This is a genomic window from Streptomyces laurentii (assembly GCF_040635425.1).
Lineage (GTDB): Bacteria > Actinomycetota > Actinomycetes > Streptomycetales > Streptomycetaceae > Streptomyces > Streptomyces laurentii.
The window spans coordinates 56,501-108,019 of the sequence record NZ_JBEYHT010000022.1 but is presented as its reverse complement, the minus strand read 5'-3'; the positions used below and the strand labels follow the sequence as shown (position 1 = coordinate 108,019).

The 51,519-nt window shown below is 73.6% G+C and carries 47 protein-coding genes (1 of these 47 running past the window's edge); 24 read left to right on the top strand and 23 right to left on the bottom strand.

Translation table 11 applies throughout. The features are described 5' to 3' along the window. Positions 1-159: 159 nt before the first annotated feature. From ABZ693_RS16680 to ABZ693_RS16670, 3 genes are read right to left on the bottom strand one after another with little or no spacing between them, the layout of a single operon-like run. Complete coding sequence (locus ABZ693_RS16680) at positions 160-591, bottom strand: SHOCT-like domain-containing protein (protein ID WP_359877199.1); 432 nt, start codon at positions 589-591, stop codon at positions 160-162. Between the two features lie 25 nt (positions 592-616). Beyond that, positions 617-862: a hypothetical protein gene (locus ABZ693_RS16675; protein WP_359877198.1), complete on the bottom strand. Its 246-nt coding sequence runs from the start codon at positions 860-862 to the stop codon at positions 617-619. Between the two features lie 11 nt (positions 863-873). Then, positions 874-1,257 carry a DUF2089 domain-containing protein gene (locus tag ABZ693_RS16670; protein ID WP_359877195.1) on the bottom strand — a complete coding sequence of 128 codons (384 nt, stop codon included), beginning with the start codon at positions 1,255-1,257 and terminating at the stop codon, positions 874-876. 214 nt (positions 1,258-1,471) lie between these two features. Between ABZ693_RS16670 and ABZ693_RS16665 the strand changes: the two genes are divergently transcribed. Continuing rightward, a complete protein-coding gene (locus ABZ693_RS16665; RefSeq protein WP_359877193.1) occupies positions 1,472-1,960 on the top strand; it encodes a GNAT family N-acetyltransferase in 489 nt (162 codons plus the stop codon). Positions 1,961-2,100: 140 nt separating this feature from the next. Here ABZ693_RS16665 and ABZ693_RS16660 read toward each other — a convergent pair whose 3' ends face one another. Beyond that, positions 2,101-2,778 (bottom strand): ArsR/SmtB family transcription factor, encoded by a 678-nt coding sequence (locus ABZ693_RS16660; protein ID WP_359877190.1) that lies wholly within the window; start codon positions 2,776-2,778, stop codon positions 2,101-2,103. 164 nt (positions 2,779-2,942) lie between these two features. Here ABZ693_RS16660 and ABZ693_RS16655 point away from each other — a divergent pair, with 164 nt between their 5' ends. Next, positions 2,943-4,244, top strand: a complete 1,302-nt coding sequence (locus tag ABZ693_RS16655; RefSeq protein WP_359877188.1) for an MFS transporter — start codon at positions 2,943-2,945, stop codon at positions 4,242-4,244. A 151-nt stretch (positions 4,245-4,395) separates the two neighbouring features. On the opposite strand, the gene ABZ693_RS16650 is transcribed toward ABZ693_RS16655, so the two are convergent. The 4 genes from ABZ693_RS16650 to ABZ693_RS16635 all read right to left on the bottom strand — a co-directional run bounded on the left by ABZ693_RS16650 (position 4,396) and on the right by ABZ693_RS16635 (position 8,894). After that, on the bottom strand, positions 4,396-5,811 hold the full coding sequence (locus ABZ693_RS16650) for a phosphodiester glycosidase family protein (protein WP_359877210.1): 1,416 nt from the start codon (positions 5,809-5,811) through the stop codon (positions 4,396-4,398). A gap of 5 nt (positions 5,812-5,816) precedes the next feature. After that, entirely contained in the window at positions 5,817-6,569 is a 753-nt protein-coding gene (locus ABZ693_RS16645; protein ID WP_359877185.1) for a peptidase inhibitor family I36 protein, read from the bottom strand. A gap of 174 nt (positions 6,570-6,743) precedes the next feature. After that, positions 6,744-7,814 carry a PASTA domain-containing protein gene (locus ABZ693_RS16640; RefSeq protein WP_359877182.1) on the bottom strand — a complete coding sequence of 357 codons (1,071 nt, stop codon included), beginning with the start codon at positions 7,812-7,814 and terminating at the stop codon, positions 6,744-6,746. A gap of 138 nt (positions 7,815-7,952) precedes the next feature. After that, positions 7,953-8,894, bottom strand: coding sequence for a hypothetical protein (locus tag ABZ693_RS16635; RefSeq protein WP_359877179.1), 942 nt, complete (start codon positions 8,892-8,894; stop codon positions 7,953-7,955). Between the two features lie 212 nt (positions 8,895-9,106). On the opposite strand from ABZ693_RS16635, the gene ABZ693_RS16630 reads away from it, so the two are divergent. From ABZ693_RS16630 to ABZ693_RS16575, 12 genes are all read left to right on the top strand, one after another. Then, entirely contained in the window at positions 9,107-9,277 is a 171-nt protein-coding gene (locus tag ABZ693_RS16630) for a thiazolylpeptide-type bacteriocin (protein WP_359877176.1), read from the top strand. Positions 9,278-9,721: 444 nt separating this feature from the next. Then, a complete protein-coding gene (locus ABZ693_RS16625; protein ID WP_359877173.1) occupies positions 9,722-11,722 on the top strand; it encodes an AfsR/SARP family transcriptional regulator in 2,001 nt (666 codons plus the stop codon). Between the two features lie 372 nt (positions 11,723-12,094). Then, positions 12,095-14,407, top strand: coding sequence for a TOMM precursor leader peptide-binding protein (locus ABZ693_RS16620; RefSeq protein WP_359877171.1), 2,313 nt, complete (start codon positions 12,095-12,097; stop codon positions 14,405-14,407). After that, the gene (locus tag ABZ693_RS16615) at positions 14,397-16,421 is read left to right on the top strand and encodes a TOMM precursor leader peptide-binding protein (protein ID WP_359877168.1); all 2,025 of its coding nucleotides are present in this window, start codon (positions 14,397-14,399) and stop codon (positions 16,419-16,421) included. The genes ABZ693_RS16620 and ABZ693_RS16615 overlap by 11 nt, the downstream gene beginning before the upstream one ends. A 105-nt stretch (positions 16,422-16,526) precedes the next feature. After that, positions 16,527-18,161 (top strand): nitroreductase family protein, encoded by a 1,635-nt coding sequence (locus ABZ693_RS16610; RefSeq protein WP_359877166.1) that lies wholly within the window; start codon positions 16,527-16,529, stop codon positions 18,159-18,161. Between the two features lie 20 nt (positions 18,162-18,181). Further along, complete coding sequence (locus ABZ693_RS16605; RefSeq protein WP_359877163.1) at positions 18,182-21,088, top strand: lantibiotic dehydratase; 2,907 nt, start codon at positions 18,182-18,184, stop codon at positions 21,086-21,088. Beyond that, positions 21,076-22,206: a lantibiotic dehydratase C-terminal domain-containing protein gene (locus ABZ693_RS16600; protein WP_359877161.1), complete on the top strand. Its 1,131-nt coding sequence runs from the start codon at positions 21,076-21,078 to the stop codon at positions 22,204-22,206. The genes ABZ693_RS16605 and ABZ693_RS16600 overlap by 13 nt, the downstream gene beginning before the upstream one ends. Further along, complete coding sequence (locus tag ABZ693_RS16595; protein ID WP_359877159.1) at positions 22,203-23,393, top strand: metalloprotease; 1,191 nt, start codon at positions 22,203-22,205, stop codon at positions 23,391-23,393. Before ABZ693_RS16600 ends, ABZ693_RS16595 begins: the two co-directional genes overlap by 4 nt. 104 nt (positions 23,394-23,497) lie before the next feature. Continuing rightward, positions 23,498-24,472: an ABC transporter ATP-binding protein gene (locus ABZ693_RS16590; RefSeq protein ID WP_359877156.1), complete on the top strand. Its 975-nt coding sequence runs from the start codon at positions 23,498-23,500 to the stop codon at positions 24,470-24,472. Beyond that, a complete protein-coding gene (locus ABZ693_RS16585) occupies positions 24,469-25,224 on the top strand; it encodes an ABC transporter permease (protein WP_359877153.1) in 756 nt (251 codons plus the stop codon). Before ABZ693_RS16590 ends, ABZ693_RS16585 begins: the two co-directional genes overlap by 4 nt. Continuing rightward, the gene (locus ABZ693_RS16580) at positions 25,221-27,188 is read left to right on the top strand and encodes a TOMM precursor leader peptide-binding protein (protein ID WP_359877151.1); all 1,968 of its coding nucleotides are present in this window, start codon (positions 25,221-25,223) and stop codon (positions 27,186-27,188) included. Before ABZ693_RS16585 ends, ABZ693_RS16580 begins: the two co-directional genes overlap by 4 nt. 99 nt (positions 27,189-27,287) lie before the next feature. Beyond that, entirely contained in the window at positions 27,288-28,667 is a 1,380-nt protein-coding gene (locus ABZ693_RS16575) for an amidohydrolase (RefSeq protein ID WP_359877149.1), read from the top strand. A 154-nt stretch (positions 28,668-28,821) separates the two neighbouring features. On the opposite strand, the gene ABZ693_RS16570 is transcribed toward ABZ693_RS16575, so the two are convergent. Both ABZ693_RS16570 and ABZ693_RS16565 read right to left on the bottom strand, forming a co-directional pair. Then, positions 28,822-29,028 (bottom strand): DUF397 domain-containing protein, encoded by a 207-nt coding sequence (locus tag ABZ693_RS16570; RefSeq protein WP_359877146.1) that lies wholly within the window; start codon positions 29,026-29,028, stop codon positions 28,822-28,824. After that, positions 29,025-29,864, bottom strand: a complete 840-nt coding sequence (locus tag ABZ693_RS16565; protein ID WP_359877144.1) for a helix-turn-helix domain-containing protein — start codon at positions 29,862-29,864, stop codon at positions 29,025-29,027. Before ABZ693_RS16565 ends, ABZ693_RS16570 begins: the two co-directional genes overlap by 4 nt. 340 nt (positions 29,865-30,204) lie before the next feature. Between ABZ693_RS16565 and ABZ693_RS16560 the strand changes: the two genes are divergently transcribed. The 5 genes from ABZ693_RS16560 (at position 30,205) to ABZ693_RS16540 (ending at position 33,724) form a co-directional block, all read left to right on the top strand. Then, positions 30,205-30,621: an ATP-binding protein gene (locus tag ABZ693_RS16560; protein ID WP_359877207.1), complete on the top strand. Its 417-nt coding sequence runs from the start codon at positions 30,205-30,207 to the stop codon at positions 30,619-30,621. Positions 30,622-30,707: 86 nt separating this feature from the next. Beyond that, complete coding sequence (locus tag ABZ693_RS16555; protein ID WP_359877142.1) at positions 30,708-31,109, top strand: hypothetical protein; 402 nt, start codon at positions 30,708-30,710, stop codon at positions 31,107-31,109. 164 nt (positions 31,110-31,273) lie between these two features. Then, complete coding sequence (locus ABZ693_RS16550; protein WP_359877140.1) at positions 31,274-31,570, top strand: hypothetical protein; 297 nt, start codon at positions 31,274-31,276, stop codon at positions 31,568-31,570. 4 nt (positions 31,571-31,574) lie between these two features. After that, entirely contained in the window at positions 31,575-32,540 is a 966-nt protein-coding gene (gene tgmB, locus ABZ693_RS16545; protein WP_359877137.1) for an ATP-grasp ribosomal peptide maturase, read from the top strand. Continuing rightward, a complete protein-coding gene (locus ABZ693_RS16540) occupies positions 32,537-33,724 on the top strand; it encodes a methyltransferase domain-containing protein (protein WP_359877134.1) in 1,188 nt (395 codons plus the stop codon). Before tgmB ends, ABZ693_RS16540 begins: the two co-directional genes overlap by 4 nt. Here the strand turns inward: ABZ693_RS16540 and ABZ693_RS16535 are convergent. The 9 genes from ABZ693_RS16535 to ABZ693_RS16495 form a co-directional block, all read right to left on the bottom strand. Further along, positions 33,643-33,975, bottom strand: a complete 333-nt coding sequence (locus ABZ693_RS16535) for an AMP-binding protein (protein ID WP_359877132.1) — start codon at positions 33,973-33,975, stop codon at positions 33,643-33,645. The two genes, ABZ693_RS16540 and ABZ693_RS16535, sit on opposite strands and share 82 nt — an antisense overlap. Before the next feature lie 40 nt (positions 33,976-34,015). Then, entirely contained in the window at positions 34,016-34,681 is a 666-nt protein-coding gene (locus ABZ693_RS16530) for a S26 family signal peptidase (RefSeq protein ID WP_359877129.1), read from the bottom strand. Continuing rightward, on the bottom strand, positions 34,678-36,633 hold the full coding sequence (locus tag ABZ693_RS16525; RefSeq protein WP_359877126.1) for an ABC transporter ATP-binding protein: 1,956 nt from the start codon (positions 36,631-36,633) through the stop codon (positions 34,678-34,680). The genes ABZ693_RS16530 and ABZ693_RS16525 overlap by 4 nt, the downstream gene beginning before the upstream one ends. After that, positions 36,630-37,172 carry a TlpA family protein disulfide reductase gene (locus ABZ693_RS16520; RefSeq protein ID WP_359877123.1) on the bottom strand — a complete coding sequence of 181 codons (543 nt, stop codon included), beginning with the start codon at positions 37,170-37,172 and terminating at the stop codon, positions 36,630-36,632. Before ABZ693_RS16520 ends, ABZ693_RS16525 begins: the two co-directional genes overlap by 4 nt. After that, the gene (locus tag ABZ693_RS16515; RefSeq protein WP_359877120.1) at positions 37,081-37,767 is read right to left on the bottom strand and encodes a MauE/DoxX family redox-associated membrane protein; all 687 of its coding nucleotides are present in this window, start codon (positions 37,765-37,767) and stop codon (positions 37,081-37,083) included. Before ABZ693_RS16515 ends, ABZ693_RS16520 begins: the two co-directional genes overlap by 92 nt. A gap of 104 nt (positions 37,768-37,871) precedes the next feature. Next, complete coding sequence (locus tag ABZ693_RS16510; RefSeq protein ID WP_359877117.1) at positions 37,872-38,033, bottom strand: hypothetical protein; 162 nt, start codon at positions 38,031-38,033, stop codon at positions 37,872-37,874. A gap of 57 nt (positions 38,034-38,090) precedes the next feature. Continuing rightward, positions 38,091-38,702, bottom strand: a complete 612-nt coding sequence (locus ABZ693_RS16505; RefSeq protein ID WP_359877114.1) for a helix-turn-helix domain-containing protein — start codon at positions 38,700-38,702, stop codon at positions 38,091-38,093. Positions 38,703-39,158: 456 nt separating this feature from the next. Next, positions 39,159-39,833, bottom strand: a complete 675-nt coding sequence (locus ABZ693_RS16500; RefSeq protein WP_359877111.1) for an SDR family oxidoreductase — start codon at positions 39,831-39,833, stop codon at positions 39,159-39,161. A gap of 1 nt (position 39,834) precedes the next feature. Further along, a complete protein-coding gene (locus ABZ693_RS16495; protein WP_359877109.1) occupies positions 39,835-40,107 on the bottom strand; it encodes a hypothetical protein in 273 nt (90 codons plus the stop codon). 308 nt (positions 40,108-40,415) lie between these two features. Here ABZ693_RS16495 and ABZ693_RS16490 point away from each other — a divergent pair, with 308 nt between their 5' ends. Beyond that, positions 40,416-41,402 carry a helix-turn-helix transcriptional regulator gene (locus ABZ693_RS16490; RefSeq protein ID WP_359877106.1) on the top strand — a complete coding sequence of 329 codons (987 nt, stop codon included), beginning with the start codon at positions 40,416-40,418 and terminating at the stop codon, positions 41,400-41,402. 45 nt (positions 41,403-41,447) lie between these two features. Here the strand turns inward: ABZ693_RS16490 and ABZ693_RS16485 are convergent, their stop codons facing one another. Next, positions 41,448-42,779: a D-arabinono-1,4-lactone oxidase gene (locus ABZ693_RS16485; protein ID WP_359877104.1), complete on the bottom strand. Its 1,332-nt coding sequence runs from the start codon at positions 42,777-42,779 to the stop codon at positions 41,448-41,450. A 312-nt stretch (positions 42,780-43,091) separates the two neighbouring features. On the opposite strand from ABZ693_RS16485, the gene ABZ693_RS16480 reads away from it, so the two are divergent. Further along, complete coding sequence (locus ABZ693_RS16480; protein ID WP_359877102.1) at positions 43,092-44,408, top strand: amino acid deaminase/aldolase; 1,317 nt, start codon at positions 43,092-43,094, stop codon at positions 44,406-44,408. Between the two features lie 129 nt (positions 44,409-44,537). On the opposite strand, the gene ABZ693_RS16475 is transcribed toward ABZ693_RS16480, so the two are convergent. Then, entirely contained in the window at positions 44,538-46,034 is a 1,497-nt protein-coding gene (locus tag ABZ693_RS16475) for an MFS transporter (RefSeq protein ID WP_359877100.1), read from the bottom strand. 314 nt (positions 46,035-46,348) lie between these two features. On the opposite strand from ABZ693_RS16475, the gene ABZ693_RS16470 reads away from it, so the two are divergent. The 3 genes from ABZ693_RS16470 (at position 46,349) to ABZ693_RS16460 (ending at position 49,047) form a co-directional block, all read left to right on the top strand. Then, entirely contained in the window at positions 46,349-47,164 is an 816-nt protein-coding gene (locus ABZ693_RS16470; protein WP_359877097.1) for a crotonase/enoyl-CoA hydratase family protein, read from the top strand. Between the two features lie 447 nt (positions 47,165-47,611). Continuing rightward, the gene (locus tag ABZ693_RS16465; protein WP_359877095.1) at positions 47,612-47,935 is read left to right on the top strand and encodes a plasmid stabilization protein; all 324 of its coding nucleotides are present in this window, start codon (positions 47,612-47,614) and stop codon (positions 47,933-47,935) included. 149 nt (positions 47,936-48,084) lie between these two features. Beyond that, positions 48,085-49,047 (top strand): NmrA/HSCARG family protein, encoded by a 963-nt coding sequence (locus ABZ693_RS16460; RefSeq protein ID WP_359877094.1) that lies wholly within the window; start codon positions 48,085-48,087, stop codon positions 49,045-49,047. Positions 49,048-49,354: 307 nt separating this feature from the next. Here ABZ693_RS16460 and ABZ693_RS16455 read toward each other — a convergent pair whose 3' ends face one another. Then, positions 49,355-50,773 (bottom strand): amidase, encoded by a 1,419-nt coding sequence (locus ABZ693_RS16455; RefSeq protein WP_359877091.1) that lies wholly within the window; start codon positions 50,771-50,773, stop codon positions 49,355-49,357. 157 nt (positions 50,774-50,930) lie between these two features. Beyond that, positions 50,931-51,519, bottom strand: the final stretch of a protein-coding gene (locus tag ABZ693_RS16450) for a M48 family metallopeptidase (protein WP_359877088.1). 677 nt of this gene lie beyond the right edge of the window; the window shows 589 of its 1,266 coding nt (coding positions 678-1,266); its start codon lies beyond the right edge, outside the window; the stop codon is at positions 50,931-50,933.

Here is a 51,519-nt window from a genome sequence, read left to right as displayed (position 1 = left end):
CGCCCCGCCGCCACCGGCCGGGGCGGTCGGGGCGGTCGGGGCGGTCGGGGCGGTCGGGGCGGTCGGGGCGGTCGGGGCGGTCGGGGCGGTCGGGGCGGTCGGGGCGACGCCGTCACGGCGGGGGGTGAAGCGGTGGAGCGAGGCCACCGTGGAACCGGGTCACTCGCAGAAGACGCGCACCGTGGTGTCGGGGTCGTCGACGTCGACGGTCACGTCGTCGAGGTGTTCGACGAGTTCCTCGAGGTGCTGCGGCTTGAGTTCGACGAGGTCGACCGGGACGCCCGCCTTGTTCAGTTCCGCACTTGCCTTGGCGAGCGCCTGCGGAGGGACGAGGCTGGTGAGCCGGACTCCGGCGCGCAGCAGTTGGAGCGGGATGCGGAGGTTGACGTGGGTCGGGCCGTCGCCGGCGGTGTCGTCGGTCGAGTCCACCAGCACGCGCAGGTATGTGGGCCGGGCCTTCGCCCCGGACGCGGCTCCCGCCGGCGTCTCGGGCCGCTGCCGTCCGAGGGCCTCGATCAGCCGCTCGGCCTCGTCCGCGGTGATCTTTCCTTCGGCGAGCATCTCCAGGATCTGCCGGCGCTGCTCGTTCATCGGTGCCTTCCTCTCTCTGGATGATTCATCTGACGCTGACCGAGAAGGCCGTCCGGCCCTGCTCGATCTCGATCCGGGTGCCGGGCAGCGCCCACAGCAGCCGCCCGGCGCCGCGCAGCGCGCCCACCGGATCGACCTTGTGGACCCGGCAGGCGATCAGTCCGGCGATCAGCGCGAGTACCAGCAGCGGGGCCAGCACCAGGCAGACCGGAACGATCGGGATGTACAGCCGCAACAAGCTTCCGCTGTAGCGGCGATGACGAATCGTCATCAGTTGCGGCATCACCGGGGTTCCTCCAACTGGGCCAGCGCCTCCTGGGCGTTGATCTCCCCGCGCCGCAACCGTGCGACGACGTCGGCGGCGACCGCGCCCTCGGTATTCCCGGCGGGGGCCGGGTCGGTGTCGACGAAGTCGAGCTGTTCGGCGATCCGGTTCAGCCGGGCCTTGACCGTCGGGTAGCTCACCCCGAAGGTCCGCTCCATCTCCTTGATGGAGCCGTGCGACCGCACGAACGCGGCGACGAACACCTGGTCGTCGACCCCGAGCCGGGCCAGCTGCGGCGGCTCGAACCGCCCCTCGATCGCCACCCCGTTGTCCGCGAGACGGACCCGCTCGACCATGAACGGCCGCCCCTGCGTCAGATCCGTCAGTTCCTGCCAGTCCACCGTCGACTCCCTCGCTCCCGGCGCCGTACCTTCCTCTCATATATAGCTTGATTTTCTTAAGTTCTCAACGCTGGATACTTAATTTTTTCAATCTCAAATTGAATCCCTCCCTCCGCTCTCGGGGTGCGTGCGCCTCGAAACGCCTTTGCGTATCCGCCTGACCAGCGGGGATGCTGACGGCTCGCCGGAGCAGGCGGAGAGGGAGGCCGGGGCGATGACCGACATCGTGGTGAGACTGACGGCGCGTGACCTGACGCACGCGGATCTGGCGTCGTGCGGCTGGGCCGGGTCGGCCACGCATCTGGCAAGCGTCGCCCGGCAGTTGGAGCGGGCCCGGACCGGCGCGGTCGACTACCTCGCCGTCTGCGCCGCGGCCGGGATCCCGGTGGCGAAGGGCGGCGTCGACTACGAGACGAAGGAGGGCGCCGGTACGTTGTGGCAGCTGGCGGTGCACCCCGCCCTGCAGTCGTGCGGCATCGGCACGTTCCTGGTCGGGGCCGCCGAGCGGCGGATCCGCGACCGGGGCCTGCGGCACGCCGAACTGGCCGTCGAGGAGTCCAACCCGCGGGCCCGCGCCCTGTACGAGCGGCTGGGCTACGTCGCGTACGACCGCCGTCCGGACGCCTGGGACGTCCAGGCCCCCGACGGCTCGATCCGCCGGCACGAGACGGTCTGCACGGTGCTGCGGAAGGACCTCGGGTAGAGGAGCGGCCGGCCCGCCGGGCGGAGACGGCGGCGAGCGCGGGGCCGGGGAAGCCGGGGCGGGACGTCCGTCAGGTCCGGCAGGGAGGCCGAGGCGGTCGGGGCGGGGAGGCCGTCAGGTCCGGCGGTCGCGGGGCGGGGTCAGCGGGTCTCGCCCGCGTGGACGGGCCGGTCGGCCAGGCGCCATTCGAGCATGCCGTCGTGGAGCCGGACGGCCCGGCGGCCGCGGCCGGAGAGCAGGCGGACGGCGTCGTACGCGAGGGCGCAGAACTCGCCGCGGCAGTAGACGACGACCTCGGTCTCCTCGGGCAGCTCGCCGAGGCGGTCGGCCAGCTCGGCGACGGGGATGGAGATCGCGCCGGGGATGTGTCCGGCGAGGTACTCCTCGGCCGGGCGTACGTCGAGGACGACGGCGCCGCTGTCGGCGACGCGCGCCAGCAGCTCCTCGTGGCCGACCTCGGCCGCTCCGTCCTCGCCGAGGTACGCGTCGCGGGCGGCCGGGACCGCGGCCTGGTGACGGACGGCGACCGTCCGCAGCAGGGCGAACAGCTGCGCGACGTCCTCTCCGGCGAGCCGGTAGTGGATACGGACGCCCTCGCGGCGGGTCGCGACGAATCCGGCCTGCTTGAGCGTCTGCAGGTGGGCCGAGGCTGTGGTCAGGTTGAGTCCGGCGGCCTTGGCGAGGGCGTCGACGGTGCGTTCGCCCTGGGCGAGCAGATCGAGCAGTTCCAGGCGCTTTCCGCTGGCCAGAGCCTTGCCGCTGGCGGCGAAGGCCTCGTAGAGGGCGGCCTTGGTGCCGCCGGTGGTGGCTTCCCGCATTGCTTCCTCCAAATATCTATGGATTACTGTAGCTGAAGCCCGGCGGTGACGCTCCCCGTCCGGCGCCCCTCTCCCCGCCCGGGGCGACGCGGACCGCGCGCCGCCGCCACGCCGGCCGGCACCCCGTCCGAGAGCACGTCCAGGAGCACGGAGGACATCCGCCCGTGAAGACCACCCCCGCCCCCGCCGCCCCCACCGGGCCGGCGCCCGCGCCCCCCACCGACCGCTCCGGCCGCCCGGTGGTCCTCGGCCTGCGGGAGAACTGGCTCCAGTTCACCCTGCTCGTCATCGTCAACGTCGCCGTCGGCGGCCTGGTGGGCCTCGAACGGACCACCGTCCCCCTCATCGGCACCGAGACCTTCGGCCTCACCAGCAGCCTCGCCGTCTTCTCGTTCATCATCGCCTTCGGCCTCACCAAGGCCCTCACCAACCTCGCGGCGGGCGCGCTGACCGCCCGGTTCCGCCGCAAGCAGCTGCTCGTGGCGGGCTGGCTGATCGGTGTCCCGGTGCCGTTCCTGCTCGCGTACGCGCCGTCCTGGGGCTGGATCGTCGCCGCGAACGTCCTGCTCGGCCTCAACCAGGGACTCACCTGGTCGATGACCGTCAACATGAAGATCGACCTGGTCGGCCCGTCCCGCCGCGGCCTGGCCACCGGTCTGAACGAGGCCGCCGGATACACCTCCGTCGGCGTGACCGCCCTGGTCACCGGCTACCTCGCCACCAGCTACGGCCTGCGGCCCGTCCCCGAGCTCATCGGCGTCGTCTTCGTCGTGGCCGGCCTCGCGCTCGCCCTCGTCGTCCGCGACACCGCCGCGCACGTCGCCCTCGAACTGGCCCAGCACCCGAAGCCGCTGCCCGCCGGCGAGCAGACCGGCCTCAAGGCCACCTTCATCCGGACGTCCTGGCGCGACCGCTCGCTGCGCGGCGCCAGCCAGGCGGGCCTGATCAACAACCTCAACGACGGTCTGACCTGGGGTGTCTTCCCGCTCCTGTTCACCGATCACGGGCTGGGGCTCGCCGCCGTCGGACTCATCAAGGGCCTCTACCCCATCCTGTGGGGCCTCGGGCAGATCCCGACCGGTCATCTCTCCGACCGCTTCGGGCGCAAGCCGCTCATCGTCACCGGCATGCTCGTCCAGGCCGGCGGCTTCGTCCTCGCCCTCGCTCTGCTCGACCACCCGCTGCTCGCGGGCGTGCTGTCCGCCGTCGCCCTCGGCCTCGGCACCGCCATGGTCTACCCGGCGCTCATCGCGTCCATCTCCGACAACGCCCACCCGGCCTGGCGCGCCAACGCCCTCGGCACGTACCGGTTCTGGCGTGACATCGGGTACGCGGCCGGCGCCCTGGTCGCCGGCATCCTCGCCGACCTCCTCGGCCTGAACGCCACGATCGTCGCCGCCGCGGCCCTCACCGCCGCCTCCGGCCTGCTCGCGGCCCGCTGGATCACGGAGCACCGCACGGCCTGACGTACGAAGAACCGGGACCGGGCGCGCGGATACCCGATCCGCTGACGACGGTGGCCCCGACCGGACGAATCCGGCCGGGGCCACCGCGCGTACCGCCGCGCGTAAGGGTCCGGGGCCGAAGTATTCGCGGGGCCGGCACGGACCTCGTCCGCTACTTGGCGTACATCCCGTAGCCGCCGACCCCCGCGTACACCGCGTCCGCGACCCGCCGGTGCACCTTCACGCCCGCCTGGGTGTCGGTCGGCGGGGTGAGGACCTCGGTGCCGGTCATCAGGGTGGTCGAGCCGCCGCCGTCGAGGTTGATCGCGTCGACCAGGGAGAGTTCCTTGGAGTCGATCAGGGCGGCGAAGCCGCGCAGATAGTCGCCGTCCTCGCGGCCCGGCCCGCCGGTGAGGGTGAGGAGCACCGGATTGCCCTTGATGTTGGTGGCGAGAGCGGTGCGCGAGTCGGTGCAGAGGTACGTGACGCCGTCGGTGCCGAGGCGGCTGCCGTCGTTGCAGGAGTTGGGCAGTTCGGTGGCCGGCGGGACGTCGCCGGTGCGCAGCAGCCGGTGGAACGAACTCACGACGTCCACGGACGCGTCCAGCGGGATGTCCCGGTTCAGCGTCATGTCGCGGAGCCTGAGGTCGAGGACCGCCCGGTCGTCCCGCGCCAGGTGGGTGCGCAGCCACTCCGCGCCGGTGCCGACGCCCTGGAGGATCCGGCCGCCGGCCGGGACGGTGATGCCGCCACGGCCAGGGTGCGCGTCGGTGACGACGCCGTACGCGTCGAGGACCACCTCGTAGCCGGGGTCGGCGGTGGCCGGGACGAGCGGGTCGGCGTACGGCTTCGGCGTGGCGACCCCGTAGTCGTCGGTGAACACGACGATCTCGTCCGGGTCCTGGTGGACCCGCGGCCCGGTGGCGCCGCTCACCAGGGTGTCCTCGGCGTCACGGGGGCAGTGCGGGATCCGGCCGGGGGTGCGGTCGAGGTCGTCGACGCGGACGGTGTCGCCGGACGGCGCGGTCAGCCGCAGGTCGGTGCCGAGGCGGGTGATGTACGGGATGCCGTACTGGAGGACCGCGCCGGTGCTGCCCTTCCCGGCGGCGTCCCAGCAGGCCGCGCTGTGCAGCACGCCGTCCACGGCGGTGGCGCTGGTGTGCACCACGCGGGGCGCGGCGGTGCCGATGGCGAGTTCGGGCTGGAACAGTCCGCCGTTGACGCCCGCGTACGGGTGGCGGGAGGCGACGGACGAGACGGTCGCGAGCTGGTCCGCGACCATCTGGGAGGTGGCGTCGTCGGTGCCGACGGTGCTGCCCAGGGTGAGCGCGGCGATGGCCGGATCGATCTCGACGACCTGGAGTACGCGGCCCTCGCCGTCCGGGCGGTTGTCGGGTCTCGTCTCGGTCCAGGTGGTACGGGTGACACCGGGGCCGACCGGGACGGGGACGGGTGTCGTCTTCGTCCAGTTCAGGGCGAGCGGGCTGGGGACCTCGTCGGCGGCGGGCGCGGCAGGCGCGGCGGCCGCCGAGGTCGTGAGGGCGAGCGCGGCGACGGCGGCGAGGGCCGTCGCGAACGGGCGGGGCATCCTGGTCACTGGCACTCCGAGGTTCCGTTGACGAGCTCGTGCGAGCGGAAGGTGCCGGCGAACGGGGCGGGCACGGTCGTACTGTCGCCGCGCAGCACCACGTACGCGCCGTACTTCCGCTGGTCGGCCGGGTCGGTCCAGGTGCCGCCGTAGGAGGGGTCGGGGTAGAAGCACGCGTGCTTGCGGGTGCGGTTGAAGACCGACTTGGGGGCTGCCTCGGGGCCGTAGCTGTCGCCGTAGTTCCTGGTGACCGGGTCGGTGGCGGGCAGGTGGACGGTCATGGTGCCGCGGCCGCGTTCCTGGGTGAAGGTGCAGACCCGGTTGTCGGGGCAGCGTTCGTACCCGGTGAAGCAGTGGGCGCGGGACGGGACCAGCTTGTGGGAGCTGATGGCGCTCACCCAGCGGGCGTCGCCGCTCGCGTAGTCGTCGTCGTTGCCGGGCTTGACGGTCTGGAGCAGACCGCCGTAGCCGGCGTCGAGGTAGACGCACGCCCAGAGGGCGGTGTTGTTCTTGGCGGAGAGGGTCTTGTCGTCCCAGGCCGCGTCGTAGCGCTCGGTCTTCTGAGCCTCGGTGAAGTCGTGGCGCTCACCGGTGCCGCCCGCACCGCTGTAGAGGCAGAGTGTGTTCGCCGGGCAGTCGGCGTACGGGAGCGGGTCGGCGCTGGCCTGGAGGGGGAGGACGAGGAGGGCCGAGCCGAGCAGTGCGAGCACCGCGGCGAGCAGTCCGCCTCTTCGTCTGTGTGTACGGGAAAAGATCACGGCCGGTCATCCTGTACCAGGGGGCGGCCCTCCGGATAGGGGATGATCGCGGATTCCGAGTGCGCTGTGGTGCGGCCGGGGCGGCAGTTGCTCGGCCGGTTCCTCCCCTGGGCCGGCCTGGCAGCGCCGCACGCGTGATCAGCCGCCGTCACATGAGCCGCGCGGTCTCGGTGGTCAGCACCAGCGGGTGTGGCGGCAGGGGCTCCAGCCGCGGTGGTCCGAGTCGCCGTCCGAGGAGCTTCCGGAGTCGCCCGAGCCCGTGTGGGGACGGCCGTGGGGGAACGTGGTGTCGCGGTTCCGGTCGCGCGGGTACGGGTCGTGGTAGTCGGGGTCGCCGTCACCGTCCCGGTCCGGGAGGTAGACGGCCTGGCCGCGGTCGGAGTCGGGGCAGCCGTTCTCGGGCGAGGACAGGGACAGCGTCACCAGCCAGGTGTCCTCGCGCACTTCGGCGTCCTTGGCCGGGTCCTGCCGGCAGACGCGCCAGTCGTCGTACTCGCCGGCGTCGGGCAGCAGGTCGTTGGCGTAGGCGGCCTCGGGGTGCACGCGCCGTTCGGGCACACCGAGAGCGACGACGGCCGCACGGGCGGTGGGCCAGGTCTTCCCGATCAGGTCGGGCATCTTGGGCCACGGCACCGCCTCCCCTTCCCGGGCCGGGCAGGGCTCCGCGGTCCGGACGACGCCGAACTCAACACCGAACTCGGCGCTGTTCTCGACGACGGTGCCGGGCGCCGGCTGCTGGAAGCAGACCTTCCACAGGGAACGGGCGGACACGTCCCGCCGCTCGCCGGAGGCGTCGTGAGAGGCCACCTCGTAACCACGCTTACGGGAGCGCGAGAAGGCGATGTCGAGACGCTCGCCGAGGAAGTCGGTCATCTTCTCCGTCCGCGCGGTCGGCGACGCCGTCGGCGTGGATGCGCCGAACGAGGGGACGGTCCTGGCCGGCCGCGCGTCCTTGCCCGCGGGGGCCGCCGTTCCGGTCTCGGACGTGGACGGGTTCGGGATGACCGCTCCGAGCAGTGCCATCGCGGCGATCGTGGCGAAGATCTTGCCGCCCTTCGGCCACGGGTTGCCGCGCCACAGCATCACGAGGGCGGCGACGAGGGCCACGAAGCCCACCCGCTCGTCCAGGGCGCCGAGCAGGGGGACCGCCACGATGGCTCCGACGCGGGCGGGGTTCGTGCGCCACCAGCGGGTCGGCTGGGCGGAGGACGGCGAAGGGGCGGGGGTGCGGGGGAGGGCGGGCATGTAGGTGCTGCGGTTCTTTCGGCGATGGGGTGCGTGGCCGCGACGACGCGCGGCTACACGGAACTGATCATTCCAGCGGCATCGTACGACCGCCGCGCCGAACGCACCGCCAGGGTCGCGATCCGCTGTCGCGCGGGATCAGCCCGCCGGCCGGCTCCCGTCGGTCGCCTCGTGTGCGACCTGGTCGGCCAGAGCGCGCCACTCGGCCTCTCCGCCCTCCAGCGGCCAGGCCCAGGCGGGACGGCGGCCCGTGTCCAGGTCGCGGAGGCGGCGGGCCAAGGGCGGGCCGGCCAGGGCGGCGCCGTCGGGAACCAAAGCTCCGTGGCGGGCGCGCAGTTCGGCGAAGCGGGCCAGCTCTTCCTCGTACCCCCGCACCGCCCGTTCGGTCCCCTCGGCCACCTCGTCCTCGGGCGCGGTGCGGATCAGTTGCAGCATCGATGGCGCGACGGACGCGGCGATCGCCGCGGCGAGGCGCGCGTGACCGTCCAGGATCAGGCTGCAGTCGAGGCCGCTCACCCACCACAGCAGGACGGGCGGGAGCGTCCCTTCTCGGGCCTGCTTGCGGTACGCCTTGACGCGGCTGTCGTCCGCGGCGGGCATCGGGCGCAGCGGCAGGATCTCCCACGAGCCGTTGTGTACGAACCAGTCGACGTAGCCGTCCGGGTGGCCTTCGACGAGCAGCGAGTCGAGGTACTCCCCCCACGGTCCGCTGCCCTCTTTCCCGCGCAGGAGGGGGCTCTCGGCCGAGAGCAGCCACCGGCCCTCGTGCAGCGGACCGCCCGGAGTCCCGAGCAGATACGGCAGAAGGCGGTGGGCCCAGCGGTCCGGGCGGCCGGCCAGGTTCCGCGCCGTGTCGGCCCGCAGCGGCGGGACGAAGGAGCGGTAGGCGTCCGTACGCCGGAACTCCACCCCGCAGTGGTCGGCGTCGACCTCGGCGAGCAGGACGGGCCGCGATTCCTGGGTGAGCAGCAGGCGCCGTTCGGCGGCGAACAGGCACAGGCCGGGCCGGCGGGGCGCCCGTACCTCCACGGACACACCCGTCCAGACGCCGTCGTCCCCGGTGATGTCGGTTCGTCGCATGCCGCCACGATAGTCGGCCGTGCGGGCCGGCCCGCATCGCCTTTCCGGCCCCCTCACCTGGGCTTCTGTCATCTCCGGCAGCCCGCTGGCACAGCGTGTCAGCGGAATGCCAGCGGAAGACGTGCCGAACGGTGAGCGGGTGCCGCTGGAATGGTTCCGCACCGGCGCCCTCGGGTGCCGGGAAACGATTCGCTTCGACCTCGGGAGACATCATGGACAAGGAACTGAGCACCCTCGCTGACGAGATCCTCGCGCTGGAGGCCGAGACCTTCGAGATCTCCGACTACTCGGAGGCCAGCGAGGTCGTGCTCGCCGGCTGCACGAGCACCAGCTCCACCTCCACCTCCAGCTCCACCTGCAGCACCACCTCCTGCTCCGCCTGACCCGAACCCGACGGTCGGTGCAGCAGCGCCCGTCCGGACCTCTCCTCTTCGAAGGAGACGGCGCCGGACGGGCCCTCGGCGTGCCCGCGGCCATGTGGAATGAAGTCCACCGCAACGTCCGGGGAACGGTTCGCCACCGCCAACCCACCCGCGCATGAAGCCCGTTCGGACACGGCGCGCGAAATCCGGCCACCACTTGCGAAAGCGATGGCGCACCCCGTGTGACCGGCCGTCAAACCGCCTCGTGGACCCCGTCATTCGCCTGCGCGGACCCCCTTGACCGGGAATCTACGCCAGTAGACACTCACCTCGACCACACGACAGAACGGATTTGTGAAGTCCGCTTCACAGAGGCTCCGTCATGCCCGCGCGCCTCCCGACCAGGGGCACGCGGCGGTGCGCCGGTCCATCCACAGGCGTCCGACGGTAGACGAGGGGAACTCAGTGCGCTTCCAGTTGCTCGGTCCGCTCAGCATCACCGACGGACGCGACATGGTCGTCCTGCCACCGTCCAAGCCGACGTCCCTGCTGGCCGCCCTGCTGGTCCGGCCGGGCGAGGTGGTCCCGACCTCCCGGCTGCGCCAGGCCGTCTGGGGTGAGGAACAGCCCGCCACGGCCAAGGCCGCGCTGCAGAGCTGCGTCCTGCGTCTGAGACGGCTCTTCGCGAAGTACGACATCGAGGAACAGGCGGTGGTCGCGGTCGCCGGCGGCTACCTCGTCCCCGCCGACCACGACACCCTGGACCTCCTGCGCTTCCGCCGGCTCGCCGCCCGCGCGGACGGCGCGGGGGAGACCGAACTCCCCTTGCTGCGTAAGGCCCTCGGGCTGTGGCGCGGCCCCCTGCTCACCAACGTCCCCTCCGAGCTGCTGCACCGCGACGAGGTGCCCCGCCTGGTCGAGGAACGGCTCCGGGTGGTGGAACGCGTCTGCGAGATCCAACTGGCCCGCGGACGGGGCCGCGAAGTCCTGGTGGACCTCTGGGAGGCCACCCGCGCCCACCCCCAACACGAGGGACTCACCGCCCAGTTGATGCGCGCGCTGTACCGGGTCGGGCGCCAGAACGAGGCGCTGGCCGAGTACCGCCGGATCCGCACGCATCTCCGGGACGAACTCGGCGTCGACCCGGGCGCGGAGCTCCAGCGGCTGGAGCTGGCCATCCTGCGCGGCGACGAGCCGCGCGGACCGGAGATCGAGCCCGCGGCCCCGGCGGCCGTGGCCCTGGAGCCGGCCGTACGCCCGTCCGCCCCCGGGCCGTTCACGGACGCCGACACCGACGGGACTCCGACCCCGGCCACGGCTCCGGCCCCGGCCCCGGCCCCGGCTCCGACGGTCGCCGCGGCCGAACACCCCTCCCCCGACAGTCCCGTGTCCGCGAAGGGCGGGTCCGCCGCCGGCGCGCCGGCCGAGCGCGGCCCGGCCCCCGTGCCCCGGCTCCCGCACGTCCCCGGCTTCACCGGCCGCTGCCGCGAGACCGCCGACCTGGTCGCCCACCTCGGCGGCGCGGACGTCGGTGCGGGCGTCGGTACGGGCGGGACCGCTCCGCTGCTCGCACTGGTCTCCGGCGGCCCCGGCATGGGCAAGACCGCCCTCGCCCTGCACGCCGCGCACCTGGTCGCCGACCGCTACCCCGGGGGCGCGGTCCTCCTCCCGATGAGCGGGCCCGACGGCGCGCCCCGCCCCGCCGCCGACGCGGCGGCCGCCCTGCGCGCGCTCCTGCGCTGCCGGGACGGCGGCGCACCGTGTCTGGTGATCCTCGACGACGTGGTCCACCCGGACCAGGTACGCGACCTGCTCGACGCGACCGGACCCGGCGCCGTCATCGTGACCAGCCGGCTGGGACTCGCCGCGCTGGTCGCCACCCACGGCCCGGCGGTGGTCCAGCTCGGCGCGCTGTCCCCGCGGGAGTCCGACGCGCTGCTCACCGCCGTCCTCGGCCGGGAACGGGTGGCGGCCGAGGCCGCCGCCGCGCGGACCCTCGCCGAGCTGTGCGGACACGTCCCGCTCGCGCTGCGGATCGTCGCGGCCCGGCTGCTCACCCGGCCCCGGACACGGCTCGCCGACTACGCGGAGTGGCTCCGGCGCGACCTGCCCGCCCGGCTCGCGCTGCCCGACGACCCCCGGATGTCGGTGCCGCTGGCCCTCGACGGCGCGCTGCGCCGCCTGCCCGCGCCGCTGGCCGACGCCCATCTGCGGCTGGCCCGGCTGCACGGCCGGATCACCGCGCCGGCCACCGCCGGGGCGCTCGCGATCCCCGAGACGGAGGCCGAGGAGCTGCTGGAACGGCTGCTCGACCACGGGCTCCTGGAGGACGACCAGCCGGGGACCCTGCGGATGAACGAGCTGTTCCGCGCCCACGCGCTGCGCCGGACCGCCCGTACCGGGGACGAGGTCCCCCGGGCCGTGACCGCGACGGCGAGGCGCGCCTTGCCCTCGGGAGCCACCTGACCGTCGCGGGACCGGCTCCCCTTCCCGTAACCGCTCGTTCCCTGCCCGCTCCGGGGCCGGCCCGTTCCGTGCCGGGTCCGACCCACGCTGACGCACGCCCCCGACTCCCGTCCCCACCGCCTCTCCCGTCACATCAGCACCACGTCCCCCGCTGATCTCACCGTTCCCTTTGATCCCTTCGATCCCCCTGACATCTCTGTTCCCCGTCCGGCTCCTCCGTGTCCCATGCCCCTGGACCACCACGAGCCCTCCGTGCGACGGGGCGCCGGATGCTCCACCCCAGCACTCCCCCGTTCTTCCTTGCTCTCCCTTGTTCTCCTGTTCTCAGATCCACGCGGCCGACAGGCCCCGATCCGGAGGTGCGACCCCCGCATGTCCACGACGCCGTACGAGGAGACCGCCGGCACCCGTCCCCGGGTGCGCCGCGACGTCCTGTTCACCGAGACGCCGAAGGGCGTCATCTTCCACAACGCCGACGGCGGCTTCCAGTTCAGCTCACCGAGCGCCTACAAGGTCGCCACGCTGCTCGTCCCGCACTTCAACGGGCGCAGGACCGTGGCCGAGATCTGCACCGGCTTCGGCGAGCCGCAGAAAGCGATGGTCGGCGGCCTGGTGCAGGCGCTGTACGCCCGCGGGTTCGCCCGTCCGGTGCAAGCGCCCGCCGAGGCGGGTACGGAGGCCGCCTTGGACGAGGCGGTCGCCGAGCGGTTCGCCGAGCAGATCGGCTACCTCGACCACTACGCCGACGGTGCCGAGGGCCGCTTCGCCGCCTTCCGGGGCACCCGGGTCGCCGTGCTCGGCGACGGTCCGGTCGCCCGCTGGTGCGCGCAGTCCCTGCTGCGCAACGGCTGCGCCGCCGTCGCCGTGGAGGCCGCGCTGACCGAGAACCCCGCCACGGCGGAGGACTTCGCCGCGCTGCACGCCGAGGCGGCGGAACTCTCCGCGCAGGGCTGCCCGACCGAGGTCGTGGTCCTGCCGGAGACCCGTTCCGCTTCGGCTTCCGGTTCCGTCTTCGGTTCCTTCGTCGGCGTCGGCGGCACGGGCGGCTGGGCCGCGTACGAGGGATACGACGTTGTGGTGGCCGCGGGCGGCCGCGACGCGCTGCGGACCACGCTCGCCCTGCTCGGCGAGGGCGTGCCGGAGGGCCGGCTGCTGCTGCCCGCCTGGACGTTCGGCGGCCGGGCCGTGGTCGGTCCGGTCAGCGGCGCGGGCTCCCCGGCCTGCGCGGCGTGCGCCGCGCTGCGGCTCGGCGCGACCGGTGACGCGGCCGAGGCGGCGGAGCTGTGGAGCGGTCTCGCGCTGGGTTCGACGGCGGCGGCCGCGCCGCGCGGCCCGCTCGCCGCGATGCTGGGCAACCTGCTCGGCTACGAGGTGTTCCGCCTGGTCACCGAGGCGCTGCCGGCCGAGACCCGGGGCCAGGTGCTGATCCAGGACATGGCCTCGTTCGACGTGCTCGCGGAGCGGCTGCTGCCGCACCCGCGCTGCCCGTTCTGCGCGACGGCGGCCGGTACGCCGGAGCCGGTCGACCTGGCCGAGGCGCCCGAGCGGCCGGTCTTCCAGCCGGTGGTCGCCGCCGCCCCGGATGACGACGCGACCGAGGGGCCGCTCGCCGAGCTGGACCGCCGTTCGCTCGCGCTGCGCCCGTCCGTCGGCGTGTTCACCCGGTACGCGGACGAGCCGGTCACCCAGACGCCGCTGAAGGTCGGGGCCGTGGAGCTGGGCCTGGGCGGGGCGGGGCGGCGTACCGTCACGGCCTTCGACGTGCAGCACACGGCGGGCGCCCGGCTGCGCGCCCTGGACACCGCCGCCACGGTGTACGCCGAGCGTGTCGTCCCCGCCGTGCCGCTGCCCGCGGAGCATGACGACACGGCCGGGGCGCTGCCGCGGGTCGAGCCGGCGGCGCTGGTCACGGCGACCGGCGCGGGCGGCGACCCGGTGGCCGTGTGGCTGGCGGCGACGTCGCTGCTGACGAAGGAGGCGCACCGGGTCCCGGCGGGTGCGGTACGGCCGTTCGGCCCGGACAACCAGGACCGCCGGTTCGAGCCGTCGCGGGCCGGGGCCGGCGCGGGCGGCGGGCTGCCCGAGGCCGCGGCGGCGGGGCTGCTCTCCGCGCTCGGGTACGACGCGCTGCTGCGGGCGGTACGCGGGGCCGGGCGTACGACGGTGCTGGCGCCGGAGCTGTTCGCGGACGCGCCCGAGGTGACGTTCCTGCTGCGTTCCGCCGGGCACCTGGGGTTCGGCATCGAACTCCTCGACCTCGGTGAGGAGTCGCACAGCGGGGTGTCCGTGGTGCTCGCCCGGACCCGGGTGGCCACGGACACCGCCGACCACGTGGCCGGTACGTCCCACTGGGCCGTCGGCGCCGCGCTCGGCCGGCCGGCCGCGGTCACCGACGCGCTGCGCGACCTGCTCGGGACGGCGCAGCTCGCCGCGGAGGGCGTACTGGGCACCCCCGACACCGGAGACACGCTGCTCGTCGACCTCGACCCGTTCCTGGTGGCGGTGACGGAGTCGGACGAGCCCGCCGAGTCCCCCGCGGCGGCGACGTGGGCCGATGTCCTGGAGCGGCTCGGGGCCGCGGGGCGGGACGCGTTCGTCGTTCCCACGCACGGCGCCGACCTGCCGGCCGCCGGGATCCACACCGTACGGGTGCTGCTGACCAAGGTGGCCGACGATGACCGCTGAGGTGGCCGCGGCCCCGGTCGACGGGGCCGCCGCGCCGCGCGCCGAGGCGTGCCGTCGCTTCGCCGCCGAACTGCGGCAGGCCTTGGCGCACCTGCCCGGGCCCGGGCTCCCGGACATCGAGGTCGCGGCCCTCGGGGTGAGCGACGCGTTCGCCGCCCCGGCGGGGCCCGCCGGCTTCAGCGGTCCCGATGCCCCTTCCGGTTCCGCTTCCGGTTCCGGCTCTGGTCGTCCCGGCTCTGGTCCCGGCTCTGATCCCGTCGAGCCGGTGCTGCCCGTGCGGCTGTACGGCCGTCAGGTCATGGTCGGTCCCTGGCCGGTGGCGGGCCGGGCCGGCTGCGCCGTGTGCCTGGGACGCCGCTGGCAGGGCGTGCGCTCGGTCGGTCTGCGGGAGGGCATCGAGCTGCGCGGCCGGACCCGGGAGGCCGGGCCCTGGCCGTACCACGTCCCGTTCGCAGCCCAGGCGGTGGCCGCGCTCATCGCCCGGCTCGCCGCCGCTCCTCCGGACGGCCGGGAGCCGTTCCCGGACGTGTGGCTGGTGGACCTGGAGTCGCTGACGGTCCGCCACCACCCCGTGGTGCCCGAGCCGGACTGTCCGTCCTGCGGGACGCCCGAGCCGCTGACGGCGGAGGCGGCCGCGCTCGCGCTGCGGCCCGCGCCGAAGTACCGGCCGGGCGTCAGCCGGGTGCGGCACGTGGAGTCGTACGGGCTGCCGGTGGACGCGTTCGCCAACCCGCACTGGGGCGCCGTCGGTTCGTCGGTGGTGTGCGACGTGACGTCGCCGACGACCTCCGCCACCGTCGGCTGCTTCTCCAGCCGTTCGGGCGAGTACCTGCGCGAGACGTTCTGGGGCGGGCACGCCGACACGTACCGTTCCAGCACCCTGATCGGTGTCCTGGAGGGCCTGGAGCGGTTCGCCGGGATGCGGGCCCGGGGGCGGGCGGTCACCCTGACCGCGTCGCTCGACGAACTCGGCCCGGACGCCGTCGACCCGCGCGAGACCGGGCTGTACACGGACGATTTCCACCGGGCCAACCCGTGGGTGCCGCCGTTCACTTCGGGCCGCGAGGTGCCGTGGGTGTGGGGCTGGTCGCTGCGCGACGGCCGCCCCCGCGCCGTACCGGAGATCCTCGCGTACTACCACAAGCCGGGGATCGAGCACCGGTTCGTCCAGGAGAGCTCCAACGGCTGTGCCTCCGGGGGCAGTCTGGAGGAGGCCGTACTCAGCGGCCTGATGGAGGTCCTGGAGCGGGACGCGTTCCTGCTCGCCTGGCACGGCATGCAGCCGCTGACCGAGATCGACCCGGCGACCAGCACCGACCCGCTCACGCGGGTCATGGTGGAGCGGATGGCCATGTACGGCTACCGGGCCCGGTTCTTCGACACCCGGATCGGTTTCCCGGTGCCCGTGGTGACCGGGGTCGCCGAGCGCTTCGACGGTGGCACGGCCCGGATGTGCTTCGGCGCCGGGGCCTCCCTGGACCCGGAGGCGGCGCTCGCCGCGGCGCTCTGCGAGATCGCCACGGACTCGGTGCAGCTGCTCCAGCGGTTCGAGCGGGACGAGGCCGACTACCGGGCGATGGCCGCGGACTTCACGAAGATCACCAGCCTGCACGACCATCCGCTGGTCTACGCCGTCCCGGAGATGGGCCGGCACGCCGACTTCCTGCTCCGGCGGTCCGATCCCCCGGCGCCGCTCGCCGTCGCCGATCTGCGCTGGGAGCGGGCCGACGGCTCCGGTCCGGACGTACGGGACGACCTGCTCGCCGCGGTCGAGGCCGTCACCTCGGCCGGATTCGACGTGGTCGTCGTCGACCAGACCACGCCCGAACAGCGGGCCCTGGGCCTGCACACGGTGAAGGTGCTGGTGCCCGGTCTGCTGCCGCTCGACTTCGGCTGGACGCGGCAGCGCGCCCGGCACATGCCCCGGATGCGTACCGCGCTGCGCGCGGCGGGGCTGCGGCCGGACGACCTGACCGAGGCCGATCTGAACCCAGGACCGCATCCGTTCCCGTGACCGCCCACCGGCCGGCCTCGTGGCCGGCCACCCTCCGGCCGCCCGTCCGGCCATCCGTCCGCACCACGGCGCGAGCGCGCCATGAACCGAGGAAAGGGGGAGCCCATGGGGTACGCCCATGAGTACGCGCAGGCCATCCTGCATCGCGGCCGCGTCCCGATGGAGCCCACCGACCATGTCGTGAACTGGGACGACGGCCCGCGCAAGGGCAAGTACTACCCGCACGCCGAGGCGTTCGCCCTGCCGGACACCGAGGACCTGCCCGACGTCCCGATCGCGCCGGGCCTGCTGCCGGGCGTGCTCCCGGGCGCCGACGGCACGGGCCCCGCCCGGGTCCCGGCCGGCTTCAGCCTGCGGCTGCTGTCGGCGATGCTGAAGGACTCGTACGGGCTGACCGGACGCCGGCTCGGCATCCAGGCCAACACCGACCTGCCCGGCCTGCCGTTCTACACGCACGCCAACTGGTCGCGCGGCACCGCGGGCGGCGGCGGCCTCTACCCCGTGAGCATCCACTGGGCGTCCGGCCCCTCCGGCCCGCTCACGCCCGGCCTGCACTACTACGACCTCCACCGGCACGCCCTCCAGCGGCTGCTCACCGGCGACGTCACCGAGCGGGTGCGCGCGGCCCTGGGCCCGGACGCGCCCGCCGAGGCCCGGAACGCCGACCAGTACCTGATCCTCGGCGTCAAGTACTGGCAGAACTCCTTCAAGTACAACAGCTTCTGCTTCCACGTGGTCTCCACCGACATCGGCACCCTGGTGCAGACCTGGCGGATCTGGGCCGCGGCCCGGGGGCTGCGGATCGCGCCCGTGATGTGGTTCGACGAGCCCGTCCTGAACGGACTCCTCGGCGTGCCGGGCGAGGAGGAGGCGGTGTTCGCCGTCGTGCCGCTGCACTGGGACGGGCCGCGCGGCGCGCGTCCCGCACCGGCCGGCACGGACCCGGAGCACCGGCCCGCCGTCGCGCACCGGGACGTCGAACGCTCCCGTACGCTGCTGGACTTCGTGACGGTACGGGACATGCACGCGGCGACCCTCGCGGGCGCCGCCGAGCGTCCCGCGCCCGGCGCCCTGGCCGCCGCCGCGGCCCCGGTGGACGACGGCGGCGGCGAGCGGGTGGAACTGCCGGCCCCCGCCGCGCCCGCCGCCGGCACCCGCCAGTCCCTGCGCCGCCGCCGGTCCAGCTTCGGCCGGTTCGACAGCCGGACGAAGCTGTCCGCGCGGGACCTGTCGACGGTCCTCGCGGCATGCGCGGCCACCCGGCTGGCCGGCGACACCGACCCGGAGGGCGCGGTCCGGCTCGCCCGTGTCCACGTCTTCGTCAACCACGTCGAGGGCATCGCGCGGGGCGCCTACACCTACGACCCGGACCGCGGCGACCTGCGCCTGGTCGAGGCCGGTCCGCAGGGCGTGTTCCTGCAGGACAACTACTTCCTGGCCAACTACAACCTGGAGCAGGCCGGCGCGGTCCTGGTGCCGACCGTGCGGACCACGGCCGTCCTGGACGCGCTCGGCGACCGGGGCTACCGGCTCGCCATCGGCACCGCCGGCGCCGTCTCGCAGACCTTCTACACGGCCGCCGCCGCCCTCGGGGTCGGCGCGGGCGTGGCGCTGGGCTTCGACAACGTGTCGTTCGCCGAGCGTCTCGGGCTCATGGACGGCGACGAGGCCCCGCTGCTCATCATGCCCCTCGGTCACGAACGGCCCGAGCCCGCCGACTTCCACCACGAGATCGCCTGACGGCCTCGGAGGACTTCCCCATGACAACCACGACGTCCGGCGCCCCCGACCGCCGGGACGACCCCCAGAACCGGCCGGCCGGCACGGAATCCGCCGACCGGGCCGGGTCCCGCTGGGAGCCCGGCGACCGCTTCGTCCTGCGCGCGGCCGGGCTGCCCATCGAGACCGTGCACGGGCTGCGCTGCCCCGGCACCCGCGCCTGGGCCGACGAGGTGCTGGCCGAGGAGGAGCGCCTGGCCGCGGCCGGCGCCGACCTCAGCGATCTGCTGGCCGCCCTGGTCAAGGCGACCACCACCGGCCCCGACGAGCTGCCCGGCGACGCGGCGGCCCGCCGCGGCCTGCTCAACCTGCGCCGGCAGATCTTCAACAACCGGCGGCCGGCCGACCCCGAGGCCGCCGTGCGGCTGGTGGCCGAGCGGGACCCGGAGGCCGGCGCGCGCACCGCCGCGTGGCTGCGCGACCGGGCCCGCCTCACGGAACTGGTCGCCACCGGACCGGAGTTGCTGGCCCGTGAACTCCAGGCGAGCCGGGGCGTGTTGCGCCGCGCGCTGGCCGACGACCGGATCCGGCGGGCGCTGCTGCTGGCCTCGCCGACGCTGGACGGACGCCTCGACGCGTATCTGGACGACACCAGCCCGCGGCCGGCCAACCGGATGCGGAAGATCGAGCGTTCGGCGCTCACCTACCTCTACCGGACGGCGTGCAAGACCAGCCCGTTCAGCACCTTCACCGGCGTCGGCCTCGCCTCGTTCGCGGGCGGCACGGCGCTCGGCGGGGCGGACGACTCGGCCGCGCTGGACGTCTCCGGCGAGTGGACGAGCCATGTCCGGCTGAACGTGGTGGTGCTGAGCCGGCTCACCGAGCTGATCACCGCCGACCACACGCGCCGCCAGGACCTGCCGGTGATGCTGTCGCCGGGCTGGGAGCGGGACGCCGACCGGATCCGTTACGTGCGCCACGAGACGACCGCGGGCGACGACGGCGCGGCCGTGACCTTCGACGCGGTCCGCGACCGGCTGTTCTTCCTGCGCAGCAGCGGGACCCTGGACCGGCTCCTGGAGTGGCTGGGCGGCCAGGACGGGACGGTGCGCCTGCGGGATCTGGTCGACTGGCTGGAGACGAAGCACCGGGCCGGCCGGGAGGAGTGCGAGCGGTACGCGTCGGCGCTGCTGAACGTGGGCATGGTGCAGGTGCCGCTGCTGCGCACCGACGTGCACAGCGGCGACCCGCTGCGCGCCTACCAGGACGCGCTGCGCTCCCTCGGCGCGCCGTGGGCCGAGAAGCTCGCGGACACCCTGGACGGTCCGGCCGCGTGCCTGGACCGCTACCCGCACGCCGACGTCACGGAGTGCCGCACCCTGCTCCGTACCCTCCGGACCCGACTCCTCGACGCCCAGACCGACTTGGGCGCTGCCGAGCCGACCCTGCCGCAGACCCTCGTGTACGAGGACGTCGACACGGGCGGCGACCTGACGTGCGGACCGGGCGTGCTGAGCGGGGAGACCGGCCGGTCGCTGCGCGCCATCGAGGGCGCCCTGCCGCTGTTCGACCTGACGCTCCCCCAACGCCTCACGCTCATGGGCTTCTTCCTCGCCCGGTACGGCCGGGGCGGACGCTGCGACGACCTGCTCGGCCTGGTCCACGACTTCCACGAGGACTTCTTCGACCAGTACATCTCGTTCACCTCCAAGCGCGCCCCGTTCGACGAGAACGGCGCGTACATCCCGGAGGAGAACTGGCTCGGGCAGCGCGAGATGAAGGCCCTCGACGGGGCCCGGACCCACTTCCACGACGGCGTGCGCGCCCTGTGGGAGCGGCCCGGGACACCGGACGCCGAGGAGATCGAGCTGCCGGCCGCGCTGCTCGACCGTACGGCCGGCGAACTCGCCCCGCTCGGCGCGCGGTTCGTCCCGCAGAGCCATCACCTCCAGCTGTCCCGGCCGGACGGCGGCGGGCAGCTCGCCGTGCTCAACAAGTCGTACGGCGGACTGGCCTTCCCCTTCAGCCGGTTCACCCACCTGTACGACGCCGCGGGGTCGGACACGGCCGCCGAGGGCACCGGGTTCTCCGACACGCTGCGCGCGGAGATCGCCGAACGGCGCCCGGACGGCGCCGTGTTCGCGGAGGTCACCGGCGGCCCGGTCAGCAGCAACCTCAACCTGCACGGACGGCTGACCGACCACCACATCGTCTGCCCCGGCGAGACGACCACCGTGCCGGACGAGGCCCGCATCGACCTCGACGACCTCTACGTCGAGCACGACGAGGCGGCCGGCCGGCTGGTGCTGCGCTCGCGCCGGCTCGGCCGCGAGGTCGTCCCCGTCTACCTGGGCTATCTGGTGCCGATCGCGCTCCCCGCGATCCCCCGCACCCTGCTCCTGCTCTCCCCCAGCACCATGGCCGCCCTCGACGTGTGGGCGGGCGTGCCCGAGGGCGAGGCCGAGCAGGGGGTGACGCGCAGGCCCCGGGTCCGGCACGGCTCCGTGGTCGTCGCCCGGCGCGCCTGGACCGCGCTCGCCGACGTCCTCCCGGTGCGGCGGGCGGGCGCGGACGACACCGTGTTCTTCCTGGACTGGCAGCGCTGGCGGCGTACCCACGGGCTCGCCGACCGGTGCTTCGCCACCGTCGCCCGGCCCGGCCAGGGCCCGATCGGCGCCAAGCCGATCTACGTCGACTTCGACAGCCCGCTCTCGCTGTCCTCGTTCGACGCGCTGGTGGAGCGGACCCCGGGCACCCGGGTGACCTTCCGGGAGATGCTGCCCGCCGAGGACGCCCTGCACGTCACCTCGGAGCGCGGCCGGCACGTCGCCGAGCTCGCCGTCGAGACCTTCACCACCCGCACCCCTTCCCCCTCCTCTTCCCCGTCCCCTTCCCCGTCCCCTTCCCCGCAGTCCGGCCCGGAGGTCGACCCGTCATGCCCGAACTGACCGAGCCCGCGGCCTTCCGGGCCGCCCCGGACGGCGCCTCCTCCCCCTGGCTGGCGCTGCACGTCTTCTACGCCGCCAACCCGCAGCCGCTGCTCGTGAAGTGCGTGCGTCCGCTGGTCGACCGGCTCACCGAGGACGGTCTGATCGACGGCTACTTCTTCATCAACTACTGGCTGGAGGGGCCGCACATCCGGCTGCGGCTGCGCCCCAGCGGCCCGGACGCCGAGGCCGGGGTGCGCCGGCGCGCCGAGGAGGCCATCGACGGCTTCCTCAAGAGCCGCCCCGCCCTGTACGAGGTGGACTCCGGCTTCCTCAAGGACTTCTACAACTCGCTGTTCGACATCGAGTTCCCGGGCGAGGACCGGGAGAAGTACATGGGCCCGGACGGCCAGATGAACCTTCGGCCGAACAACTCCTTCTCGTACGAGGTCTACGCCCCCGAGTACGCCAAGTACGGCGGCCCGGCCGGGGTGGAGCTGGCGGAGTGGCACTTCCGGCGCTCCAGCGACCTGGTCCTGGAGGCGTACCGGAGCATGAACCTGCATCTGCGGACGGTGCTGCTCGGCACCTCGGCGCAGCTGATGATGGTGATGGCGAGCTGCTTCCTGCCCGAGGAGGACCGGCTGGCCGACTATCTCGACTCGTACTACGCCTTCTGGCACCGGCTGTTCCCGGGGACCGGGTTCATCGGCTCGTCCGAGTACGAGCAGACGTACGAGAAGATGGCGCCGTCGCTCGGCGCCCGGTTCGCGCAGCTGCGGGAGGCGGTCGCGAGCCGCGAGCCGGCCCGGCTGCCGGAGTTCCTGCGCGGCTGGGCCGAGCACTGCCTGGAGCTGAAGGACCGGGTGGTGGACCTCACCGAGCGCGGGCAGCTGGCGTTCCCGGCCTGGGACGGTCCGGCGCGCGAGGACACCGGCCAGGAGCGCACGGCGGATCCGGAGGCGGCCCCGCTGGTGACCGCGACCCGGGTGGACGCGGTGCTGCCGCGGCTGCTCTCCCCGTACATGCACATGACCAACAACCGGCTGCATGTGACGATCCGGGACGAGGCGTATCTGGCGTTCGTCCTGGGCCGGGTGCTGCGCGAGTCCCTGCCGAGACGGCAGGACGCCTCGTGACCGCCGCCGACCGGCCGGGAGCGGGCGCGCGGAGCGCCGCGGCCCCCGGCACCGCCAAGACCGCCGCCGGGGCGAGCGCGGCCGACCGGGCCGCCGCCGTCCGCGGCTACCGGCCGGAGATGCGCCCGGGTGCCCTGATCGGTCCGGCGGTGCTGCGCGGCCCGCGCACCGTCCATCTGGTCAAACACCCGGTGAGCGGCGCCACGTTCGAGATCGGCCCGAGGGAGCGGTTCGTCCTCGGCCTGCTCGACGGCACCCGCGACCAGGACGCCGTCGTCACGGCGTACGCGGAGCGGTTCCGGCGCCGGCTGCCCGACGAGCAGTGGATCCGGCTGCTCGGGCTGCTCGGCACCCGCGGGCTGCTGGCCGGGGCGCCGGACCCGGCACCGCCCGAGCCGCCGCCCGCCCCGGCCAACACTTTCTGGAAGGGCACCCGCCGGACGGTGTCCGACGCCCACCGGACCGCGTCGCGGCTGCACGCGATCATGTCCCCGATACTGGGACCGTGGATTCAAATCCCGCTGGTGGCGGCCTCGTTGGCGATGATCGTGGCGGTGCTCGCCGACCCTCCGGCGTTCTGGGACGGGATGCTGGAGTTGGTGATCCGCCCCTGGGTGCTGGTGCCGTTCGCGATCTTCCTGTGGTTCAGCATCTGTCTGCACGAACTCGCCCACGGGATCTCCGCGCGCCGCTACGGCGGAATCGTCACGGAAATCGGGCTGCGCTGGCGCTTCCCGACGATGATGATGTACTGCACGGTCGACAACTACCTGTTCCTGCCCGGACTTCGGGCGAAACTGGTGGTGGCCGCGGCAGGCGCGCACGTCAACCTGGTGCTGCTGCTGCCGTTCGCGCTGTGGTGGGCGCTGCTGGATCCGGCGGACCCGGCCCGGCCGCCGCTCACCGGGGCGCTGTTCATCGGCATCGTGCAGGCGCTGAGCAACCTGGTCCCGCTGCCGCCGCTGGACGGCTACCGCATCCTCAGCCATCTGGTGGGCACGGTCGGGCTCGCCCCGGAGACCCGCGCCTATCTGCTGCTGCGCCGCGGCGGCGGCCGGGACGCGGTCGCCGCCTACCCCGCGCGGGCCCGCCGGGTGTACACCTCCTACGCGGTCACGGCGGCCGGCTGCGTCCTGCTCGCGGTGGCCGGCAGCGCCACGGCCGTCGTCCTGCTGGTGATCCGGTGACCCGGTGACCCTCCTTCCCTGACGGCCGCCCCCGACGGCCCGAGGCCCACCCCCCAGACCTCCCGACGGCGAAAGAACACGCAACTCATGAATGAGGTACCCGTATGACCTCCCCCTCCCCCTCCACGGATGCCGTGGCCGTGCCGGCCGTCGCGGTCGACGCGGTGACCAAGACCTACGGCGACCGCAAAGCCGTCGACGGGGTCTCCCTGACGATCCGGCGCGGCGAGTTCTTCGGGCTGCTCGGCCCCAACGGCGCCGGCAAGTCCACACTGGTGGAGATCATGGAAGGGCTGCGCAAGGCGGAGTCCGGCTCGGTCGCGGTGTTCGGCGAGTCGCCGTGGCCGCGCAACACCGCGCTGCTGCCGCGGATGGGCGTGCAGACCCAGTCGTCGGCGTTCTTCGTCCGGCAGACCGTCCACGAGCATCTGCGGACCGTCGCCGCGCTGTTCGGCGCGCCGTCGAAGGCGGTGGACGAGACCCTGGAGGCGGTGGGCCTCGGCCAGATGCGCGACATCCGGGTCGACAACCTGTCAGGCGGCCAGCGCCAGCGGCTCGCCATCGCGTCCGCGCTGGTGCACGGGCCGGAGCTGATCTTCCTGGACGAGCCGACGGCCGCGCTCGACCCGGAGGGCCGGCGCGATCTGTGGGAGGTGCTGCGGGATCTGAAGGCGGAGGGCCGCACCATCGTCTACACCACCCATCACCTGGACGAGGCGGAGGCGCTCTGCGACCGCGTCGGCATCCTGGTGGCGGGCCGGCTCGTCGTCACCGACGAGCCGCAGCACCTCATCAACACCTTCGGCGCGAGCAGCCGGCTGCTCGTCCCGCTCGGCCGGATCGACGAGGACCAGGCCCGCGAACTGCCGGGCGTGGACGGGGTGATGGTGCAGGGCGGGCATCTCGTCCTGGAGACCCGCGCCACCGGCCAGGTGCTGTCCGCGCTGGACGCGCGGGGCGGCCTGGACGGGGTGCAGACGCGTACCCCCAGCCTCGAGGACGTGTACCTCGAACTCACCGCCCGGCAGTCCCCCCTCGCGTCCCAGCACGCCTCGAACAACCAGGAGCAGCAGGCATGAGCGCCTACTCCGCCCTGACCGCCGCGGGCTACCGCGCCCAGGTCCGGGACAAGACGACCGTCTTCTTCACCTTCGCCTTCCCGCTGGTCTTCCTCGTCGTCTTCGGCCTGGTCTTCCGCGGCAAGGCCGTCGAGGAGAGCGGCTTCTCGTATCTGTCGTACACCGCGTCCGGCGTGCTCTCCTGGGGTGTCGCCAACGCCGCCGTCTTCGGCATCGGCTTCACCCTGATGCAGTGGCGGGCGGACGACATCCTGCGGATGATCCGGATGTCCCCGGCGCCGCTGTCCGCCGTCATCGGCTCGCGGTACGTGCTCGCGCTGGGCGTCGGCCTCGCGCAGGCGGTGCTGTTCGTGGGCGTCGCGATGCTGCCGGGCTTCGGCCTGGTGCCCGCGTCCCGCTGGCCGCTGCTGATCCCCGTCCTGATCCTCGGCATCACCAGCTTCCTGCTGCTCGGGGTGACCATCGGCAGCATCGCCGACACCCCCGAGTCGGTGGCCGGCATCGCCAACTTCATCATGCTGCCGATGGCCTTCCTGTCCGGCTCCTTCTTCCCGCTGGACTCGATGCCGGACTGGCTGCAGAAGATCTCGCTGGTGCTGCCGCTGCGCTACCTCAACGACGCGGTGTCCGGCTCGCTGACCGGCCGCGGCGACCTCGCCGACATCGGCATCGGCTGTCTGGGGCTCGTCGTGTTCGCGGCGATCTTCGGCGTGCTCGCGGCACGCACCTTCCGCTGGACGAAGAAGTCATGACGACGACCACGCCCCGGCCGCTCGCCCAGCCCATGGAGCGGGCCCGCGCCGCCCTCCAGGCCACCCTGGAGGGCCGGTTCGGCGCCGGCGCGCCCCGGGTGGTGACGGTCGGCGCGGTCGCCGCGCGCGGCGGGGACGGCGACGCGCCGGACGTGTGGGCGGCCGACCGACCGGCGGCCCGGGTGCATCTGACCGCCTCGGCCGTCCTCGTCGGCCCCTGGGGCGGCGACGGCACCGCCCCGGCCTGCGGCCGCTGCCTCGCACTGCGCTGGCAGCGGCTGCGCAGCCGCAGCGAACGCGACGCGCTGGAACTCGGCGGCCTCGACGGGCCGCGCCCGGCAGGCGCCTGGCCGCTGCTGCCCGCGCACGTCCACGACTCGGTGACCGCGCTGGTCGAAGCGGTTCTGGACGGTTCGGCGGTGCTTCCGGTACCGCCCGCCGAGCACCCGGCCGACCGGGCCCTGCCCCAGGTGACCCGGCTCGACCTGGGGAACCTGACGGTCCGCACGTACCCCCTGCTCGCCGATCCGCTCTGCCCGGACTGCGGTCCGGGCGCCCGGGTGCCCGAGGCCGCGGACGTCGCGCCGCTGAGCCTCGTCTCCCGGCCGAAGCCGGACCCGGACGGCTACCGGCTGCGCTCCGCGTTCGCGATCCCGATGCCGGTGGACGCGCTCGCCAATCCGGTGTGCGGCGCGCTGGGCGCCTCGACCTGGACGGACGTCACCTCGTCGACGACCGCGCCGGTGGCCGGCAGCGTGTTCATCCGCGGCTACGCGGGCCTGCACGACGTCACCTGGAGCGGGCAGGAGAACTCCTTCGCCACCAGCCGCCGGCTCGCCTTCCTGGAGGGCCTGGAGCGGTACGCGGGCACGCACCGGCGCGGCGGGCAGGCGCCGGTCGTCGCGGCGTACGACGAGCTGGGCGCCGACGCCGTCGACCCGCTGGAGTGCGGGGTGTACAGCCCGGAGACATACCGGGACGACCCGCTGGTCCGGCCGTTCGACCCGGCTCAGCCGATCCCGTGGGAGTGGGGCTGGTCGCTGCGCGACGAGCGGCCCGTCCTCGTGCCGTCGCGTCTCGTCTACTACAGCGCGCCGCTGGCCGGCGACGACTTCGTCTTCGAGTGCTCCAACGGCTGCGCCATCGGCGGCTGTCTGGAGGAGGCGGTGCTCGGCGGGCTGCTGGAGCTGATCGAGCGCGACTCGTTCCTCAACGGCTGGTACGGGGCGGCCCGGCTGCCCCGGATCGACCTGGGGACGCTCGGCAGCCCGACGGCCGCCGCGATGGTCGAGCGGGCCGCCCTCCAGGGCTACGACGTGCACGCCTTCGACAACCGGATCGACCTGCCGGTGCCGGCCGTCACGGTGGTCGGCGTCCGGCGCGACGGCGGGCCCGGCACCCTGTCGTTCGCGGCCGCCGCCTCGCTGGATCCGCGCGCCGCGGTCGAGGGAGCGCTGTCGGAGGTGCTCAGCTACATCCCGCACCTGACCCGGCAGACCGCCGAGCGGCGGGACGAACTCGAGGCGATGGCCGACGACTTCGGGCTCGTACGGCATCTGAAGGACCATCCGCAGCTGTACGGGCTGCCGCGCATGGCGTCGTACGCGCGCGGCTACCTGGAGCCGTCACAGGCCCGCCCGTTCGACGAGGTGTACGCGGACTGGCAGGGGCACGGCCGGCCGCGCACCGGCGATCTGCGGGACGACGTGGCGGTGGTGCGCGACGCGCTCGTCGGCGCGGGCCACGACGTGATCGTGGTCGACCAGACCTCGCCGGAGCAGGAGCGGATGGGGCTGCGGACGGTGGCCATGGTGGTGCCGGGACTGCTGCCGATCGACTTCGGCTGGAACCGGCAGCGGGCGGTGCTCATGCCCCGGCTGCGCACCGCGCTGCGGCGCGGCGGGCACCGGGACACGGACCTCACCGAGGCGGAGATCCGGATGGCCCCGCATCCCTTCCCTTGAGCCCTCGGCTTCAACGACTCTCTTGTTCCGTACGCCTGTTCCGGGCCTCCGTCGCACCCGTGACGGAGGCCCGGGCCGTTCCTCTCCCGGAGTGCGCCGATGACCTCGACCGTCCCGTCCCCGTCCCGTGTTCCCGGCGCCGGCCCTGATTCCGGCTTCGGCTCCGGGCCCGGCTCCGGTGAGGCGGATCTGCTCGTCCGGGCCGGGCAGGTGCTGCGGCCGGCCCTCGGCCTCTACCTGGACCTGCACGCGCATCCAGAGCCCTCCGGCCAAGAGGCCCGTACCGCCGAGGTGTTCGCCGAGCGGCTCGCGGCGGCCGGCCTGGAGGTCACGCGCGGAGTGGGCGGCCACGGGGTGGTCGCGGTGCTGCGGAACGGGCCCGGGCCGAGCGTGTGGCTGCGGGCGGAACTCGACGCGCTGCCGATGCGGGAGGAGACGGGCCTGCCGTACGCCAGCCGGAACGACGCCATGCACGCCTGCGGCCACGATCTGCACCTCGCGGCGGCGGCGGGCGCGGCGGAGCTGCTCGCCGCCCTGTCCGAGCGGTGGCGGGGCACGCTCGTGGTGGTGGGCCAGCCCGCCGAGGAGACGCTGACCGGGGCGGAGGCGATGCTGCGGGACGGGCTGTACGAACGGTTCGGCCGGCCCGACGTCGTCCTCGCCCAGCACGCCGCCCCGCTGCCGTCCGGCACCGTCGCGCACATGACGGACGGCGGCCCGCCCGTCACCGGGGCCGGCGTGGTCCTCGACGTGACGCTGCACGGCCGGGGCGGCCACGCCGCCACCCCTCACCTGGCGGTGGACCCGGTGCTGGCCGCCGCGTCCGTCGTCACCCGGCTGCAGGGCGTGGTGTCCCGCGAGGCCGCCCCGTCCGCCCAAGTCGCCGTGAATGTGGGCACGTTGCGGGCCGGCACCGCCGCCAACGTGATCCCGGACCGGGCCACGCTCGGCGTCGGGGTGCGCGCCGCGAACGAGGCGTCGCTGGACCGGGCACTGGCCGCCGTACGCCGGATCGCGCACGGCGAGAGCGTGGCCGCGGGCGCGCCCCGGGACCCGGAGGTGACGGTGGTGTCCCGGTCCGCCGCGCTGCGCTGCGATCCGGCGGCGACGGCCGCGGCGTGGGGCGCGCACGCGCGGCTCCTCGGGCCGGGGCGGGTGCTGCCGTGGCCGGGGTCGCTGGCGACGGAGGACTTCCCGCTGTTCGGGGACGCCGGGGCCGGGATCCACGGGGAATCCGGGATCCCGCTGGTGTACTGGATGCTGGGCGTGGCGGGCGAGGAACGCCCGGACGGGGAGCCGCCCGCGCCCAACCACTCGCCGCACTTCGCGCCCGATGTCCGCACGGCGCTGCGGCCGGCGATCGCCGCGCCGACCGCGGCCGCGCTGGACCACTTCGCCGCCGGGGCCGGGGCGGGGTCCGAGCCCGGGTCCGAGCCCGGGTCCGCGGAGGGGTCAGGAGCCGTCGCCGAGGGGCAGTGACCGCAGCTCCTTGCGGAGGATCTTGCCGGGGGTCGCCCTGGTCGGCCTCGCCCTGTCCCCCTGCGGCAGGCCACCCGCACCTGACGCCAACGCCCCCGTACGGCCCTGAGGGGCCGTACGGGGGGCGTCTTTGTCGTGCTGGACGGCGTGCGCGTCAGATGCCGAGCTGACCGGCCTTGACGCCGGCCGTGAACGACGCGAACGCGGAGGCAGAGACGCTGAGCGCGGGACCGTCGGAGACCTTCGAGTCACGGACGGGGACGACGCCACGCCGGGCAACGAGGTTCGTGGCGACCTCGACGCAGTTGCCGTCGTTGTTGCTGTAAGAGGACTTGAACCACTGCGGGTGCTCGGTCGTCACGGGTAAGCCTTTCGTGCTTCTTGGATCATGGCCACTGATGCCGCGTGCGGTAGGGCTTCGGCTTGCAAGTGATGGTAGGCCGTGAGCAGCCCGAGCACCGAGCCCGTGTGGCGCTCCATGTGGCCTCGGATCTGCGATTCGGCGTACGCAAGAACGGTCATGTCCGGGAGAGTCAGCAGGTTGAGCGGCAGATCAAGCGCCCGTTGCTCGCCCCGCGTGAAGGGGGCAATCTGCATGACAGTGTTGGGCTGTTCTGCGACGTCCAGCAGTCGGTCAAGCTGTTCGGCCATGACCTGGGAGCCGCCGACTTCCCGGCGGATGCAGCTCTCGTCCATGACTATCAGTCGCATCGGCGGATTGCTGCGATCGAGGATGTCCTGCCGTTGCCCGAGGAACCGAACGCGGCGCTCCGCCCGTTCAGGCGTGATCGCGCCACGTCGAACGTTGCTGTCGGCCAGGCAGCGAGCGTATCCGGGCGTCTGCAACAGGCCCGGGATGATGCCAATTTCGTACAGCCGAATTTCTACGGCCTTCCCTTCGTTGGCCACGTACTCCGGGAAACCTTCCAAGAGGGGCCCCGGTCTGGTCCTGTGCCACCGGCGCTCGAACGAGCCCTCGGAGCCCTTGGTTTCAAAAACCTCGTCCATCTTCAGCGAGAACGGAAGGGAGGGTGGCTTACGGCAAGTTTCGACAGCGGAAATGTGCTGGCTGGAGTATGCCGATCGGGTAGCTACTTCCTCCTGACTCCACCCCCGTTCGTCGCGCATCCTGCGTAAATGGGCGCCGTACGCTGCCTTGGGGCTGGACTCTGCGTCCAGCGGCTTCCTGTTGGTCACGCTCTCTTCCTTCCGATGGGGCTAGTTGAAGGGGGTGCGCTCTGTAGGTCACGCTAGCGGGACTTCGGTGGCGACGGCACAACAACGGGTGGCGAAGCTGTGTCCACACACGGCCCTCCACCCGCGCTCTCGCCAACGAGGCCGCCTGACCTCGTATGTTCGTGCCGAGGGCACAGGCGGGCCAGTGGAAAAATCCGCCCCGAACGAGTGGCGCCCGGGGCGGACCTGTCGCAGTGAAGCGAGAGGACGGTCACCCGTGTCCAACGACCCCGACACGCGGAATCCGGCCGTGGGCCGGTCCGCGATCGACACCAGCACCACCCCGCCGCACGCCGAAGTGATGACGTGCTGCTCCCCGCCGACCGGCACCCCGAACGTGCTTCTGCTCGCCGGCGCGATCGAATCGGCCGCTCATGCCCGAGACTTCGTCCGCACGTACGTGTGCGAGACGTCGCCGACCGCGTCCGGCACACACCTCGACGACGTCACCTTGGTAACCAGCGAACTGGTCACCAACTCGTACCGCTACGGCACCGAGCCGGGCGACATGATCCGGGTCGTCCTCCACATCGACGACGCGCGAACGCGGGTCGAGGTGTACGACCCTGTACGTCGTCGACCGCGCCACCGGCCAGAGTCCACCGACCGCACCCGCGGACACGGCCTGTTCATCCTCGACGCGGTCTGCGGCGGGATGTGGGGCTGCGAGGACCAGCCCTTCGGAAAGTGCGTGTGGGCGGAGATCCCATGCCGCTGACCGCCCAAGCTCCCCACCCCATCCGCCCCATCCCGGGCTCCGGGTTCGTCGCCACACTCATAACGGCCAGGTGGACCGAAACAACCGTGGACACCGGCCCGTTGGCGTGGCTGTTCATCGGGCATCCCGGCCCCCGCCGCAACGGCGAGACGCCCACGACGGTGGAAACCGGCCTCTTGGACATGGCGCACGCTCTCTGCCTCGCCCCCGCGTCCCAGAAGACGCCGAACATCGGCGGGCGGGTGATGCTTCGAGCCGGCACCGCCGCCCTGTCCTACGGCCACCCCACGACCGTGATGCGCCTGCCTCCCACGTCACGACAGTGGATGTCTCACATCGCCCTCGGCGGTCTGGCAGTCGTCGCCCTGGGGCTCGACCCGATCCCGCCCGGCACGGGACAGGATGGCATCGACGAGTACATGCACCGCACCGGCATCCGCGACCGCCTGTACATGGGGATGACCAGCCTCCGACGACGCTGGACGTAGCGAACGGGCCGCCCCGGAGTATTAGGGACCCCGGGCCGACCCGCCACGCCCGAGCCTACAAGCCCCGTCCCGAGCATGTGCTGCTCTCTGCGCGCGGGACGGTCCACCGCACCACACGCCGCCCCGCCATCCGGCGAGGCCAACTGATGCAGGAGGAACAGCACATGAGCACGACGACCATCGCCCACCCGCGGGAAGTGTTCCCGCTCGCGCCCGAGCGGACGCGCGGCTTACACACCAGCGAGCCGCCGAGCACCCAGGGCGACCGCCCGTGGATCCTCCAGTTCGCCCGCACCCCCCAGCAGCCGATCACCATCCCCCTGGCCGTCTACGACGACGCGCAGCAGGTCTCCCTCTCCCTCTACGGCGGACCGCTCCCCTTCATGCAGACGGAGACGCCGACCGTGCCGGACGGATCCACCACCAGCCCGCCGCCCCTCGACGAGGGCCCGAAGGACTGACCCCATGCCCACCGTCCTCGTGATCGCAGCACGCACCGACTGGCCGACCGATCGCGTCGTCCAGGCCCTCACGGACGGTGGGGCGGAGGTGTTCCGCATGGACACCGCCGAGTTTCCGCAGCAGCTCTCCCTCGCCGGGCGCATCGACGCCCGGCGGGGGTGGGCCGGCGGACTCACCACCGCCCACCGCGCCCTTGACCTGTCCGACGTCGCAGCGGTCTACTACCGCGCCCCGAACCCCTTCGAGTTTGCCGACGGCATGTCGGAGCCCGAGCGCCGGTTCGCCGCCGCCCAGGCCCGCGCCGGTCTCGGCGGCATCATCACCGCGCTCGACTGCCGGTGGGTCTCGCACCCGGCCGCTATGTCCCGCGCCGAGTACAAGCCCCTCCAGCTCGCCACCGCGCAGCGGGCCGGCCTGTCCATCCCGCCGACGCTCATCACCAACACGCCGGACGCCGTCAAGGCGTTCGTCGGTGATGTCGGCGGACAGGTGATTTGCAAGCCGGTCGCCACGCCGGTGTTCATTGAGGGCGACCAGCTCAAGACCGTGTACACCCGTCGCGTCACCGAGGCCGACCTCGCCGACCTCGCCGGCCTTGACGCCACCGCCCACCTGTTCCAGGCATGGGTGGACAAGGCGCACGAGGTACGCCTCACCGTCGTGGGTGAGCGCCTGCTCGCCGCCGAGATCCACGCGGGCAGCGAGGCCGCACACACCGACTGGCGCAGCGACTACGGTTCCCTCGCCTACCGCACCACCGACACCCCCGACCACGTCGCCGACGGCGTGCACCGCTACATGAAAGACCTCGACCTGAGGTTCGCCGCCATGGACTTCATCGTTACCCCCGACGGGGAATGGGTCTTCCTGGAAGCCAACCCGTGCGGCCAGTGGGACTGGATCCAGCACCGCACCGGCCTGCCCATCGCCCAGGCCATCGCCGACGAACTACGAGGAGTACCCGCATGAGCAAGCCCCACTGCGAAGAGGTACGGCCCCACATGGTCGCCCTCTCGGCCACCCTCGTTCAGGCCGGCGCCATCCGAAGCACCGAGTGGGCGCAGGCGTTCGCAAACGTCTACAGGCATGTGCTCGTACGCACTTGGTTCCAGCAGGAGACAAACGACAGGGGCATTGCCGTATGGCGCATGCACAGCGGTGCGATCACGCCCGAGGATCTCGCCACCGTCTACAGCGACCAGACCCTCGTGACCGCCCTCGACCCGGACACCGCCAAACGGGTCGACGACACCGCGTGGACCGGCATCCCCACATCGTCCAGCACCCTGCCCAGCCTCATGGCCGGCATGCTCGAAGACCTGGCCGTCGAGGACTATCACCGCGTCCTCGAAATCGGCACCGGCACCGGCTACAACTCCGCCTTGCTCAGCGCCCGGCTCGGCGACGACCTCGTGCACTCCGTCGACATCGACCCCGCCCTCGTCAACACCGCGCAAGAGCGCCTGAAGTTCATCGGCTACACCCCGCACCTGGCCGTCGGCGACGGCACCCTCGGCTACCCCACCGGGGGAACGTTCGACCGGATCATCGCCACCTGCTCCGTACCGGCCATCCCCGCGGCCTGGATCGAGCAGAGCAAGCCCGGAACGGTCATCGTGTCCGACATCGCCCTCGGCATCGAAGGCGGAATCGCCCGTCTGGAGGTCGACGAGACCGGCCACGCCGCCGGCCGCTTCACCGCGACGTCCGGCCGCTTCATGGCCGCCCGTACGGACGCCCGGACGTACCCGGCTCGGCAGCGGCCCCCGCTCCTCCCCGAAACGACGACCAGGCCGACGGCTGTCACGGCCGCCGACATCCGCGAGCACTACCCCTTCCGCCTCCTCCTCGCCTTCCACCTGCCCGAGGCAGAACTCGTCTACCACCGCGACGCAGCCGGAACCCTGTCACTCCAGATCCAGGGCCCCGACGGATCATGGGGCCGCACGCCCCTCGCCGGCGACGACACCGGACTCGTCACCTGCGGCGGCGACCCCGCCCTCTGGGGCCAGGTCGAGAACGCATGGCGCTGGTGGAACACCGCCGGCCGCCCCGCGCACGACCGGTTCGCCTACACCCGCGAGACCGACGGGAGCGCGTACGTGCGGTACATCCCCGATGGCACCCGCTGGAACCTTCCCGCCCGGGGTTGACCACCGCGCACAGACGAGGAGTTGGGCGCGTTCAGCCCCACCACGTCCCCGGGTCGCAGCCCCCGCGCGGCGAGCGCCCCCGCGAACCGGTCGACGCTCTCGGCGAGTTCACCGTAGGTGAGAGTCCGGCCGGTGATCCCGTCGACGAGCGCGTCCCGCTCCCGGTCCCCGTCGTCGAGCGCGCCGAACAGCAGCTCGTACACGGTGACGTCCGGCAGGACGACATCGGGGAGGGGACTGCGAAGGATCACGGGATCTCCTGAAAAAGAGCCCGCGCGGGCCGGCCGGGGGTCAGGTCAGGGGGCGGAGGACCACGCCGAGCAGGGTGTCCGCGGGGAAGTATCCGACCTGCCGGGAGTCGATGCTGGCGGGAGGGTTGTCGCCGAGGAGGACCAGGCGTCCGGGCGGAACGTGGGCCTCGGGGACGGCGGTCAGGGCGGGAACGTCACCGCGCGGGACACGGTCACCGGGCGCGGCGGCCACCCGTTTGACGATCCAGTGCCGGGAGTGGCGGGCGCCGGGCGGCACCAGGACGACCACGTCCCCCCGCCGGGGCCGCCCCGGTCCGCGCCGGACCAGCAGGCGGTCGCCGTCGCGGTAGGCGGGCCGCATGCTCTCGCCCCGCACCGTGACGACGACCAGCCGGCGGCCGAGGAGGACGATCCCGGCCAGGGCCAGGGTGAGCACGGCGGCGATCACGGCGGCGGCCAGCGCCGAGGCCGGCCGGCCGCCCGCCCCCAGGGCGCCGGCGGCCGGCCAGGCGGCGCCGACGGCGAGCGCGAGGCCGGTCCGGACCCCGGGGGAACGGCGCGGTCCGGGGCCGAGGAGGCCGATGTCCGGGCCGGGCGGGGCCGGCGGTCCGGCGTCGGGGGACGGCTGCGCGGTACGAAAAAGCGACGGGCCCCGGAAACCGGACCGCGGCGGGCGGTGGGGGCCGGGAGCGGGGGCGGGTGTCATCCCCGGCCTCCTGCCACCGCAGCGGGAGTCGCGGTCGGGGACTTGGTCCGGGGCGGGGCGTCGTCGGGATCGTCGCGATCCGTGGCGGCCTGATAGCCGGAGGCCTGGAGGGTGAACAGGCGCGCGTACGTGCCCCGCGCCGCCATCAGGGACTCGTGGTCGCCCCGTTCCACGACGCGGCCCCGGTCGAGGACGACGATCGCCGCCGCCTGGCGTACGGCCCCGAGGCGGTGGGAGATCAGCAGGCTGGTGCGGCCTTCACGGTGGCGCCGCAGGGCCGTGTGGATCTCGTGCTCGGCGGCGGCGTCCAGGCCCGCCGAGGGCTCGTCCAGGATCATCAGGTCGCACCGGTCGCGCAGGAGGGCGCGGGCGAGGGCGAGGCGCTGCCACTGTCCGCCGGAGAGTTCGACCCCCGCGGCGGGATCCTGCTCCGCGCCGGGGAAGAACCTGCGGGACAGCAGCGTGTCGTAGCCCTGGGGAAGGTCCGCGAGCCGGGGGTGGATCCCGGCCCGTTCGGCGGCAGCGCGGACGCGGGGGTCGCCGCCGAGGTCCTCGTGGCCGTCGAAGGCGTCGAGATCGCCGAGGGCGATGTTCTCGGCCGCGGTGAGGTCGTAGGTCATGTAGTCCTGGAACACGGCGCCGACGCGGCGGCGCAGTTCCCCGGGGTCGAGTGCGCGGATGTCGACGCCGTCCCACAGGACGGCGCCCCGGGTCGGGTCGTACATCCGGCACAGGAGTTTGACCAGGGTGGACTTGCCGGCCCCGTTGAGGCCGACCACGGCGAGCGACCGGCCGCGCGGAATGGTGAGGTCGACGCCGCGCAGGACCCAGGGGTGCTCATCGGAGTACCGGAACCAGACGTCCCGCAGTTCGATGCCGTGGCGCAGCGGTTCGGGGGCGCGGGGCCGGGCGGGGACCGGGAGATCGGGGCCCGCCTCGGTGACGGCGGCGTAGTGGTCGAACATCAGGAGGGCCTGGTGGGTGAGGGCGATCTCGCCCGCCAGGGCGGTGAGCGCGCTCTGCACGCCCGCGATGGCGGCGATGAAGACGGTGATGTCACCGATCGACAGGGCGCCGGTGCGCGCGGCGTGGACCGCCCACAGCAGGCCGCCGCCCGAGACGGCGGCCGCCAGGAGCCCGAGGCCGGACTGGAGTAGGAGGTCCTTCCGGTCGACGGCGCGCTTGGCCGCGTTGGCGGACCGGCGTTCGGACTGCATCCGGCCCCGCAGGAAGGTGCCGAGGCCGAACAGCCGTACCTCCTTGGCCGCGTCGACGGTGGTGAGCAGGTCGGCGTAGAAGACCTCCCGGCGTTCGGCGGGGCCGATGTCCCAGAACATCCGGGCCCGGCGCCGGGCGAGGGTGAGCTGGGCGGCGAGCACCGGGAGGCCGGCGGCGAGGACGAGTCCGGTCATGACCGGGCTCAGCACCAGCATCGAACCGAGGAAACCCGTGATGGTGACGGCGGCCTGCACCGTGCCGAGGATGCCGTCGACCGACTGGTTGGGGGACATGCGCCCGGCCTGTTGCGCCAGCCGGAGCCGGTCGAGGAAGCGGGGGTCCTCGAAGCGGCCGAGTCCGGTGAATCCCTGGACGGCCGCGAACAGCCGGTCCTGGGCGAGCAGTCCGACGGCCCGGTCCAGCTCGGAGCGGAGGTAGCGGGCGGCGTGCGGGGCGAGGGCGGTGAGCAGTCCGGCGCCCGCCAGCGCGGCGCCGAGACCGAGGAGGGCGCGGGCCCCGGCTCCCGTGGTCATGCCGTCCAGGAGGGCCTTGGTGCACCATGCGGCGGCCACCGGGAGGACGGCGGAGAGAAGGGTGACCGCCGTGAAGAGGGCGAGCATGCCGGGGGCGGCGCGGAGGGCGAGAACGCCGGCGGCGACGGCGTTGCGCAGGACGCCGGCCTTCCGGTCCCGGGCGGGGGCCGGTGCCCCGCGGGAAGCCGTCGGGGATGTCATGCCACGGCCCGGGTGGCTCGGTCGAGATCGACACGGTCGTCGGTGACGACGACCTCGCCGTCCCCGCCGCGGGCGACGCGGAGGACCGTGGGGTACGCGGTGGCCTGGAAGGCGGCACCGACCGCGCCGTCGGTCTCCTCCAGGACCACGTGGGCCACCGGTGCGAGGGCGTCGACGAAGGGGGTGGCCGCCTCGGCCGAGCCGGCCACCACGGCGAGGACCCGGTCCCGCCCGCCGGGCAGGGCACCGGCGTACGCGACGAAGCCGGGCAGCTTCTTCCGGCAGGGGCCGCAGGTCGGGGAGAAGAAGGCGACCAGCGTCTCCTCGGCGATGCGGTCGCGGGCGACGATCTCCCCGCCGACCGTCAGGGCGGCGAAGTCCCCGATCCGCTCCCCCACGGCGGGACCTGACGTGCCGGTGCCCAGCTCGGTGAGGAGGTTCTGCTGGTCACGCAGCCGCTTGACCACTCCCAGGGTGAGGACGAGATCCAGGGCGCACAGCGCCCCCACGAGCAGCAGGCCCGCGATCAGGAACGGCATGGGGTGTCTCCTCTTGACTCGGGTGCCGCCGGGGCGGCCCGGGGCGCGGCCCGGGCCGCCCGGGGGCGGGGCGGAACAACTGGACGATGTCGTCGAGCGTCGCCACGAGCGCGGCCAGGGCGGCCCCGCCGGCCGCGGCGATCACGGCTCCGCCGGGGTGCGCGGGCGCGTCGGAGGCGGGGCCCAGGACGAGGGCGACGCCGAGCCCGGCGAGGGCGGCGAGAACGAGGTTGCGCACCAGGTGGCGCGCGCCGAGCGGGGTCGCGGAGGTCCCGAAGCAGCGGCACGGTGTCGTCTTGCCGCGTCGTACCGCGACGGCGATGGACAGGGCGAAAACGCCGAGCAGCCCTGCCGATACGAGGAATCCGGCAGCCTGGACGGCGGTTTCCGGCCACGGCATCAGAAGGGGTACGGAATACTCGGCGAGAATGACGGAAAGCGCCACCGACTTTTTTCCGACGGGCGGAACCAGTGGCATGTCGTCCAGTGATTCCGTGAATTCCCGGAAGGCCCGCACACTCGATGTCTTGCTCACCGCCGATACCAGGAACACAATCCCGATGAGGCAGCGGGCGGCCAGGGCCAGGTAAGCCATGAGCTCTCCTTACGGCGGAGGGGCCACGACGGGCACGGACGAGGGGCGGCCCGCCGGACGGCCGGCGCCCCTCGTCCGTCACCTCGCGAGTGACCGCCGTGCTGTCAGCCGCAGATCAGGTCGGCGGTGCAGGTGTTGACGGAGCAGGAGCGGCCGCCGCACTGCCAGCACGCGGCCCACCACTTCCAGCCGCAGGCCGCCGCGTCGACACCGGGGACGACGCGCTCCAGCAGGCGGGACCCGAAACCCTCGATCTTCTTCAGCATGTCGGACTCCTTCTCGGTCTTCTGATTCTCGTTGGACGGAGGTGCGCGAAGTGGCGGTCATCGGAGGAGAAGAGGTGCGGCGGACTTTTTCCCGCCGTTCCTTTCCTTCTCTCCACTCCGCCCTTCCGAGGAATACTCTGCCCTGTCGGCCGCCGCCTGTTCTTGTAAGAATTCCGCATCCTCACGGAACCCTTCGGAATTCCATGTGGAGAGGAAGCGGCGCGGGGTGCACCCGGCCATGGCCTTGCATTCATGGCCGAAATGGGCCTGGTCGTGATACCCGGCCCCGAGAGCGGCGCCGGCCACGGGCTCTCCACCTGCCAGCCGCCGTATCGCCTCCCGCCATCGCAGGACACGGGCGGCCGCCTTCGGCGAGAGCCCGACCTGCTTCGGGAAGCGCCGTCCCAGCTGGCTGTGGCACCAGCCCGCGTGACGCGCCAGGTCCGCGATGGACGCCGTCCCACGGGTACGGACCAGCTCGCTCCAGGCCCGCAGCACCGGCGGAGCCGGTGGCCCGCCTCGCGTCTCCCAACGGCTCAGCGTGAGGCCGAGCCGCCGGAGTGCGTCGTCCCGGCAGTCCCCCGCCGCGGCGAGATCACCGGCCAGGCGGCGGACCCCGGGCCCCAGCACCTCCTCGGCCGGGACGATCCGGTCCACCAGGCGGTCCATGGGCAGTCCGGAGAGGGTGTGGACCGTCCAGGGCGCGAGCAGCAGGCGGGGACAGCGTGGACCGTCCGGACCCGCGAGGGTGAGCGTGGTGACGCGCGGCCCCAGGAGCAGGGGCCCCGGCGGGAGCGCTCGGGGCACCCCCGCGGCGTCGACGAGGGCGAGCTCTCCCCCGTCCGCGAAGAGGACCGAGACGGCGGCACTCGGCAGGACGAGCCACCGTCCTGGCGACCGGGCGGGGACGCGGGGGATCTCGCACCCCCAGACGCCCCCGCGTCGGGCCCCGTCGGCGGGGGACTTCGGCCGGGCACGTTCGGCGCACGACGAGTACGGCGACATGGATTCCTCTCCGGAGTGGGCGCTTTCTCGGGCGCGTCCGGGATCTCCGGGCCGGCGCGGCGACCCGCGCGGCGGCCCTCCCGTATGTTCCGCGGACCGTCCCGCCGATGCCACGACGGGTCACTCGGCGCCGCGGCCTCGCACCATGACCACCTGGCCGCTGATCCCCTGGGCCCGCGGCGAGGCGAGAAGGGCGACGGCCGAGACGATCGCGCCGCGCGGGGAGTTCTCACCCGGCACGACGGCGTTGACGGACACCCGGTCGGCCGGCCACGCGGCGGCCCAGTCCCGGACAAGCGCGCCGAGGGCCGCCGAAGCGGCCCGCTCGGCGGGATGAGGCGGGGTGCCGCCGCCCGGGGCGAGCAGCACGATCCGTCCCGGCGTGGGCACGGCGAGCATGTGCCGGGCCGCGGCGGTGGCGAGTCGGTGGGCCACCGCCAGAGTGACGCCCAGAGACCTGGCCCACGGCCCCGGGTCGTCCCCCGTACCGGCGTCCAGGCCCTCGGGAGCGAGGCCCACCACCGCGTCGATCCGGCCGAGGTCGAGGACGACCTCGGCCACCAGGCGATCGACGCTCCCGCCGTCGTCCGGTTCCACGGCATACGGGAGAGCGACGTGGTGACGGCCCGACACGTCCCGGCTGAGGAGGGCCGCGCGGTGGGGCGACCGGTCGGCGACCGCCACCACGAAACCCGCTTCCGCGAGCCGCTCGCAGAGGAGCCGGCTGAGCCTGCCGTGACCGCCGAACACCAGCGTCACCGGCCGGCGCGCCGACAGGAACAGCGGCTCCGGCACGTCAGGCGCCCGCGCCGCCGGAGGTGCCGCCGGAGGTGCCGCCGGAGGTGCCGCCGGAGGTGCCGCCGGAGGTGCCGGACAGGGCGGGCGTCACGGGCGCGACCGGCCAGGTGAAGTCGTCGGGGCTCTCGTCGACGAGTACCGCGGCGACGGTACGGAGGTGCGCCCCCTGACCGGCGGCCGCGGGGGCCACCGTCAGGACGGCGCCCCCGGCGAGGACGGCGACAGCGGCCGTACCGGCGATGCGACACAGCGGATTCCTGGACCTGCGCATGTGTGTTCCCCCTTCGTGACTGCCGGCGGCCGTTCGCCGCCGAGAACGAGGAAACACGCCGCCCGGCGAGGACGGCAGGCGTCCGGCCGTGCAGGCACCTGCCTGGCATCCGTATGCCAGCCGGTCGCACGCGCGCTCACGAGGGGCTCCACGGCGCACGCGCACCGCCGCGCGCACCGCCCCAGCGTGTCCCGGACAGGTTGGGACAACATCCGGACAACCGAAACGGGTTGTGCCATCACCCGGCGGTGGTCGACCGTTCCTATGTTTCGACGATGCCGCGCTCCCCAGGGGGAAGGACCGGGAACATGGCCGAACCACCCACACTCGACGCCACCGCCCTCGCCGTCTACCGGGCGGTCCTCCTCTACCGGGAGCACGACCGGGGACGGCTGGCGGCACGGCTGGACATGACCGCCGAGGAAGTGGGGCAGGTCATCGAGGAACTGGTGGCGCTGGCGATGCTGCGCCCGTCCTGGGACCAGCCGGACCTGGTGCGCGCGGTGTCGCCGGAGATCGGGCTGCAGCTGCTGCTCCAGCGCGAGCAGCGGGAATCCGCCCTGCGTCAGGAGCGGACCGAGCAGACCCGGGCCGCGCTGAGTCTGCTGTCGACCGAGTACGCCTCGCACGAGGAGCGGCCCTCGCGCCACGACACCGAGATCCTGCACGGCATGGACGAGATCCGCACGCGTCTGGAGGCGCTGGCGAGTCAGTGCACCAAGGAGGTGCTGTCCTTCCTGCCCGGCGGCGCCCTGCCCACGGCCGCGCTGCGGGAGGGGCAGCCGCTCAACGAGCGGGCGATGCTCCGGGGGGTCAGGTTCCGGAACGTGTACCTCCAGAGCATCACCAAGGACCGGCAGACCTACGCCTATGTGCGCTGGGTCCACGAACTCGGCAGCGAGGTGCGCCTCTCCCCGCGTCTGCCGATGCGGCTGCTCATCGTGGACGGCGGCACGGCCGTGATACCCGGCGATCCGGAGGAACCCCATCCGACCGCGCTGGTGCTGCACAGCCCGCCGGTCCTGCGGGCGCTCCAGGAGTTGTTCGAGGCGTACTGGAAGGACGCGACGCCGCTCGAAGCCCCCTCACGCTGCGGGGAGTTGACGGAACTCCCTCCGCAGGAGCGCGAGGTGCTGCGCATGCTGGCGAACGGGGACAAGGACGAGACGGTCGCCCGCGCGCTGGGCATCTCGGTGCGGACGGAGCGCCGGATGGTCGCCGATCTCCTGGCCCGGACGGGGGCCTCCAGCCGCTTCGAGCTGGGGGTCAAGGCGGCGAAGGCCGGCTGGGTGTAGAGGGAGAGCAGGCCGGTCGCCCCGGGATCCCCACAAGGGGAACGGTCAGGCGGTGCCGCGCGCCGGGGCGTCCGGGGCCGGGCCGAGGACGCGGTCGAGGTAGGGGTTGGCGAACACGCCCGTCGGGTCGAGGGTGTCGCGCAGCGCCACGAAGTCGTCGAACCGGTCGTACCGGGACCGGAGTCCGGCCGCGTCGAGGTCGTGCATCTTGCCCCAGTGCGGCCGTCCACCGTAGCCGCCGAGAATGTCCTGGCAGGCACGGAAGTACCGCTGGTAGGGCATCCGGTGGTACTGGTGGAAGGCGATGTAGCAGGTGTCGCGACCCTGGGCGGTGGACAGCCAGATGTCGTCGGCGGCCGAGAAACGCACCTCCAGCGGGAACGACACCCGCTCGTCGTGCGCGTCGATCCAGCGCTTGAGTTCACGCAGCGCGTCGGCCGCGCGCTCGCGCGGGATCGCGAACTCGCCCTCGTGGAAGCGGACATCGCGGACCGAGGCGTAGACCTTGTACGAGTGGTCGGTCCACTCGCGCGAGGACATGGCCCGGGCCGCGAACCGCGCGATCGGCCGCACCAGCGCGGGGAAGCGGGTGCCGAGGCGGTTCAGGCCCTCGAAGCCGAGGCCGCTGACGGTCTCGTCGAGGCGGCGGGAGAACGCGCCGATGGGCTTCAGCGGAGCGTCGCCGGGCAGCCGGCGGAAGCGCCGGGTGAGCGTGGTGGTGCTGTGCGGGAACCAGAAGAACTCGAAGTGGTCGTTGGAGTCGGCGAACTCCTGTGCCTTCTCCAGGGTTTCGCCGACCGGCATCGCGGTGTCGCGGGCGTGCAGGGCGAACAGCGGTACGCACTGGAGCGTCACCCGGGTGAGTACGCCGAGGGCGCCGAGGCCGACCCGCGCGGCCGCGAACAGGTCCGGCCGTTCGGTGGGCGAGCAGGTGGCCACGGTGCCGTCGGCGAGGACCAGTTCGAGGGCGCGGACCTGGGTCGCGATGCCCCCGAACCGTACGCCGGAGCCGTGAGTGCCGGTGGAGATGGCGCCGGAGATGGTCTGCCGGTCGATGTCGCCCATGTTCTCCAGGGCGAGGCCGTGCGCGGCGAGCAGCGGGCTGAGTTTCCACAGCGGCATGCCCGCCTCGACGGTCACCAGTCCGGTGGTCCCGTCGAGGGAGCAGAGCCCGTCCATGCCGTCCAACAGGAGCTGGACGTCGGGCGCGACGGCGGCGCCGCTGAAGGAGTGTCCGGAGCCCACCGGCTTCACGCGCAGCCCGTCACCGACGGCGTCCTTCACCGCCGCGGCCACGTCGTCGGTGCTCGTGGGACGGAGCACGCGCCGGGGCCGCGCCTCCTCGTTGCCCGCCCAGTTGCGCCACACGCTGCTCATGCCAGGAGTCCTCTCGACCGGATCGGCGGGCCCGGCGCCGGCACCCGGCGGCGGTCTGCCCCGAAGACTGAACTTGGTCAGGCGTCCAAGTCAAGGGTCCCCATGCCTTGACTTGGACGCCCGGCCGGGAGACCGTGGCGCCCCGTCCCCGATGCGGTCCCGGGCCACCCCCCGCCGCCTGGACCGTTCGGGGACGCCTCGCGCCACCGCTTCCGGAACCGCCCCGACCGACCCCGTTCCACCCCGTCCCGACCTCGTTCCGCCCCTGTTCCTTCTCCTTCCACACCCGCCCCGTCCCGTCCCGTCCCGTCCATGGAAAGGCCGTACGCCATGCCCAGCGCCGCGCCGGACGACGCCCCCGCCGTCCCCGCCCCGGCCGCCCGTCCGGTCTCCCCCGCCGGGTTCACCGACCTGGAGAAGGCGACCGCCGGTCTCCAGCCGCCGTTCGCCGTCGTCGACCTCGCGGCCCTGCGCGCCAACGCCGCCCACATGGTCCGCCGCTCGGGCGGCAAGCCGATCCGGCTCGCCAGCAAGTCGCTGCGCTGCCGCGCGCTCATCGGCGACGTGCTGCGGCTTCCGGGCTTCTCGGGCATCCTCGCCTTCACGCTGCCCGAGGCCCTGTGGCTGGCGGAGGACAAGGACGTGGCCGGCCCCGGCACCCTCGATCCGGGCACCGACGGCGCGGACATCCTCGTCGCCTACCCGACCGCCGACGCGACCGCGCTGCGCCGGCTCGCCGCCGACGAACGGGCCGCCGCCCGCGTCACCGTGATGGTGGACTCCGTCGCGCATCTCGACCTGATCACCGACGCGATCGGCCCGTCCGGCCCGGCGCACCCCCGGATCCGGGTCTGTCTCGACCTCGACGCGTCCCTGCGTCTGTTCGGCGGCCGCGTCCACCTCGGCATGCGCCGCTCCCCGCTGCACGCGCCCGAGCAGGCCGCCGCGCTCGCCCGCGCCGTCCTGGCCCGGCCGGCGCTGAAGCTGGTCGGCGTGATGGCGTACGAGGGGCAGATCGCCGGTGTCGGCGACGACCAGCCCGGCTCGGGCGCGATGCGTACGGCCGTACGGCTCGTCCAGCGGGTGTCGGCCCGGGAGCTGCGCGCCCGCCGGGCGGCCGCGATCCACGCCGTACGGGCGGTGGCGCCGCTGGAGTTCGTCAACGGAGGCGGCACCGGCAGCCTGGAGTCGACCTCGGCCGAGCCGGCGGTCACCGAACTCGGCGCCGGCTCCGGCGTCTACGCGCCCGCCCTGTTCGACCACTACCGCGGTTTCCGCCCGCTGCCCGCCGCGTACTTCGCGCTCTCCGTGGTCCGGCGGCCGGCCCCCCGGCACGTCACCGTCCTCGGCGGCGGCTGGGTCGCCTCCGGCGCGCCGGGCGCGGACCGGCTGCCGCTGCCGGTCCATCCGCCGGGCCTGCGCATGCTGCCGGCCGAGGGCGCCGGCGAGGTCCAGACGCCGCTGACCGGACCGGCCGCGGACGGACTGCGGCTCGGCGACCGGGTGTGGTTCCGGCACGCCAAGGCGGGCGAACTGTGCGAGCGGGTCGAGCAGTTGCACCTGGTCGAGGGCGACCGGATCGTGGACGTCGTCCCCACCTACCGGGGCGAGCGGCACGCCTTCCTCTGACCTCTGACGGCGGGACCGGGACGCGGGGCGCGTCGGCGGGGTGTGTGAGCGGGGCGTGCGGGCGGGACCCGTAGGCGGGGCGTGAACGTAGGGCGCGTACGTGGGGCGCGTACGCCGGTGGTCACCCGGTCATGCGGCCGGGCGCCGCTCCTCCGGTGTGACCGACAGCGGTTCGGCGATGTCCTCCAGGGAGCGGCGCTCGGCTTTGACGGCGAGGAAGGCGGCGACCAGGCCGGCCGCGCACATCAGTCCCGCGCCGACCTGGAAGGCGAGGACGGTGTCGGAGACCACGCCGGACGCGGTGAGGTCCGCGAAGACGAGCGGGCCGCTGATGCCGCCGGCGGCCGTACCGATGGCGTAGAAGAAGGCGATCGCCATCGCCCGGGTCTCCATGGGGAAGATCTCCGACACCGTGAGATACGCGCTGGACGCGCCCGCCGACGCGAAGAACAGCACCACGCACCAGCAGGCGGTCAGGGTGGTCGCGGTGAGCGAGCCGCGCCCGAACAGCCAGGCCGTGCCGAACAGCAGGACGCCGGACAGGAGGTAGGTGGAGGAGATCATGATCCGCCGCCCGACGGTGTCGAACAGCCGGCCGAGCAGCAGCGGGCCGAGGAAGTTGCCGGCGGCGATGACGGCGAAGTAGTAGCCGGTGTGGCCGGTGGGCACGTCGAAGAAGGTGATGAGGATGGTGCCGAAGCCGAAGGTGATGGCGTTGTAGAGGAACGCCTGGCCGATGAAGAGCGACAGGCCGAGGACGGCGCGGCGCGGGTAGCGGCGGAAGACGGTCTTCGCGATGAGCCCGAATCCGATGCTGCGCCGCTGGTGGATGGTGAGGGTGCCGCGCGGGGGCGGCAGCCGCCGGCCGTGCTCGCGTTCGATGGCCCGCTCGACCTCGTCCACCAGCTGCTCGGCCTGCTCGCCGCGGCCGTGGATGAACTGCCAGCGCGGACTCTCCGGCACATGCCGCCGGACGAGGAGGATGACGAGGCCGAGGACGACCCCGAGGGCGAAGCTGAGCCGCCAGCCGACGTCCATCGGGAAGATGCCGGTGTCCAGCATGACGATCGAGAGCAGTGCTCCGCCGATGGCGCCGAGCCAGTAGCTGCCGTTGATGATCAGGTCGACCCGGCCCCGGTACGTGGACGGGATGAGTTCGTCGATGGCGGAGTTGATGGCCGCGTACTCGCCGCCGATGCCGAAGCCGGTGAGGAAGCGGAAGAGGAAGAACCACCAGGCCTCGAAGGACAGGGCGGTGAGCGCCGTCGCGCCGAGGTAGACGGCCAGGGTGACCATGAACAGTTTCTTGCGGCCGTGGCGGTCGGTCAGCCAGCCGAAGAACAGGGCGCCGGAGCAGGCGCCCGCGACGTAGAGGGCTGCGGCCGTGCCGGTGACCTGGGCGGCCGTGATGTGCAGGCCGCTGCCGGGTTCGGCGAGGCGGCCGGCGATGTTGCCGACGATGGTGACCTCCAGCCCGTCCAGGATCCAGACGGTGCCGAGGCCGACGACGATCATCCAGTGCCAGCGCGACCAGGGCAGCCGGTCCAGCCGGGCCGGGACGGCGGTGGTCACCGTCCCGGTGGTCACGGATCCGGGCGCGGAGGCCGGGGGCGGTTTCGCGGTCATGGTTCCCCTCTCGCCGGGCGCTCGCTCCCGGCCCGTACGCCGGATACGTCTCCGTCCCGTCCACACGGCGTCCCGTCCACGGCGGGTCGCGCCTCGCCGCTTCCGGGCGGCGGGTCCAGCTTGGGTCGGCGGAGCGGAGCCCACCACGGGACCGTCCGCCGACCGGCCGTATACGACCAGCCGTATGCACACGGGGGCCGGAGCGGACCGATGCGGGCCGATGCGGTCGCGTGGGCGACAGGGCACCCCGCCCCGCACCGGACTCCCGGCCTGATGGTTGACCGCCAGACGGTTCCGCGCGTGAGAATGCCCGCATGACCGACACCCCCGCCGCGCCGGCGGAGCAGACGCAGACCGCACCGCCCGCCGTCCGGGTGGAGCGGGACGGCCCCGTGACGACCGTGGTGCTGGCGCGGCCCGCCGCCCGTAACGCCGTGGACGGCCCGATGGCCCGCCAACTGACCGACGCCTTCCGGGCGTTCGAGGCGGACGAGGACGCGTCGGTGGCCGTGCTGTGGGGCGAGGGCGGCACCTTCTGCGCGGGGGCCGACCTCAAGGCGATCGGCACCGCACACGGCAACCGGGTGGCGCCGGACGGCGACGGCCCGATGGGGCCGACCCGGCTGCGGCTGACGAAGCCGGTGATCGCGGCGGTCGCCGGGCATGCCGTGGCGGGCGGTCTGGAGCTGGCGCTATGGTGCGACCTGCGGGTGGCCGAGGAGGACGCGGTCTTCGGGGTGTTCTGCCGGCGCTGGGGCGTGCCGCTGATCGACGGCGGTACGGTACGGCTGCCCCGGCTGATCGGCGAGAGCCGTGCCATGGACCTGATCCTCACCGGCCGCCCGGTCCCGGCCGCCGAGGCGTACGCGATCGGTCTCGCCAACCGGCTCGTCCCGCCCGGCCGGGCCCGCGCCGAGGCGGAGGAACTCGCCCGGCGGATCGCCGCGTTCCCGCAACTGTGCCTGCGCCATGACCGGTTGTCGGTACGGGAGCAGCACGGCCTGCCCGAGCCGGAGGCCCTGGCCGCCGAACTCCGGCACGGCATGGTGCCGTTGTCGGCGGGCGAGACAGGCGCGGGCGCCGCGCGCTTCACGTCGGGGGCGGGGCGGCACGGGGCGTTCGAGGGCTGATGTCCTTTGCTTCTGAACGACTCCGACCCCATCCTCCGCATGGACGTCCCGAAGTCCGCCTGGCAGCGGCAATCGGCTGGCTCTGCCTCACAGAGGAGCCCATTCCCGAGGATCCCCACCAGGCCATCGACACCCTCGCCACGGACGAACGCGCGCACGCCATGGACACCCTGCCGTGGATGTACGCCGCCGCCGGAACCGGTGAACCGGGACTCCTGCGTTGTATGCGCCGCATGATCCACCCCGAAGAGCCCGAACCGAGGGCGGAGGACTCCAGGGCCCCGACCGGGTCCGTGTCCACGCGGTCGGCCCAGTCCGCTCCGGGCAGCTCGTCGAGTGGCGGAATCGACGGCGTCATGACGATCATCGTATGAACCCGGCCGGTCCCGGACGTCGCGCGCGTGAAGCCCCCCCAGGGCGGCAGCGGCCCCGGAGAGAGGAGAGAGCATGCCGCGCGGATCGAGCATCAAGCGGGAGCGGCAGTACGAGCACATCAAGGAGAGCGCCCTCGACCGGGGCGAAAGCGAGAAGCGTGCCGAGGAGATCGCGGCCCGGACCGTGAACAAGGAGCGCGCCCGGTCGGGTGAGTCCAAGACGGCGAGTCGCAGTTCCCTCGACGACATGTCGTCCTCGCGGCGCGGCGGGCAGCGCTCGCACAGCGGCGCGCGGGGGCCGACGTACGACCAGCTCTACGCGGAGGCGCAGCGGCGCGACGTACACGGCCGCTCGTCCATGAACAAGGACGAGCTGAAGCGCGCGCTCGGACACTGAGCCCTCGCCCGGACATCCCCGCGGGCGCATGACCCGTGGCCGCGCGGGTACCCGCCCGAGTGACAGCGGCCCCTGGGGGCGCGCCCGAATGCCCCCTGACCAGGGTGAACGCCCACGGACACCGAAGGAGAGAAGGAGAAGCCGGGAGCATGACGACGGACAAGCGCATCGTGACCGTGTGCGGCGCGACCGGGAACCAGGGTGGCGGCGTGGCGCGGGCGATCCTCGCCGACCCGGAGGGCGAGTTCGCCGTCCGCGCGCTCACCCGGCGGCCCGACTCGGACGCGGCGAAGGAGCTGGAGCGGCTGGGCGCCGAGGTGGTACGCGCCGACGCCGACGATCCGGAGAGCCTGGGTCCGGCGTTCGAGGGCGCGTACGGCGCGTTCCTCGTCACCAGCTACTGGGCGCACGGCACGGCGGAGGCGGAGAAGGAGCAGGCCGCGAACCTGGCCCGGGCCGCCGGGCACGCCGGGGTCCAGCACGCGATCTGGTCGACGCTGGAGGACACGCGCGCGTGCATCCCGGTCGACGACCCGCGCATGCCGACGCTCCAGGGCACGTACAAGGTGCCGCACTTCGACGCCAAGGCGGAGGCCGACGCCTTCTTCCAGGACGCGGCCGTCCCGACGACCTTTCTGCGGGCCACGTTCTACTGGGAGAACCTGCTCGGCTCGTTCGTGCTGCGGCGTGACGCCGAGGGCACGCTCGTCCTGAACCTGCCGATGGGCGACAAGCGGCTGGCGGGGATCGCCGTCGCCGACATCGGCCACGTCGCGCGGGCGATCCTGCACCGGGGCACCGATCTGATCGCGGCCACGGTCAGCATCGCGGGCGAGCATCTGCGGGTCGCCGACATGGCCGCCGAGATGACGGAGAAGCTGGGCGAGACGGTGGCGTACCGGCCGCTGACGCCGGACGAGTTCCGGGCGCAGGACATGCCCGGGGCCGACGAGTCGGGGAACATGTTCCAGTTCTACGCGGACTGCGAGGAGCGCTTCACCGGCGCCCGCGATCTCACGGCCGTCCGGGCGCTGTACCCCGGCCTGCAGAACTTCGCGACCTGGCTGAACGGACACCGCGAGGAACTGGCGGCCGCGTTCCCCGGCCGCTGACGGGGACACCGTCGCCGATCGCGGGAAGAGCGAGGCGAGGATCATGGGTCATCCACCGAACGACCCGGTACCGCCGAGTCCCACCCCCGTGCCGGGTCCCTCGCCCGGCCCCGGACCGGTGCCGGGGCCCGTGCCCGGGCCGGGCGGACCGGATCCGCCGCCGCCCGAGCCGCCGGCACCGGAACCCGACCCGCAGCCGCCGATGCCACGCCCCGACCCGTACCCCCATCCAGGCCCGCTGCCCGGTCCCGTGCCGCTCCCGGCGCGCTGACGGGTCCGGCGGCTCTGTCAAGGCTCTGTCAAAGACTCAGAGGTCCTGGATCCGCCGGAACGGCCGTTCCGCCTCCAGCTGGAACGCGATCTCCAGGAGCGTCCGCTCGGCTCCGGGGCGGCCCGAGAACATCACGCCGATCGGGAGCCCGCCGTCCGTCGCCCGCGCCGACGGGAGCGAGAGGGACGGAGTCCCGACGACGTTGTCGATCGGGGTGAAGGCCACGTACGCGAGGATCCGTTCGATCAGTTCCGCGTACGGGAGTGACGGGCTGAGGTGGCCGATCGCGGGTGTGGTGTGCGCGAGCACCGGGGACAGCAGCAGGTCGTGCCCGCGGAACGCGGCGGCGTACGCCTCCTTGGTCCGTCCGAGCCGGCGCAGCACGCCCGGGGTACGCCGCCAGTCGGCGAGGTACGCGGCGCGCAGGCCGCGGCTGAGGCCGTCCATGCGGCGGTGGTCGAAGTCCGGGCCGAAGGAGCGGCCGGTGGCGCCTATGAGGAAGGCGAGCAGGCCCCAGTAGGTGAGGAAGTCGTCGGCGAAACGGGGGTCGAGGGCCGGCTCGACTGGTTCGACGGTGTGGCCGAGGCGTTCGAGGGCGGTGGCGGTCTCGGTGACGGCGGCGCGGGTGGCGTCGTCGGTGTGCGCGCCGGCCGGGGAGTCGAGCAGCAGCCCGATGCGCAGCCGACGGCCCGAGGGGCCTTCGACGAGGCCGAGCCGGGGCAGGTCGGGGTTGCGCCAGTAGCGTTCGGCGGCGGCGAGGAAGGTGGCGGTGTCGCGGACGGAGCGGCTGAGGATGCCGTCGTTGACGAGGTCCAGCGGGAGCCGGCGGCTCTGGGCGTTGGCGACGACCCGGCCGCGGGTGGGCTTGAGGCCGACGAGTCCGCAGGCCGCGGCGGGGATACGGATCGAGCCGCCGCCGTCGTTGGCGTGCGCGATCGGTACGGCGCCCGAGGCCACGAGCGCGGCGCTGCCGCCGGAGGAGCCGCCTGCCGAGTGACCGGTGTGCCAGGGGTTGCGAACGGGTTCGGCATCGCCCTCGTACTCCGTACTGGGGCTGAACCCGAACTCGGGCAGCCGGGTCTTGCCGAGGACGGTGACACCGCTGCTGAGGAACTGCCGGACGAACGGCGCGTGTTGCGTAGCCGCCCGCGGAGTGAAGGCGGCGCTGCCGTGGCCGGTGGGCAGGCCGCGGTGGTCGCTGTTGTCCTTGACGAAGACCGGGACGCCGGTGAGGAGGCCCGGTCCGCCGGTGGCCGGGCGCGGGCTGTCGACGTGCACCTGCACCGCGTGCAGCCGGCCTTCCACCTCCCGTACCCGCTCGGCCGCGGCCCGGGCGGCCTCGTCGGCCCCGACCTGGCCGCGCCGGATCGCCGCCGCGAGCCCGACGGCGTCGTGCTCCCCCAAGGCGTCGTCCCGGAAGGCGTGCACCGTGTTCCGTTGGTCGATGGTCGTCACCGCTGCCTCACCCGGGGCCGTAGGGATGGTCGGCCGCCATCATGACGTACCCGCGGGTAACACGCGAGGGGGTGACGGCCACCGGCGTCGGAGGCGGCCCGACGTCGACGCCGGAGCGCAACCGTCGACATCGGGGCTCAGCCGTCGACGCCGGGGCTCAGCCGTCGGCTTCGAGGACCTGCTTCGCCACGGTGCGCGCCGGCAGGGCGAGGTCGATGTCCACGGCCGCCGCGCGGGCCGCGTCGACGACGAGGGCGGGGCCCCCGAAGCCCGCCGCGCACAGGGCGGTCCCGGCGTCGGCGGCGAGCAGATCCCGCCGCAGGTGGGTGGGCGGATGGGTGTCGTCCACACGGTGACCGCGCAGTTCGGCGACACGGCGAAGCCGCGCGTACTCGTGCGCGGGCACCGACGCGATCCACTCCGCCAGCCGGTTCCAGAGGCCGTCGGCGGGATCCTGCCGCCGCTCGGCCCCGGGGGCCCGGGTGCGTGCGGCGATCCGTTCCCGTTCGAGCGCCGCGCCGGTGGCGTCGGCGACGAACAGCCGGTCCAACAGGCCGACGGCCGCGGCGCGCCCGCCGACCCGGGCGGCGGAGGCGTCGGCCCGGTACTCGGACCGCTGCGCGTCGCGCAGCGTCGCCTGGTCGAGCAGCAGCGTCAGCCCCTGCACGGCCCAGCGGGGCGGCACGGTCAGCAGACCGGCGGCCTGCTCCACGAGGTTGGTGGTGGGGAACCCGGTCAGGAGATAC

Bases quoted from the DNA above. Each gene is read 5' to 3' on its own strand.
- ABZ693_RS16680 (WP_359877199.1), bottom strand. From the start codon at position 591: ATGAACGAGCAGCGCCGGCAGATCCTGGAGATGCTCGCCGAAGGAAAG.
- ABZ693_RS16675 (WP_359877198.1), bottom strand. From the start codon at position 862: ATGACGATTCGTCATCGCCGCTACAGCGGAAGCTTGTTGCGGCTGTAC.
- ABZ693_RS16665 (WP_359877193.1), top strand. From the start codon at position 1,472: ATGACCGACATCGTGGTGAGACTGACGGCGCGTGACCTGACGCACGCG.
- ABZ693_RS16660 (WP_359877190.1), bottom strand. From the start codon at position 2,778: ATGCGGGAAGCCACCACCGGCGGCACCAAGGCCGCCCTCTACGAGGCC.
- ABZ693_RS16650 (WP_359877210.1), bottom strand. From the start codon at position 5,811: ATGCCCCGCCCGTTCGCGACGGCCCTCGCCGCCGTCGCCGCGCTCGCC.
- ABZ693_RS16640 (WP_359877182.1), bottom strand. From the start codon at position 7,814: ATGCCCGCCCTCCCCCGCACCCCCGCCCCTTCGCCGTCCTCCGCCCAG.
- ABZ693_RS16635 (WP_359877179.1), bottom strand. From the start codon at position 8,894: ATGCGACGAACCGACATCACCGGGGACGACGGCGTCTGGACGGGTGTG.
- ABZ693_RS16630 (WP_359877176.1), top strand. From the start codon at position 9,107: ATGGACAAGGAACTGAGCACCCTCGCTGACGAGATCCTCGCGCTGGAG.
- ABZ693_RS16620 (WP_359877171.1), top strand. From the start codon at position 12,095: ATGTCCACGACGCCGTACGAGGAGACCGCCGGCACCCGTCCCCGGGTG.
- ABZ693_RS16615 (WP_359877168.1), top strand. From the start codon at position 14,397: ATGACCGCTGAGGTGGCCGCGGCCCCGGTCGACGGGGCCGCCGCGCCG.
- ABZ693_RS16610 (WP_359877166.1), top strand. From the start codon at position 16,527: ATGGGGTACGCCCATGAGTACGCGCAGGCCATCCTGCATCGCGGCCGC.
- ABZ693_RS16605 (WP_359877163.1), top strand. From the start codon at position 18,182: ATGACAACCACGACGTCCGGCGCCCCCGACCGCCGGGACGACCCCCAG.
- ABZ693_RS16600 (WP_359877161.1), top strand. From the start codon at position 21,076: ATGCCCGAACTGACCGAGCCCGCGGCCTTCCGGGCCGCCCCGGACGGC.
- ABZ693_RS16590 (WP_359877156.1), top strand. From the start codon at position 23,498: ATGACCTCCCCCTCCCCCTCCACGGATGCCGTGGCCGTGCCGGCCGTC.
- ABZ693_RS16585 (WP_359877153.1), top strand. From the start codon at position 24,469: ATGAGCGCCTACTCCGCCCTGACCGCCGCGGGCTACCGCGCCCAGGTC.
- ABZ693_RS16580 (WP_359877151.1), top strand. From the start codon at position 25,221: ATGACGACGACCACGCCCCGGCCGCTCGCCCAGCCCATGGAGCGGGCC.
- ABZ693_RS16575 (WP_359877149.1), top strand. From the start codon at position 27,288: ATGACCTCGACCGTCCCGTCCCCGTCCCGTGTTCCCGGCGCCGGCCCT.
- ABZ693_RS16560 (WP_359877207.1), top strand. From the start codon at position 30,205: ATGACGTGCTGCTCCCCGCCGACCGGCACCCCGAACGTGCTTCTGCTC.
- ABZ693_RS16550 (WP_359877140.1), top strand. From the start codon at position 31,274: ATGAGCACGACGACCATCGCCCACCCGCGGGAAGTGTTCCCGCTCGCG.
- tgmB (WP_359877137.1), top strand. From the start codon at position 31,575: ATGCCCACCGTCCTCGTGATCGCAGCACGCACCGACTGGCCGACCGAT.
- ABZ693_RS16540 (WP_359877134.1), top strand. From the start codon at position 32,537: ATGAGCAAGCCCCACTGCGAAGAGGTACGGCCCCACATGGTCGCCCTC.
- ABZ693_RS16530 (WP_359877129.1), bottom strand. From the start codon at position 34,681: ATGACACCCGCCCCCGCTCCCGGCCCCCACCGCCCGCCGCGGTCCGGT.
- ABZ693_RS16525 (WP_359877126.1), bottom strand. From the start codon at position 36,633: ATGACATCCCCGACGGCTTCCCGCGGGGCACCGGCCCCCGCCCGGGAC.
- ABZ693_RS16520 (WP_359877123.1), bottom strand. From the start codon at position 37,172: ATGCCGTTCCTGATCGCGGGCCTGCTGCTCGTGGGGGCGCTGTGCGCC.
- ABZ693_RS16515 (WP_359877120.1), bottom strand. From the start codon at position 37,767: ATGGCTTACCTGGCCCTGGCCGCCCGCTGCCTCATCGGGATTGTGTTC.
- ABZ693_RS16510 (WP_359877117.1), bottom strand. From the start codon at position 38,033: ATGCTGAAGAAGATCGAGGGTTTCGGGTCCCGCCTGCTGGAGCGCGTC.
- ABZ693_RS16505 (WP_359877114.1), bottom strand. From the start codon at position 38,702: ATGGACCGCCTGGTGGACCGGATCGTCCCGGCCGAGGAGGTGCTGGGG.
- ABZ693_RS16495 (WP_359877109.1), bottom strand. From the start codon at position 40,107: ATGCGCAGGTCCAGGAATCCGCTGTGTCGCATCGCCGGTACGGCCGCT.
- ABZ693_RS16490 (WP_359877106.1), top strand. From the start codon at position 40,416: ATGGCCGAACCACCCACACTCGACGCCACCGCCCTCGCCGTCTACCGG.
- ABZ693_RS16485 (WP_359877104.1), bottom strand. From the start codon at position 42,779: ATGAGCAGCGTGTGGCGCAACTGGGCGGGCAACGAGGAGGCGCGGCCC.
- ABZ693_RS16480 (WP_359877102.1), top strand. From the start codon at position 43,092: ATGGAAAGGCCGTACGCCATGCCCAGCGCCGCGCCGGACGACGCCCCC.
- ABZ693_RS16475 (WP_359877100.1), bottom strand. From the start codon at position 46,034: ATGACCGCGAAACCGCCCCCGGCCTCCGCGCCCGGATCCGTGACCACC.
- ABZ693_RS16470 (WP_359877097.1), top strand. From the start codon at position 46,349: ATGACCGACACCCCCGCCGCGCCGGCGGAGCAGACGCAGACCGCACCG.
- ABZ693_RS16465 (WP_359877095.1), top strand. From the start codon at position 47,612: ATGCCGCGCGGATCGAGCATCAAGCGGGAGCGGCAGTACGAGCACATC.
- ABZ693_RS16460 (WP_359877094.1), top strand. From the start codon at position 48,085: ATGACGACGGACAAGCGCATCGTGACCGTGTGCGGCGCGACCGGGAAC.